Origin of the sequence: Lacisediminihabitans sp. (genome assembly GCF_043726815.1) — a bacterium.
Taxonomy (GTDB): domain Bacteria; phylum Actinomycetota; class Actinomycetes; order Actinomycetales; family Microbacteriaceae; genus Lacisediminihabitans.
Genome location: NZ_JAYSJZ010000080.1, coordinates 1 through 40,905 on the forward strand (window position 1 = coordinate 1; position 40,905 = coordinate 40,905).

At 68.4% G+C, this 40,905-nt stretch carries 40 protein-coding genes and 1 tRNA gene; 17 read left to right on the top strand and 24 right to left on the bottom strand.

Annotated features, from left to right (window positions below; translation table 11 throughout):
• Nucleotides 1–159: 159 nt before the first annotated feature.
• A complete protein-coding gene (locus ACHZD8_RS12550) occupies nt 160–1,083 on the bottom strand; it encodes an AEC family transporter (RefSeq protein WP_394770766.1) in 924 nt (307 codons plus the stop codon).
• A gap of 73 nt (nt 1,084–1,156) precedes the next feature.
• Between ACHZD8_RS12550 and ACHZD8_RS12555 the strand changes: the two genes are divergently transcribed.
• Entirely contained in the window at nt 1,157–1,957 is an 801-nt protein-coding gene (locus tag ACHZD8_RS12555; RefSeq protein ID WP_394770767.1) for an HAD-IIA family hydrolase, read from the top strand.
• Nucleotides 1,958–1,980: 23 nt separating this feature from the next.
• On the opposite strand, the gene ACHZD8_RS12560 is transcribed toward ACHZD8_RS12555, so the two are convergent.
• Both ACHZD8_RS12560 and pyrE read right to left on the bottom strand, forming a co-directional pair.
• A complete protein-coding gene (locus ACHZD8_RS12560; protein ID WP_394770768.1) occupies nt 1,981–3,870 on the bottom strand; it encodes a hypothetical protein in 1,890 nt (629 codons plus the stop codon).
• Nucleotide 3,871: 1 nt separating this feature from the next.
• Complete coding sequence (gene pyrE / locus ACHZD8_RS12565) at nt 3,872–4,423, bottom strand: orotate phosphoribosyltransferase (protein WP_147784841.1); 552 nt, start codon at nt 4,421–4,423, stop codon at nt 3,872–3,874.
• Nucleotides 4,424–4,906: 483 nt separating this feature from the next.
• On the opposite strand from pyrE, the gene ACHZD8_RS12570 reads away from it, so the two are divergent.
• The 4 genes from ACHZD8_RS12570 (at nt 4,907) to ACHZD8_RS12585 (ending at nt 9,082) form a co-directional block, all read left to right on the top strand.
• Nucleotides 4,907–5,743 (top strand): exodeoxyribonuclease III, encoded by an 837-nt coding sequence (locus ACHZD8_RS12570; protein WP_394770769.1) that lies wholly within the window; start codon nt 4,907–4,909, stop codon nt 5,741–5,743.
• A 10-nt stretch (nt 5,744–5,753) separates the two neighbouring features.
• Complete coding sequence (locus ACHZD8_RS12575) at nt 5,754–6,446, top strand: GntR family transcriptional regulator (RefSeq protein WP_394770770.1); 693 nt, start codon at nt 5,754–5,756, stop codon at nt 6,444–6,446.
• A 271-nt stretch (nt 6,447–6,717) separates the two neighbouring features.
• Nucleotides 6,718–7,533: an alpha/beta fold hydrolase gene (locus tag ACHZD8_RS12580; RefSeq protein ID WP_394770771.1), complete on the top strand. Its 816-nt coding sequence runs from the start codon at nt 6,718–6,720 to the stop codon at nt 7,531–7,533.
• Nucleotides 7,534–7,690: 157 nt separating this feature from the next.
• Entirely contained in the window at nt 7,691–9,082 is a 1,392-nt protein-coding gene (locus ACHZD8_RS12585; protein WP_394770772.1) for a DUF6421 family protein, read from the top strand.
• 60 nt (nt 9,083–9,142) lie between these two features.
• Here the strand turns inward: ACHZD8_RS12585 and ACHZD8_RS12590 are convergent, their stop codons facing one another.
• The 6 genes from ACHZD8_RS12590 to ACHZD8_RS12615 form a co-directional block, all read right to left on the bottom strand.
• Nucleotides 9,143–11,155: a hypothetical protein gene (locus ACHZD8_RS12590; RefSeq protein ID WP_394770773.1), complete on the bottom strand. Its 2,013-nt coding sequence runs from the start codon at nt 11,153–11,155 to the stop codon at nt 9,143–9,145.
• 95 nt (nt 11,156–11,250) lie between these two features.
• A complete protein-coding gene (locus tag ACHZD8_RS12595) occupies nt 11,251–12,309 on the bottom strand; it encodes a glycosidase (protein ID WP_394770774.1) in 1,059 nt (352 codons plus the stop codon).
• A 2-nt stretch (nt 12,310–12,311) separates the two neighbouring features.
• Nucleotides 12,312–13,145, bottom strand: a complete 834-nt coding sequence (locus tag ACHZD8_RS12600) for a carbohydrate ABC transporter permease (protein WP_394770802.1) — start codon at nt 13,143–13,145, stop codon at nt 12,312–12,314.
• A gap of 29 nt (nt 13,146–13,174) precedes the next feature.
• Complete coding sequence (locus ACHZD8_RS12605; protein WP_394770775.1) at nt 13,175–14,116, bottom strand: carbohydrate ABC transporter permease; 942 nt, start codon at nt 14,114–14,116, stop codon at nt 13,175–13,177.
• A 2-nt stretch (nt 14,117–14,118) separates the two neighbouring features.
• Nucleotides 14,119–15,399: an extracellular solute-binding protein gene (locus ACHZD8_RS12610; protein WP_394770776.1), complete on the bottom strand. Its 1,281-nt coding sequence runs from the start codon at nt 15,397–15,399 to the stop codon at nt 14,119–14,121.
• Nucleotides 15,400–15,478: 79 nt separating this feature from the next.
• Complete coding sequence (locus tag ACHZD8_RS12615; protein WP_394770777.1) at nt 15,479–16,507, bottom strand: LacI family DNA-binding transcriptional regulator; 1,029 nt, start codon at nt 16,505–16,507, stop codon at nt 15,479–15,481.
• Nucleotides 16,508–16,847: 340 nt separating this feature from the next.
• Here ACHZD8_RS12615 and ACHZD8_RS12620 point away from each other — a divergent pair, with 340 nt between their 5' ends.
• A complete protein-coding gene (locus ACHZD8_RS12620) occupies nt 16,848–17,912 on the top strand; it encodes a threonine aldolase family protein (RefSeq protein WP_394770778.1) in 1,065 nt (354 codons plus the stop codon).
• A gap of 10 nt (nt 17,913–17,922) precedes the next feature.
• Here ACHZD8_RS12620 and ACHZD8_RS12625 read toward each other — a convergent pair whose 3' ends face one another.
• The 8 genes from ACHZD8_RS12625 to dnaK all read right to left on the bottom strand — a co-directional run bounded on the left by ACHZD8_RS12625 (nt 17,923) and on the right by dnaK (nt 27,124).
• A complete protein-coding gene (locus tag ACHZD8_RS12625; protein WP_394770779.1) occupies nt 17,923–18,972 on the bottom strand; it encodes a zinc-dependent alcohol dehydrogenase family protein in 1,050 nt (349 codons plus the stop codon).
• Between the two features lie 133 nt (nt 18,973–19,105).
• The gene (locus tag ACHZD8_RS12630) at nt 19,106–21,256 is read right to left on the bottom strand and encodes an ATP-dependent Clp protease ATP-binding subunit (RefSeq protein WP_394770780.1); all 2,151 of its coding nucleotides are present in this window, start codon (nt 21,254–21,256) and stop codon (nt 19,106–19,108) included.
• 5 nt (nt 21,257–21,261) lie between these two features.
• Nucleotides 21,262–22,449: a class I SAM-dependent methyltransferase gene (locus ACHZD8_RS12635; RefSeq protein ID WP_394770781.1), complete on the bottom strand. Its 1,188-nt coding sequence runs from the start codon at nt 22,447–22,449 to the stop codon at nt 21,262–21,264.
• Nucleotides 22,442–23,083, bottom strand: coding sequence for a hypothetical protein (locus ACHZD8_RS12640; protein WP_394770782.1), 642 nt, complete (start codon nt 23,081–23,083; stop codon nt 22,442–22,444). The genes ACHZD8_RS12635 and ACHZD8_RS12640 overlap by 8 nt, the downstream gene beginning before the upstream one ends.
• Nucleotides 23,084–23,132: 49 nt before the next feature.
• The gene (locus tag ACHZD8_RS12645) at nt 23,133–23,549 is read right to left on the bottom strand and encodes a heat shock protein transcriptional repressor HspR (RefSeq protein ID WP_394770783.1); all 417 of its coding nucleotides are present in this window, start codon (nt 23,547–23,549) and stop codon (nt 23,133–23,135) included.
• A gap of 2 nt (nt 23,550–23,551) precedes the next feature.
• Entirely contained in the window at nt 23,552–24,550 is a 999-nt protein-coding gene (locus tag ACHZD8_RS12650; protein WP_394770784.1) for a DnaJ C-terminal domain-containing protein, read from the bottom strand.
• A gap of 100 nt (nt 24,551–24,650) precedes the next feature.
• Nucleotides 24,651–25,253 carry a nucleotide exchange factor GrpE gene (locus tag ACHZD8_RS12655; protein WP_394770785.1) on the bottom strand — a complete coding sequence of 201 codons (603 nt, stop codon included), beginning with the start codon at nt 25,251–25,253 and terminating at the stop codon, nt 24,651–24,653.
• A gap of 2 nt (nt 25,254–25,255) precedes the next feature.
• Entirely contained in the window at nt 25,256–27,124 is a 1,869-nt protein-coding gene (gene dnaK, locus ACHZD8_RS12660; RefSeq protein ID WP_394770786.1) for a molecular chaperone DnaK, read from the bottom strand.
• Nucleotides 27,125–27,485: 361 nt separating this feature from the next.
• On the opposite strand from dnaK, the gene ACHZD8_RS12665 reads away from it, so the two are divergent.
• Genes ACHZD8_RS12665 through ACHZD8_RS12685 form a run of 5 tightly spaced genes read left to right on the top strand, consistent with a single transcriptional unit; the run spans nt 27,486 to nt 31,239 of the window.
• Nucleotides 27,486–28,925: an MFS transporter gene (locus ACHZD8_RS12665; RefSeq protein ID WP_394770787.1), complete on the top strand. Its 1,440-nt coding sequence runs from the start codon at nt 27,486–27,488 to the stop codon at nt 28,923–28,925.
• 45 nt (nt 28,926–28,970) lie between these two features.
• Nucleotides 28,971–29,762, top strand: a complete 792-nt coding sequence (locus ACHZD8_RS12670; RefSeq protein ID WP_394770788.1) for an isocitrate lyase/phosphoenolpyruvate mutase family protein — start codon at nt 28,971–28,973, stop codon at nt 29,760–29,762.
• A 33-nt stretch (nt 29,763–29,795) separates the two neighbouring features.
• The gene (locus ACHZD8_RS12675; protein WP_394770789.1) at nt 29,796–30,218 is read left to right on the top strand and encodes a MarR family winged helix-turn-helix transcriptional regulator; all 423 of its coding nucleotides are present in this window, start codon (nt 29,796–29,798) and stop codon (nt 30,216–30,218) included.
• A gap of 53 nt (nt 30,219–30,271) precedes the next feature.
• Nucleotides 30,272–30,835 (top strand): PadR family transcriptional regulator, encoded by a 564-nt coding sequence (locus ACHZD8_RS12680; RefSeq protein WP_394770790.1) that lies wholly within the window; start codon nt 30,272–30,274, stop codon nt 30,833–30,835.
• Nucleotides 30,832–31,239 (top strand): hypothetical protein, encoded by a 408-nt coding sequence (locus ACHZD8_RS12685; protein ID WP_394770791.1) that lies wholly within the window; start codon nt 30,832–30,834, stop codon nt 31,237–31,239. Before ACHZD8_RS12680 ends, ACHZD8_RS12685 begins: the two co-directional genes overlap by 4 nt.
• Before the next feature lie 107 nt (nt 31,240–31,346).
• On the opposite strand, the gene ACHZD8_RS12690 is transcribed toward ACHZD8_RS12685, so the two are convergent.
• The gene (locus ACHZD8_RS12690; RefSeq protein ID WP_394770792.1) at nt 31,347–32,165 is read right to left on the bottom strand and encodes a bacteriorhodopsin-like; all 819 of its coding nucleotides are present in this window, start codon (nt 32,163–32,165) and stop codon (nt 31,347–31,349) included.
• Between the two features lie 137 nt (nt 32,166–32,302).
• On the opposite strand from ACHZD8_RS12690, the gene ACHZD8_RS12695 reads away from it, so the two are divergent.
• Nucleotides 32,303–32,818, top strand: coding sequence for a MarR family winged helix-turn-helix transcriptional regulator (locus tag ACHZD8_RS12695; protein WP_394770793.1), 516 nt, complete (start codon nt 32,303–32,305; stop codon nt 32,816–32,818).
• A 61-nt stretch (nt 32,819–32,879) separates the two neighbouring features.
• Here the strand turns inward: ACHZD8_RS12695 and ACHZD8_RS12700 are convergent, their stop codons facing one another.
• The 5 genes from ACHZD8_RS12700 to ACHZD8_RS12720 are packed head-to-tail and all read right to left on the bottom strand — an operon-like array spanning nt 32,880 to nt 36,804.
• Entirely contained in the window at nt 32,880–33,743 is an 864-nt protein-coding gene (locus ACHZD8_RS12700; RefSeq protein ID WP_394770794.1) for a prenyltransferase, read from the bottom strand.
• Nucleotides 33,730–34,047 carry a lycopene cyclase domain-containing protein gene (locus ACHZD8_RS12705; RefSeq protein WP_394770795.1) on the bottom strand — a complete coding sequence of 106 codons (318 nt, stop codon included), beginning with the start codon at nt 34,045–34,047 and terminating at the stop codon, nt 33,730–33,732. The genes ACHZD8_RS12700 and ACHZD8_RS12705 overlap by 14 nt, the downstream gene beginning before the upstream one ends.
• Complete coding sequence (locus ACHZD8_RS12710) at nt 34,044–34,373, bottom strand: lycopene cyclase domain-containing protein (RefSeq protein WP_394770796.1); 330 nt, start codon at nt 34,371–34,373, stop codon at nt 34,044–34,046. The genes ACHZD8_RS12705 and ACHZD8_RS12710 overlap by 4 nt, the downstream gene beginning before the upstream one ends.
• A complete protein-coding gene (crtI, locus tag ACHZD8_RS12715) occupies nt 34,373–35,935 on the bottom strand; it encodes a phytoene desaturase family protein (protein ID WP_394770797.1) in 1,563 nt (520 codons plus the stop codon). Before crtI ends, ACHZD8_RS12710 begins: the two co-directional genes overlap by 1 nt.
• Nucleotides 35,932–36,804: a phytoene/squalene synthase family protein gene (locus ACHZD8_RS12720; RefSeq protein WP_394770798.1), complete on the bottom strand. Its 873-nt coding sequence runs from the start codon at nt 36,802–36,804 to the stop codon at nt 35,932–35,934. Before ACHZD8_RS12720 ends, crtI begins: the two co-directional genes overlap by 4 nt.
• Before the next feature lie 153 nt (nt 36,805–36,957).
• Here ACHZD8_RS12720 and idi point away from each other — a divergent pair, with 153 nt between their 5' ends.
• Nucleotides 36,958–37,485: an isopentenyl-diphosphate Delta-isomerase gene (gene idi, locus ACHZD8_RS12725; RefSeq protein ID WP_394770799.1), complete on the top strand. Its 528-nt coding sequence runs from the start codon at nt 36,958–36,960 to the stop codon at nt 37,483–37,485.
• On the opposite strand, the gene dcd is transcribed toward idi, so the two are convergent.
• Nucleotides 37,486–38,085 carry a dCTP deaminase gene (gene dcd, locus ACHZD8_RS12730; RefSeq protein WP_147785237.1) on the bottom strand — a complete coding sequence of 200 codons (600 nt, stop codon included), beginning with the start codon at nt 38,083–38,085 and terminating at the stop codon, nt 37,486–37,488.
• Nucleotides 38,086–38,164: 79 nt separating this feature from the next.
• On the opposite strand from dcd, the gene ACHZD8_RS12735 reads away from it, so the two are divergent.
• From ACHZD8_RS12735 to ACHZD8_RS12750, 4 genes are all read left to right on the top strand, one after another.
• Nucleotides 38,165–38,235, top strand: a tRNA-Gly gene (locus ACHZD8_RS12735).
• Between the two features lie 386 nt (nt 38,236–38,621).
• A complete protein-coding gene (locus tag ACHZD8_RS12740) occupies nt 38,622–39,395 on the top strand; it encodes a hypothetical protein (protein ID WP_394770800.1) in 774 nt (257 codons plus the stop codon).
• A gap of 93 nt (nt 39,396–39,488) precedes the next feature.
• Nucleotides 39,489–40,259: a L,D-transpeptidase family protein gene (locus ACHZD8_RS12745; RefSeq protein ID WP_394770801.1), complete on the top strand. Its 771-nt coding sequence runs from the start codon at nt 39,489–39,491 to the stop codon at nt 40,257–40,259.
• 518 nt (nt 40,260–40,777) lie between these two features.
• A partial coding sequence (locus ACHZD8_RS12750) for a histidine phosphatase family protein (RefSeq protein WP_394770803.1) occupies nt 40,778–40,905 on the top strand: 128 nt, incomplete at its 3' end.

A 40,905-nucleotide genomic window follows, 5' to 3' on the forward strand; every position in this document is an offset into this window, starting at 1 on the left:
CCTGCTCAATTGCACTCGGCCGTCACTAACTGCTCGCTGGCGCCGCCCAGCGAGCAGTTACTGACGGTTGAGTTGGCGGGATCGGCGCGGGTCGGGGCGGGTGGGCGGGATGGGGGCGGGTGGGAGCGGATCGGCGCGCATGGGAGGGGTGGACGCCGATCAGTGCCCGAGCAGCGCCGCCACGATCACCAGCACCGGGATCGATCCGACGGTCGTGATGAACACCGAGTCCCGGGCGAGGATCTCGCCCCTGCCGTAGCGCTGGGCGTAGTTGAACACGTTCTGCGCCGCCGGCAGCGCTGCAAGGGCGACGACGACGAAGAGTTTCTGGCCGACGAGACCGAAGAGGAAGTGGCCGACGGCCCAGGCGACCACGGGCATCACGGCGAGCTTGAGCGCGCTCGCGAGCAGCACATCCCGCCGATTGCTCCCCGCCTGTAACAGCTTCTGGCCGTGCAGCGACATGCCGAAGGCGAGAAGCACCACGGGCACCGCGGCACCGCCGAGCAGCACGAACGGCTGAAGCACCGGCGCCGGCAGGTGCACCCGGGTCACGGCGAGCAGCAGCCCAAGCGCCGATCCGATGATCAACGGATTGGTGAGCGGCTTCAGCACGACGCTGCGCACCGACGCCTTGCCCGTGGTCTGGATGTCGAGGATCGTGAGCGCGATCGGCGTGAACACGAGAAGCTGCAGCAGCACGACCGGGGCGGAGTATGCGGCGCTTCCGAGCACGTACACCGCCACCGGGATGCCGATGTTGTTGGCGTTGACGTAACCGGAGGCGAGAGAACCGATCACGACATCCGCTGCACTGCGGCGCCAGATCAGCCGGGCGACCGCGGAATAGGCCGCGAAGCAGACCACGGCCGCAATCAGCGACACGAGCATGAGCGAGGAGAAGAGCTCGGACACCTGCGCCCTCTCGAGCACCGTGAACAGCAGGCACGGCGAAAGCACGAAGAAGACGACCCGATTAAGCACGAAACCGGCGTGAGGCCCGAGGATCCCGAGCCGGCCGACCAGGTATCCGACAAAGATGATGGACGCGATGATCGCGAAGCCGATCAGTACTCCCGACACCGCTCCACCCCCGCAACTCCTCCAGCGTAGCGGAGGCAATGAGTTCGAAATCTGCGCCCGCTACCATGTCCCCATGAGCAATCGCGGCGAAATCGAGTGCTGGCTGACCGACATGGACGGCGTGCTCGTGCACGAAAATCACCCCCTGCCCGGCGCGGCGGCACTCCTGCAGCAGTGGCGCGACCAGGGCAAACCCTTCCTCGTTCTCACCAACAATTCGATCTTCACCCCCCGGGACCTCAGCGCGCGCCTGAAGGCGTCCGGGCTGGATGTGCCGGAGGAGTTCCTCTGGACGTCCGCCCTCGCGACCGCCGACTTTCTTAAGTCGCAGATGCCGGGCGGCTCCGCCTTCGTCATCGGTGAGGCCGGAATCACCACGGCCCTGCACGAGGCCGGCTTCGTGATGACGGAGAGCGACCCCGACTACGTGGTGGTGGGCGAGACCCGCAACTACTCGTTCGACGCGATCACCAAGGCCATCCGTCTCATCGTGAACGGGGCCCGCTTCATCGTGACCAACCCGGATGCGACCGGCCCCAGCGCCGACGGCCCGATGCCGGCGACCGGAGCCATCGCGGCCCTCATCACGAAGGCCACCGGCAAGGAGCCGTACGTGGTGGGCAAGCCCAACCCCATGATGTTCCGCTCGGCGATGAACAAGATCGGCGCGCACTCCGAGAACACGGGGATGATCGGCGACCGCATGGACACCGACATCGTCGCCGGAATCGAGGCCGGACTGCACACGATCCTGGTGCTCACGGGCATCAGCGACCAGGCCGAGATCGAGCGCTACCCGTTCCGGCCGGACGAGATCCTGGGCGGCGTCGCCGATCTGCTCGAGCCAGAGCCGATCGAGGTCGACATCGACTGAGGGCGGATGGCGCGGCGCCGAGGCTACCCGCCGGCCAGGCTCCCGGTGAGCGGTTCGCCCGACGACCGGTTGACGAAACAGAAGTAGTCGTGCTGGCCGCCCGCCCACTCCTTCTCATTGGCGGCATAGGACGCCTGGATCTGGATGTCGCTGAAGGCGCCAGCCACCGACAGGTTGATCACTCCGGCGGCGGTGCACAGCAGATTGATCTGCGACTTCAGCGCCTCGGCCCCCGGGTAGTCGGACACCGCAGCACCGGTGGGTTTCGGCGCCGGGCTGGCCGAGGCCGCGGGGGCGGCCGTCGCCGGGAAGGTACCCCGACGCACCATCTGGGCCGGATGCGGAGCGGCACAGTCGACGACCGTGAACTTCTCCGCCCAGGGCGACGTGAACGGGTCGAGGCACTCCCCACCGCGAAGCTGGTCCCACTTGTGCTCGCCGACTGCCGCTGGCCCGGCCGCCACCGTGGGCGTCGGCGTGGGAGTCGGCGCGGGCGTCGGACTCGTCGAGACGGCGACCACCGGTGTATTGCCGACCAGGCCGGGGAGCTTGGTGCCGACCACGAACAGCAGCACCAGGGCGAGCAGCGCGACGGCGCCGCCGGCGCACCAGAGGAGGACCCGCTGATTGCGCGAGATCGGCTCTCCGGCCGCGCGGCGCGGCCTGGCCGGGGCGGCGATGGTCGAGTCGGACGGGATGGTCGGAGCGGCGACCGTCGGAGCGGCGGGCGTCGAATAGGCGGGCGTCGAATACGCGCCGAAGGCGGAGGCGGCTGGTGCGCTCGACGGGGGAAGCCCGGTCGCGGGGACGCCGGGCTGGCCGGGGAGGAGCATCGCCTCGGTTTCCGACGCAACGTCGGCGCCGAGCGCCGCGGCGCCAGCACCGAAGATCGCCCCGGGTACGAACGGGCTCGCCACGGTGGGCGCCGGCTCGATCAGCGCTGGCGGCTCCTCGGCCGCCACATCCTCCGCGTCGGGCGACTTGGCCGACCACGGGGTGCCGAAGGGCAGTGTCGGGATGAGGGACTCGTCCTCGTATTCCTTGAACTGGTCCTGGCCGAAGAGGGCGTCGATTCCCGAGTCGTCTGCTTGCTCGCCATCCGTTGACTCGCTCGCACCGATACGTTCGGGCGGCTGCTCGGTGGCCGGCAGCTCCGGAGTAGTCGTCTCCCAGGGCAGCACGACCGTGGGCGGCTCGCCGTGCGAGTGCGGGGCACCGCCGAGGGCGGCATCGATTGCCGGGGGATCGGCGAGGGGGGCCACGGCGTCGGGAGCGGGGTATCCGGAGTCGGCGGGGCTCGGCCGGAACTCGGGCGAGGGCCAGGGCGCCGGCTTCGCTGGAGTGGGCGGGGTCTCGGGCAAGACCGGCGTCTCAGGGAAGACCGGCGTCCCAGGGAAGACCGGCGTCCCAGGAAACGGCGGAGTCGCCGGAACGGACGGCGTCTCAGGGAAGACCGGCGTCCCGGGAAAGACGGGGGTCTGGGGCACGGGCGGCGTCGCCGGAACGGGCGGGATCTCAGGGGCGGGAGTTGTCGGTGCGGGCGGGAAGGGGGACGGCGCGGGGCGCGGCTCGACGGGCGGCGGCATGACGGGCGGCGGCAGCGGCTCAGGCGGAGGAGCCGCGGGAGCGGGAGCAACCGACGGCACGGGAGGCACCGGCTCGGCGGCGGCGGACGGAGTCTCGCCGACCGTCGGAGTGAGCCCCCAGCGGAATCCGCCGGCGGGAGCGGCCGAGTCGGACTCGACCGCACCAAACCCGGGCGCGCTCAGCGACGAGCCGCCCGTGTCGTCCGGCTGCCTCTTTTCTGGCTGCTTCTTTTCCGGCTGCTTCTTTTCTGGCGCCTTGTTCAGCTTGTCGGAGAACCAGTCGAGCGGGTCGTCATTGGCGTCCTCGCCAGTGGGTTCGTCGCTCATGTCACTTCGATAGTCCGAGGTCGGCGAGCCCGATCGCCGCGAGGTACGGATATCCGGCGGCCTCGATGATCTCGCGTGCTCCCGTGTCCCGGTCGACCACGACGGCGACGGCGGCGATCTCGGCCCCCACCTTCTTGAGCGCCTCGATGGCGGCGAGAGGCGATCCGCCGGTCGTCGAGGTGTCCTCGAGCACAATCACACGCTTGCCGGCCAGATCCGGTCCCTCGACCTGGCGACCGCGTCCATGGTCCTTCGGCTCCTTGCGCACGACGAAGGCGTCATAGGCGAGTCCGCGGGCGGCACCCTGGTGCAGGATCGCGGCGGCGACCGGGTCGGCGCCCATCGTCATCCCACCGACCGCGCTCACGTCGGCGACGTCGGCGATGAGGTCGAGCATCACCTGCCCGATCAGCGGCGCTACCCGGTGGTCGAGGCTCACCCGCCGCAGGTCCACGTAGTAGGTGGCCTTCTTACCGCTCGTGAGCGTGAAGTCCCCGTGGAACACGGCATCCGCCGAGATGTGGTCGATGAGCTTCTGGCGTGCGTCAGTCACGCACCCAACTTTAGGGCAGCGGGTGCCGCACCGAAACCGAGGGCGTCGCCGCGCGATCGAACGCGGATGCGCGCATCCACCCCGCCGCGTGCGCCCGCCAACACTCTCGAGGTGCCCGGAATTGTCGCTTCAACGCCAGAGCAGCGACAAAACCGGGCACCTCAGCGCGGCGACGCCGCCGGGCGGCGGGATACGGCGCGGCGACCCGATGCGTCAGCCGGGCGCGGGGGCGGGGGTGGATGGCTGCAGGGCGGATGGGCGCTCGCGCCGCGTCGCGCGCCCCCGCGAACGCCCTCGAGGTGCCCAGAATTGTCGCGTCAGCGCCAGAGAGGCGACAAAACCGGGCACCTCAGCACGGCCGCGGGATGCGGCGGCCGAGCAGGGCGTGCCGGCGGGATGCGGCGGCCGGGCGCGGCGCGGCAGCCCGAGCCCAGGCGGGGTTGGGATGCGGAGAGACGCCGCAAACCAACTAGCGTGGACGACATGCGCGTAGCAACCTGGAATGTGAACTCGATTCGGACCCGGGTCGGCCGGGTCGTGGACTGGCTCGGTCGCGAAGACGTGGACGTGCTGGCGATGCAGGAGATCAAGTGCAAGGAGAGCCAGTTCCCCTTCGACGCCTTCGAGGAGGCGGGGTACGAGGTTGAACTGCACGGCCTCAACCAGTGGAACGGCGTGGCCTTCGCCAGCCGTCTACCGATGGACGACGTGGAGCGCGGGTTCCCCTCCGCCCCGGGGTTCAGCAAGACCGAGATCGACGGCGACCTGCCGCTCGAGGCGCGGGCGATGGCCGTCACTGTCGACAGCGTTCGGCTCTGGAGCCTCTACGTGCCGAACGGACGGAGCCTCGACGACCCGCACCTCGCCTACAAGATCGACTGGCTGGACAGGCTCGCTCAGGACACTCGCCAGTGGCTCGCCGCGAATCCGGAGCAGCCGCTCGCCCTCATGGGCGACTGGAACATCGCCCCCCTCGACACCGACGTCTGGCCCACCTGGGACTTCGCGAACAACACCCACACCTCCGCGCCGGAGCGCGCCGCGTTCGCACAGTTCGAGGCGCTCGGGCTCCAGGATGTCGTGCGCGAGCGGGTGCCGGAGGGATTCACCTTCTGGGACTACCAGCAGCTTCGATTCCCCCGCAATGAGGGCATGCGAATCGACTTCATCCTCGGCTCCAGGCCGTTCGCCGAGCTCGTGACCGGCGCGAGCATCCACCGCGCCGAGCGAAAGGGAGACGCCCCGAGCGACCACGTTCCCGTGGTCGTGGACCTCGACCTGCCGACCCAGGACGATGATGATCGCCCGATGATCTTCTAAAATCACCGTTGTGAGCGAGGCACGAGTCGACCAGACCGAGACGCCGGGTTCCGTTGATGGCACTTTCATCGGCAGCACGGTGGTCAGCCTGGTGTTCAACCAGATCCTCGACGCCGTGCACAACGGCCGCCTCCAGCCCGGCGAGCGGATCAGCGACTCCGAGCTCGCCGAACGCCTCGGCGTTTCCCGCACCCCGGTTCGCGAGGCGCTACAGAGGCTGCGCGAGATCGGGATCATCGAGGCCTCGGCAAGCCGGTTCACCCGCATCGCGGTGGTGAGCCCCGAACAGACCGCGAACGCCATGGTGGTCTGGCTGGCCCTCTACGCGGCCGTCATCACCGAGGTGATTCCCACGGTGTCGCCCGAGGTCGTTGCGGCGATGAGGGCCGACCACGAGAACTTCGTCTCGCTGCTGACCACCGGCGACATGCAGCGGATCGCCACCGCGAATGCGGAGTTCTTCAACCACCTCGTCGAGCTCTCGCGGAATCCCGTGCTCCGGCGCGGCATCCAGTCGGTGGTGCACGTCGTGCGCCTCGGCAGCCTGCACCTCCCCGACCAGATCGACTTTCGTGCCCTCAGCGAGTCGCAGGCCCTGCTGGTGGCGGCGGCTCGCGATCACGACAGGGCGGCGGCCCTGGGCGCCCTCCGCATGCTCGGCACCATCCGAGTTCCGACCGATTGGGACGACACGCCGAAGTGACACCCGAACGGGGGTCGCGTGTCCCCTATAAGGAGGACCAATATACTGCTAGCTTGTAGTCACTGCACGAAAGTGCAAGCACGAACGGTACGAGACGCCAACCCGACGGTTTAATCACCGGGCGGACCGTGCCGACGCGCGCTCTGTCGCCTCTTACCCGGGCGATTCAGCGGACCGGCCCAACCCGAATCAGGCCGGTCCGCTGACGTGTTTAACGGGTGGTTTTCGGGCGCCCGGTGTCAAAAGCATCGTGAGCGCCTACGCTCGAACCATGCCTGATCTCGAACTGCCGGGAGCGAGCCTCTACTACGAGACCGAGGGCCACGTTTCGTCGCCCGCGCTCCTGCTCATCCATGCCGGTGTCGCCACCCTCCGCATGTGGGACGCGATAGTGCCGGCGCTCGCCGCGAACCACTTCGTGATCCGCTACGACGCACGCGGTTACGGCGCGACGACGACGGAGGATGTGGCGTTCTCCGACCGGGACGACGCCATCGACCTGCTCGACCACCTCGGCATCGCCCGGGCCACGGTGATCGGATGCTCGCGCGGCGGTCGCATCGGGATCGACCTGGCCGTGGAGCACCCGGAGCGCGTTGCCGGCCTCGTCACGATCGGATCGGGCCCGAGCGGGTTCCCCGAGACCGAGCTCACGGAGGCCGAAGACGCCATGTTCGACGAGCTGGATGCGGCATTCGCGGCCGAAGACTGGGGCGTGCTTCAAGACCTCGAGGTGAGACTCTGGTCGATCGGCCCCACCAGGGACGAGGCCGACCTCGACCCGGCCTTCGTCGCCGAGGCCTATTCTCTCAACCGCGCGAACGCCGCCCACCGCGGCGAGGGCGCCACCCCCACACCGCTCGACCCTCCCGCCTACGACCGGCTCGTGGACATCGACGTGCCCACGCTCGTGACGGTGGGCGACCACGACCTCTCGATCGTGCTCATCCAGTACGCCTACCTGCTGACCACGATCCCTCACGCGCAGGGACGTCGGTTCCCCCATTCTGCGCACCTTCCGAGCGTCGAGCAGCGGGACGAGTTCGAGGGCGTGCTGCTGACCTGGCTCGCCGAGAAGGGGCTCTGAGCAGGCGGCAGTTGGTAGTTGGCCGGACTGTGGCGCGGGAATCGCGGTAGACGCAGCTTCCCCGCGTCCACCACAACCAAACGGCGCGCAAGCGTCGTTAGGCTGGGGATGAGGCGCCGATTCGTTGCGCCCGCCGATGCCGGAACGGAGGTTACCCATGTCACACGTCACGACGCAGAACGCGATCGTTGGAGAACCCGAGGTGGTGGAGGACCTCCTCTCGGCTCCGGCCTGGCTGTCGCTCAAGTCGGCCGTCGAGGAGTTCCGCACCTTCCAGGTGAAGGATGGCAGCCTACCGAACGAGGCCGACCACGCGCGGGCCCGCGAACTCGTCGCCACGATCACCCGCGACATCCGCTCCCTCTCCGACGCCTTCCCGCACGACACGGACTACCATCTGGCGCTCGCCGAGGACTTCGCCCGCTGGGTCGACGGCGGATTCGGGGTGCCGGACTTCCTGGACTCGCTCGAGGCCTTCCAGCCGCAGAAGTACCGGGTCGACGGCCTGCGGCACCTCGTCGTGTTCCCGATGTACACCCAGAACGGGAGCACGGAGCGGCTCGTGGAGGCGGTGCTGATCGAGGTGATCTGGCCGGAATTCGTGGCCGAGCTCGAGGCGGGCGACTACTCGAACAAGCTGTTCGTGCCGATCCGTTTTCTCGACTTCACCCCGGGCTACGACACCAACTCGGCGGTGCTGTTCCCCGAGACGGTGGCGATGCGCACCGTGCCCACGTTCACCTGGGGCGCGATCTTCGCCGATCGGGAGGCCGCGCGGTTCCGCCGGGTGGTGCGGGCCGCCGCCGAGATCACCAAGCTCGAACTGCCGGCCGACGCGGCGCGGCTGCTGGACGACCAGCACCTCACGGAGGAGACCTTCGTGATGTGGGACCTCATCCACGACCGCACGCACATGCGCGGCGACCTGCCATTCGACCCGTTCATGATCAAGCAGCGCATGCCGTTCTTCCTCTATTCACTCGAGGAGCTGCGCTGCGACCTGACCGCCTACCGCGAGGCGGTGCGGCTGGAGAAGGCGCTCGACGGACTGGCGGAGGCCACCCCGGCGCAGCGGCAGATTCTCGAGCACGCCAAACTCGTGCAGTACGCGGTGCTCTTCGACCGCATCTTCCGCTTCGCGATCAGCGGCAGCCGGGTGCGCAACTACGACGGGCTCGGCGGCCAGCTGCTCTTCGCCTGGCTGCACCAACACCACGTGCTGCACTGGACAGACACCCGTCTCACCATCGACTGGGACGAGGTTCCCGAGGTGGTGATCGCGCTCGGACGCGAGATCGACGACCTCTACTGGCACTCGATCGACCGACCGAAGACGGCGCACTGGCTCGCCGCCTACGACCTGGTCGCCTCGACGCTCACGCCGCATCCGGCGTCCGCCTGGGCGAAGCGGGACCTGCCGCTCGACGGCCCGCCGAAGGGGTTCACCGATGCGGTGCTGGATGACGAGTTCCCGCTCTCGATGTTCTACGAGGCCCTCTCCAAGAAGATGACCGACGTGATCGAGTCGACGGCGGGCATCACCGGCTGAGTCGGCCGCCGAACGCGGACCAGACGGTGCGCCGGATCGCTCCGGCGCACCGTTCTGCATTCAGCGGCTGGCCACCGCGAAGCCGCCCGGACGAAGCACGACACTCGCGACCCCAGTGATGGTGCGCTGTTCGACGAGAACGCCCGAGGCGTCGTAGCTGCGCAGAGTGGCGCGCTGGCCGGCCGTGCCCACCGTGGTTGTCTGCACATCGGTCGATGCCGAGTTCACCAGCTCCGTGAAGCCGTTCGGCCCGGTGAGCGTGAGGCGCGACACGAGCGGCCGAACGATCACGGCGTCGAGCTGCACGGTGCCGCGCGAGGCAGTCACCGAGACGGAGTCGCCGCCGGACGGCATCGAGCGCTGCAGCGTCTGCGGCAGCAGGGCCCCGGGAACGGCGGTGACGCCCTGCGCCCCCACGGCGTGCCGCAGTGTGCCCAGCGTCGAGGTGCCGGCCGTCCAGGCCGAGGTCGCCGAACCCGGGTTCGGCTCGAAGGTGACCGGTTCGAGCAGCCGCGCCCCGGCCGAGGCGCCGAGTTGGATCGTCGCCTTCTGCCCGGTCGCGAGCTGCAGGAAGGCTCCGCCGCCGTACTGCGACTCCCCGGTCCAGGCCGAGGCCGGAGTCACGACAGTGCCGGTGGTGGAGGGCGACGCCTCCGCCTGAACGACGGTGAGGCCGTCCAGACCGGAGCGCACCGGAGTCGCCTGCGCGCGGGCCGCGACATCCGGGTTGGCGTCGAGGGCGAGCATCGAGAGCAGTCCGTGGATGGTGCTCTCCGCCCCGCTCCCGTGGTTGACAGTGCCATCGGCCTGCACGCCGTCGAAGGTCACCCCGGTGGCCGGGTCATAGACCGGCTTTCCCGAGGCGTTGGCCCCGAAGAACCAGGCGCCCATCATGCCGGCGAGCTCGCGGATGCCCGGCCGTCGCGCGGCATCGGCCACGGCGAGCAGGGACTGCAGTCGCGAATCCGCGCCATAGGCGATCTGGGTGTGGTCGACGGGGGTCGGGAACCAGCCGTTGTCCGGACCGCCGGCGGTGAGCAGGGTGGTGGTGAACGACACCGAGTCGGCGATCGCGGGCTTCAGCAGGCCCTTGTCACCGAGCGCGACGGACGCCCGGGCGAGCGCCGCCGGCATCTGGGACGACCACGCGTGCCACATGCTGCGGGACTGCGTCCACGGAAGGATCGCGCCGTACGGCCAGCTCTGGGTGTCGCCGGAGCCCATCGCGGCGATGCCCTTCGACAGCTTCGACAGGGCGGATCGGGCGGCGGAGTCGCGCGGCACGGCCGTCGAGTAGGCGGAAAGCCCGAGCACCGCCTCGGCGGAGGCGTCGGCGCCGCCGGCGATGAGCCAGGCCGGCACCTTCACGCCGTCGGCCACCTCGTACTGGCCGAACTTGTTCAGAACCTGGCGATCGAGGGCGGCCACTCCGAGTCGCAGGCGCTGCTGCAGGAACGACGCGAAGGCCGGGTCGCTCGAGGCGAAGTCCGCGTAGCCCTCGCCGAACGCCCACAGGCTGCGGGCGAGCCAGTAGCTGTCGCCGCTGTCGGAGGGGTTGGGGAGCTCGACCGGCGTGGGGCTCGGGTTGAGGGTGCCGTCCGGCTGCATCCACAGCACCACGTTGCCGGCGTTGGGGCCGGTCGAGGTCTGCAGGTAGGCGAGGGACCGCAGAAGCTCGTACGCCGAGTTCTTGCTCGAGGTCGCGCCGGTCTGCTTCCAGTGGCGCAGGTACACCACCGCCGCGCGGGAGATGTCGTCGGCGTTGTACGCGCCCTGACCCCAGTGCCCGGTGGCTGGGTCGAGCGGGCCGCCGCCCACCCGGGCGAACGTGCCGCCGTCACGAGGATCGGCGTAGGTCCACGGCATCGTGAGCTTCGGCTGGTCGGCGAGCCTGTATGTCGTGTGCCCGTCGATGGCCGCCGGGGCCGCCGTGTCGAGCAGGAAGTCGAGATGGGCGAGGTTGGTGAGCGGTGGCGGGGCGGCGATCGCGGGAGTCGAGCCGAGCGCGAGACCTCCGGTCACGGCGATCGCGGTGAGCACGGCGATGAGGCGCCGGGTTGTCAGGTTCTTCATTGAATCCGTCCTTTGTTTTTCGGTCGGGGAGGCCGGGCGGCCGTCCGCCGCCGTGGCTCATGGCCACTGCGGCGGACGGCGCTCACGGTCGGCTGCTACACGTGGTCGATCCGGGCCACACCGATCTTGGAGTCGGCCATGCCGTAGAACACGAAGAGCTGCCCGTCGATCTCCTCGATCGCGGTCGGGAAGACCACGTTCGGCACGATCCCGCTGCGCTCGTCGTCGGTCTCCGGGGACAGCAGCGGCTCGGTGGTGCGCGCGATCACCTTGGTCGGGTCCGCGGCGTCGAGGATCATGCCGCCGGCCGCGTAGTTCACCTTCTGCTGCTGCGAGAACGCGTTGTCGATCACGCCGGTGACTCCGTGGTAGAGCACGAGCCATCCCTCGGCCACGCGCACGGGCGGCGGGCCGCCACCGATCTTGAGCTCCTCGAACGGGGCCTCTGGCGCGGCGAGGAGCCTGTGCCCGCGCCAGTTGACGATCGAGCGGATGTCGGCGAGCACGTCGGCGACGGGAACGAAGCTGATCCAGATACTCTGGCGCTGGTCGGTGACGCCGGCCGGCTTCCACAGGCCCTCGCCCGAGCGGATCTCACCCAGGTCCCACATCGGGCGGTGCAGAACCGCGAAGCTCTCCACGCCATCCGGGGCCGTGACGGGCTCGGGGAAGAAGACCGTGTCCTTGTTGTGGAACATGTTGAGGTCGATGTCGAGGGCGTCGTCGTAGGCGAAGAGCGCCGGGCCGAGCCGGGTCCACTCACGCAGGTCGGTGGAGGTGGCGATGGCCGTGCGCGGGCCGAGGGGGCCGAACGCCACGTAGGTCATCACGTGCAGGCCGAGCCGCAGGATGAACGTGACCCGCGGGTCTTCGACGCCCGAGTTGTGCGCGCCGTTCTCCCAGGCCCGATCCGGCGCGAGCACGATGCCCTCGCGCTCGACTCCGACCGGCACGCCATTCTCGATCACCACGGCGGCCAGGCCCACGCGGCTCACATTGCCGGTGGCGACCAGCCGCGGAAGAAGATAGAGCTTGCCGTCCGGGCCGTGTCCGGTCGCGGGGTTGAGCACCCCCTCGGCCTCGAGCGAATTGCCCTCTTCTGGCGTCATGATCACACCGGCGCGGGTGAGCGAATAGGGGAAGGGATGGGACATGGTCAACCTTTCACGCCCGAACCGATATTGGTCGAGACGAAGTACCGCTGGAACACGATGAACAGAACGACGACGGGCGCCGCCAGGACGACGGCACCCGCGAGGGTGGCGCCGAACGGATTGGACGCCGACGCTGCGACGTTGGAGATGTAGTTGGCCAGGGAGACGGCGAGCGGCTGCAGGCTCGCCTCCTTGGTCACCAGGAAGGGCCAGAGGAACTCGTTCCACGGACCGATGAAGGTCAGCAGCACCACGGTGATGATGGCCGGGCGCACCAGGGGAATCGCGATCCCCCAGAGCAGCCGGAGTTCGCTCGCCCCGTCGATCCGCGCGGCCTCGAAGAGCTCCTTCGGCAGCTGCAGGAAGTACTGCCGGAAGATCACGACCGCGGTGGAGTTGATGAAGAACGGCAGGATCATGCCCAGGTAGTTGTCGGCGAGGCCGTAGTCACGCGCGATGAGCACGTACAGCGGGATCATGAGCAGCTGGAACGGGATGACCTGCACCAGCAGCGCGAGAGCGAAGGTGACCCCGCGACCCCGCCACTGCAGCACGGCGAGGGCATACCCGGCGAGCAGCCCGAAGACCATGGTCCCGATCAGCACTCCGCCGGTGAAGATACCCGAGTTGAGCAGCCCCTGGAAGAGGTTGATCCGGTCGTTGATCTGCACGTAGTTCTCGCCGGTGATGTTGGCGATGTTGGGGAACGCCCCCGCCACCGAGGGGTCGGGCTTCGCCTGCAGCGATCCGATCACCATGTAGTAGAAGGGGAAGAGGAAGGCGAGGGCGCCGATGGCGAGAACGACGCCGCGAAGGATGTACGCGCGACGCGACATCCGAGTGTGTGAGAACAGTTGCTTTGCCATCAGTCATTCCCTCCCGCGAAGCGGTTCTGCAGCCAGGCGATGCCCAGCACCACGATGACCAGCACGACGCCGATGGCGGCCGCGGTGTCCGGGTGGCCCTGTTGTAGACCGTCCTGGTACATGATCAGCACCGGCGAGGCGGATGCCCCGTTGGGTCCGCCGCCTCCGGTGAGGAGGTACGGCTCGGTGAACAGGTTCGCCCCGGTCACGGTGGAGACGAGCAGCACCAGCACGGTGGCCGGTCGCACGCCCGGCACCGTCACCGAGAAGAAGCTGCGCACGGCGCCCGCCCCGTCGGTGGACGCCGATTCGTAGAGCTCCTGCGGCACCGCCTGGAGCGCCGCAAGGTAGAGCAGGATGTAGAAGCCAAGCTGTTTCCAGGTGACGAACAACGCAATGGACGGCATAGCCCAGTGTTCGTTCACCAGCCACGACGGACTGGGGGCCAGCGGCCCGAGTACCTGGTTGACGATGCCGTTGCCGTTGAAGAGGAAGAGCCAGACCGCCACCACCGCGACGCTCGCCGTGAGGTACGGCACGTAGAAACTCACCCGGAGGAACGCCCGGAAGCGCGTCACCTTGTTGAGCGCGCTGGCCAGCAGCAGCGACAGCACCACCGTCAGCGGCACATTGATCAGCAGGAAGATCCCCACATTGCCGAACGAGCGGATGACCGCCGGGTCGGTGAACGCCGTGACGTAGTTCTCCAGGCCGACGAACGGACGATCCACCTGCGCCCCGGGGGCCGCGAAGAAGAAGTCATGGAACGAGATCCACACGGAATAGACGAGCGGATACGCGAAGACCAGGATCACGAACACCAGGTACGGCGCGCTGAACAGCAGACCGAGGGGATTCTTGCCGAGGAACGGCCGGCGCCGTTTGCGCTTGCCGCCCTCCGGCGGTCGTGAGACCGCCGGAGGCGTCAGGGTGGAGGTCATGACTACTTCTGCTTCGCGATCGTGTCGATCTTCGAAGCGGCGGCCTTCAGGGCGCTCTTCACGTCGCCGCTGCCGGTGACGACGGTCTTCGTCCAGGCGTCACGGAAGGCCTGGAGCATCTCGACGGTGTTCGGGCCCGGGGGCACCTCCACCGTGCGGGAGGCCTGGTCGCCGAACGCCTTGTACGTCGGGTTCTTCTCGAAGTAGCTCGCGTAGGTGGTCTGCAGGTCCTTGCGGAGCGGCATCTGACCAGTCAGCTCGAGGAGCTTCTGGTCCTGCGCCTTGCTGGTCGAGAACTTGAGTACATCCCACGCGGTGCCCTGCGCCTTGCAGGCGGAGTAGAGACCGATGTTCTTGGCGTCGCTGAAGGTCCAGGTCTTGTTGGCCGGCGTGCCGTCCTTGGTGGGCACGGGCACCGATCCCCAGTTCACGTCCTTGTAGACGGACACGGCCCACGGGCCGACGATGGCCATGGCCGAGTTGCCGGCCGCGAACGAGTCCCCGGTGTACTGCTCGGGGCTCGACAGCTTGTCCTTGTACATCGTCTGCCAGAAGTCAGCCACGTCGTAGCCGGCCTGGTTCGCGAAGGTCGACTTGTTGTCCTGCACGATCTGCTTGCCGTTGGTCGCGGCGGCGTAGAGCGGGTAGAAGTCGAACTGGGTCTGGAAGAACTCGCTGGTCGGTGCGGGCTGGATGGCCACCTTGGAGACTCCGGCGGCCACGAGCTTCTTCGAGGTGTCGATGAAGTCGGCGTAGGTGGAGAGCTTCGGGTTCTCGGGGTCGAGGCCCGCCTTGGTGAACATGTCCTTGTTGTAGAAGATCACGACGGGGTTCGACTTCCAGGGCATCTGGAAGTAGTCGCCGGCGGTGTTCTTGTACTGCTCGGCGACCTTGCCGCTGCGCGCCTCGATGTAGGCGGATCCGCCGGAGATCTTCGACAGGTCGACGAGGCCGCCCTGCTTCTCGAACTGGCCGACCGCGGCGGGCGCCGTGTTGTAGATGAGGCAGGGGGCGTTTCCGGCGGCGATGGCGGCGCCGATCACTTCCTCGCTGCTCTTGCCGGCCGGGATCTCCTGGCCCTTGACCTGCTCCTTGGGGTGTGTGGCGTTCCAGGCCGCCACCATCTGCTTGCCCCAGGCAACCTCTTGCTCGTTGTTGGAGTACCAGATGGTGATGGGTCCATGCTTGGCCGTGGAGCTTGTCGTCGCTCCCCCGCTGCACGCGGTGAGCGCGAGCGCGGCGGTCAGAAGTACCGACGCGCCGATGACTGTTCGTCTCTGCACAGTCTTTCCTTTCAATAGTCCGACGGCGACTCCGCCGTCGGTGTTGTTGTGGTGGTGGAAGGGATGGTCTGGGGGGCTGTCAGCGGATGGTCCTGGGCGGAGCGGTGGACATCCGCACCAGCAGCTGGGCCGCCGGGAGGTCGATGTCGTGTACGTCGTCGTCGCCGATGACCGACTTGAGCAGCAGCTCGGCGGCGGCGCGCCCCCACTCGAGCACGGGGGTGGTCACCGTGGTGAGCGAGGGGTAGAGGTAGGCGCCGATGTCGCTGCCGTCGAATCCGGTGATGGAGAGGTCGTCCGGCACGCGGAGACCGCGCCGCTGGGCGACCCCGAGGCCGGCAATAGCCATGAGGTCGTTTGCGAAGACGATGGCGGTCGGCGGCTCATCGAGGTCGAGCAGCGCCGCGGTCATCTCGGCGCCGCCCGCCGCGCTGAAGTCGGTCTCGACCACGAGGTCGCTCGCGAGACCGAGGGCGCGAAGGGCATTGGTGAAGGACTGGCTGCGACGGTCTCCGTGCAGCATCGACGAGGGTCCGGCCACGTGCGCGATGCGCCGGTGCCCGAGTTCGGCGAGATGCTCGACGGCGGAGTGGATGCCGGGCCCGTCATCCACGGCCACAGCGGGAAAGCTGGACTCCACATCCGGGTGCCCAAGGGTGACGGCCTTGAGTCGCAGCTCCTCGAGCAGGGCGATTCTGGGGTCGTTGCGTCGCAGGTCCGTGAGGATCACGCCGTCGACCCGGTCATGGGCGGCGAGCTGCCGGTAGCTCGCGACCTCCGCCTCCTCGTCCGACACCATGCTCACGACGAGGGCCTGGCCGGCGGGGGCGAGCGCGCCCTCGATGCCGGCGATGAACGCGGGGAAGAACGGGTCGCTCGAGATGATCTCGGGATCCCGGGCGATCACGAGGCCGAGGGCGAATGACCGGTCGGTGCTCAGGGACCGTGCCCGCACGCTCGGCCGCCAGCCGAGCGCGTTGGCCACGGAGAGGATGCGGTCGCGGGTCTCCGCGGCGACCCCTGGCCGGTCGTTGAGGGCGAAAGACACGAGCCCCTTGCTCACGCCGGCCTCGCGGGCCACGTCCGCGATCGTCGGTCGAATCGTCATTGGGGCCTCCGCGTTGAGTGCCGGGCTGTGTCTTAACCGGTTTAGAAGGACTCTATACCGGTTTAGTTTGCAAGGCAAGCCGTTTTCGATACGCGTCGACACCCGTCACCCCACACACTCCCGTTCTGCAGGACAGCCCCGCCCCGCCAACCCGTCACCCCGTCACCCCACACACTCCCGTTCTGCAGGACACCCCCGCGACGGCCCGTCCTGCACAACCGTCGACGAGACATCCTGCACAACGCGTCCTGCACAACCAGAGTCTGCAGAGCACGGCCACCCCAGACGGTCCGCGCGCCCGGCGGCCCAGAAGAGCCTCCGAACGCGAGAGACTGGTCTCGTGAAACTTCATGACGAGAACTACCGCGGCTTCGCTTCAGACAACTACGCCGGCGCTCACCCCGAGGTCATCGCGGCGATCGCGGAGGCCAATGGCGGCCACCAGATCGCCTACGGCGAAGACGTCTACACCGCCCGACTGCAGGACGTGATGAGGCAGCACTTCGGCGACCAGGCCGAGACCTTCCCGGTGTTCAACGGCACCGGGGCGAACGTCACCGCTCTCACCAGCATCCTGCCGCGCTGGGGCGCGGTCGTCGCCACGAGCACCGCCCACATCCACACCGACGAGGGCGGAGCGCCCGAGCGTATCAGCGGCCTCAAGCTGCTCACGATCCCGACGCCGGACGGCAAGCTCACGCCCGACCTCATCGACCGCGAGGCCTGGGGCTGGGGCGACGAGCACCGTCCACAGCCTCTCGCCGTGAGCATCACGCAGACCACCGAGCTCGGCACCCTCTACAGCGTGGACGAGGTGCGCGCCATCGCCGACCATGCCCACTCGCTCCGCATGAAGCTGCACATGGACGGCGCCCGCGTCTCCAACGCCGCGGCCGCCCTGGGTGTGCCGCTGCGCGAGTTCACGACAGATGCCGGGGTCGACATCCTGAGCTTCGGCGGCACCAAGAACGGCGTGCTCTACGGCGAGGCGATCGTCGCGCTCAATCCGGAAGCGTCGGACGGCCTGATCTACCTGCGCAAGCTCAACATGCAGCTCGCGTCGAAGATGCGCTTCGTCTCCGCGCAGCTCATCGCGCTGCTCACCGACAACCTGTGGCTCAATTCGGCGCGGCACGCCAACGCGATGGCGGCACACCTGCGGCGCTCCCTCGAGGCCGAGATCGCCAGCGGCGCCATCGGCGGGCTCTCCTTCAGCCAGGAGACCCAGGCCAACGCCGTGTTCGCGGCGCTGCCCAACGACGCGGCCGACCGCATCCGCGAACGATTCCGCTTCTACGACTGGGACCGCGCGGCCGGCGAGGTTCGCTGGATGACCGCCTTCGACACGACGGAGGACGACGTGAACGCGTTCGTCGCGGCCATCACCGAGGAGCTCTCGGCGTAAGGCGAAGGAGCTACGGCCGCAGCAGCACCTTGATCGCGCGTCGCTCGTCCATGGCCGCGTAGGCCTCCGCGACCTCGGCGAGAGGCAGCTCGAGGTCGAAGACCCGGCCGGGCTGGATCGCGCCTGCGAGCACCTCGGGCAGCAGCTCCTGCACGTAGTTGCGCACGGGAGCGACCCCGCCGTTCACCCCGATGTTGGAGTTGAAGAGGGGACGGATCGGCAGCGCGGAGCCGCCGCCCGGGGCGCCGACATAGCCGACGGTGCCGCCCGGTCGGGTGGAACGGATGGCCTGGTCCATCGACTCGCTCGTGCCGACGCACTCGAGCACGCAGTCCGCTCCGACGCCGTCGAACATCGCCTTGATGCGGGCGACGCCCTCGTCCCCGCGCTCCTCCACGACATCCGTGGCTCCGAACTCGCGGGCGAGCGCCTGGCGCTGCGGATGCCGGGACATCGACACGATCCGCGAGGCGCCGAGTCGCTTCGCGGCGATCACGGCGCACAGTCCGACCGCGCCGTCGCCCACGACCACGACGGTGCTGCCGACCGTGACCCCGGCCGAGACGGCAGCGTGGTGCCCGGTTCCCATCACGTCGGCGAGGCTCAACAGGCCGGGGATGAGTGAGTCATCCGGCTGGCCCGGCGTGGCCACGAGGGAGCCGTCGGCGTGCGGCACGCGCACGAACTCGCCCTGGCCGCCGTCCGCGAAACCGCCGAGGCGGTCGTCGGCGCCCCACCAGCCGCCGTTGAGGCACGAGGTGCTGACGCCGTTGAGGCAGTTAACGCAGGTCATGTCGCAGTCGTAGAAGGGCGCGATCACGAAGTCGCCCGGCCTGATCGTGACGACATCCGGGCCCACCTCGTCCACGATCCCGACGAACTCGTGCCCGATGCGGTGCGGATGGTTCGTGGGCGTCACGCCGCGGTACGGCCAGAGGTCCGAGCCGCAGACGCAGGACGCGACAACGCGCACGATCGCGTCGCCACCGGTCGACAGCCGCGGCTGCTCGACCTCCTCGAGTCGGACATCCCGTTCACCGTGAATCACTGTTGCGCGCATGACTCGAGTTTATTCGAGCCGCCCGTCCCCTTCCGAAATCCATGCAACCCTCAGCCACCTCCGGCGTGTGGGGCAACTACACCCGGCGTGTCGTCAGGAATGCATGGATTTCGGAAGGAGACGGAGGCGGGGCCTACTCCGCCTTGCGGATGCTCAGGGTGTCGTGATCGGAGTCGAGGTCGACCAGCACGGTGTTGCCGTCGCGGATCTCCCCGCTGAGCAGCGCCGTCGCGAGTTTGTCGTCGATCTCGTGCTGCATCAGCCGGCGAAGCGGTCGGGCGCCGTAGGTCGGGTCATAGCCGCGTTCGGCGAGCCAGGCCCGGGCATCCGGGGTCACCGCGAGCTCGAGGCGACGGTCCTGCAGCCGCCTCGACAGCCGGTCGATGTAGAGCTCCACGATCTGGGCGAGGTCGTCCTTCGACAGCGCCGAGAAGATCACGATGTCGTCGAGCCGGTTGAGGAACTCCGGCTTGAACGCCTGGCGCACCATCGCGTTGACCGCGTCCTCCTTGGCCTCGAGGCTCAGCGTCTGGTCGACCAGATACTGGCTGCCGAGGTTGGAGGTGAGGATGAGGATCACGTTGCGGAAGTCCACGGTGCGGCCCTGGCCATCCGTGAGCCGGCCGTCGTCGAGCACCTGAAGCAGCACGTCGAAGACGTCGCTGTGCGCCTTCTCCACCTCGTCGAGCAGCACGACGGAGTACGGGCGTCGCCGCATGGCCTCGGTGAGCTGGCCGCCCTGCTCGTAGCCGATGTAGCCGGGAGGCGCACCGAGCAGCCGGGCGACAGAGTGGCGTTCGCCATACTCGCTCATGTCGATGCGGATCATCGACTTCTCGTTGTCGAAGAGGAACTCGGCGAGTGCCTTGGCGAGCTCCGTCTTGCCCACGCCCGTGGGGCCGAGGAAGAGGAACGATCCGGTGGGGCGGTCCGCGTCGGCGATGCCGGCCCGCGAACGCCGCACGGCCTCGGCGACGGAACGCACGGCACGCTTCTGGCCGACGAGCCGCTTGCCGAGCTCTCCCTCCAGCCCGAGCAACTTCTCGGTCTCGCCCTGCATGAGCCGGCCGACCGGGATGCCCGTCCACATGGCGATCACGGCCGCGATGTCCTCGGCCGTCACCTGGTCGTTGACCATCAGCGGCGTGCCGGCCTCGGACTTCTCCGCCTCGGCGAGCTCCCGCTCGATCACCGGAATCTCGCCGTAGAGCAGCCGGGAGGCCTTCTCGAGGTCGCCCTCGCGCTGGGCCCGCTCGGCCTGCATGCGGGCCGCATCGAGCTTCTCCTTGAGCTCGCCGATGCGGTTGAGCACCGCGCGCTCCTTCTCCCAGCGGTCCTGCAGCTCCTTGAGCGCCATCCCCTTCTCCACCAGGTCGGAGCGGAGCTTCTCGAGCCGTTGCTTGCTCGCCTCGTCCTTCTCCTTCTTCAGCGCGAGCTCCTCGAGCTTGAGCCGGTCGACGCTGCGGCGCAGCTCGTCGATCTCCACCGGGGCCGAGTCGATCTCCATGCGCAGTCGGGAGGCCGCCTCGTCGATGAGGTCGATCGCCTTGTCAGGAAGCTGACGGCCGGAAATGTAGCGGTTGCTCAGCGCCGCGGCGGCGACGAGGGCGGTGTCGGCGATCGCCACCTTGTGGTGGGCCTCGTAGCGTTCCTTGAGCCCGCGCAGGATCGCGATGGTGTCTTCCACGCTCGGCTCGCCCACGAACACCTGCTGGAAGCGGCGCTCGAGCGCGGCATCCTTCTCGATGTACTCGCGGTACTCGTCGAGGGTGGTCGCCCCGATCAGGCGCAGTTCGCCGCGGGCGAGCATGGGCTTGAGCATGTTGGATGCCGCGACCGAGCCCTCCCCGCCGCCCGCGCCCATGAGCGTGTGCAGTTCGTCGACGAAGGTGATGATCTCGCCGTCGGCGTCGTTGATCTCCTTCAGCACGGCCTTGAGGCGTTCCTCGAACTCCCCGCGGTACTTGGCGCCGGCGACGAGGGCGGCCAAGTCGAGAGAGACGAGCCGCTTGCCCTTGAGCGAGTCGGCGACGTCGCCGGCCACGATCCGCTGAGCGAGGCCCTCGACGACGGCGGTCTTGCCGACGCCGGGCTCGCCGATCAGCACCGGGTTGTTCTTGGTGCGACGGGTGAGCACCTGGCTCACGCGCCTGATCTCGGCGTCGCGACCGATCACCGGGTCGAGCTTGCCGGTGCGGGCGATCGCCGTGAGGTCGACACCGTACTTCTCCAGCGCGGATTGCTGCTCCTCGTCGGAGCCGGGGGCGCCCTGCATGTTGGCCATGAGTTCTACCTTTCCAAACTTGAGTCTAATGGACTCAAGTTCACTTCACCAGCGTTCGGGGGAACACGCCTGCGGGAGGACGTGACCGTGAATTTGTTGTTGCGCACCACCTCGCGGGTGGAACCGATCACCGACTGCAGAGTCGGCCGATAGTCGAGGTGCGAGTTGTAGACGGTCCAGAGTTCGCCGCCGGGCCGAAGCACGCGGGCGGCATCCCGGAACAGGCGGTCGGCGAGACCGGTGTGCACGGTCGCCCCCACGTGGAAGGGAGGGTTCAGCACGATCAGGTCGGCGCTCGAGTCCGGTTGGGACTTCAGCCCGTCGTCGCGCACCACCGAGACCCGGTCGGCGAGACCGTTGGCCTCCACGGTGGCGAGCGAGGATGCCACCGCCGCCGCGGACTGGTCGGTGGCGATCACCGAGATGTCCGGGCGTGATCGCGCGAGCGAGACCGCGAGAATGCCCGTGCCGCTGCCGAGATCGATGGCCGTGGCTGCCGCGGGAAGCGCGTCGTCGAGCACCGAGAGCAGCAGCCGGGTGCCGAGGTCGAGCTTCGCCCCGGCGAAGACCGCGCCGTGCGCGCACACCCAGAGCCCGAGCTCCTGGTTGTATTCGCGCACGGGGAAGTTGGATTCGGCGCTGAGCGGCTCGCGGGCGATCAACACCCGGGACTTCTGCCGCGCGAGCGAGACATCCAGTCGGCCGAAGTGCTTCGTGAGCACCGCGTTCATGGTCAGGGACAGGTGCTTGATGCGTCCCCCGGCGAAGACCACAACGGACGGGTCTGCCCAGCGGGCGATCTCGCTCGCGATCTCGTCGAGCTCGGCGAGCGAGCGCGGCACCTGCAGCAGCACGACGGCCGCACCGGAGAGCAGGGACTCGCCGAGCGGCAGGCTGGTCAGCTCGGTCGTGACCCCCCGGGCGTTCGCGGCGAGCGCCGCCTCCCCCACGAGGGCGTCCTGGAACACCCGCACGCCCGTGGCTCCGAGGTTCGCCGCGGCACCGATCGCGAGGGCCCCGTAGTGGTCGTTGATCACGACGACGGTGCCGGGTGCGGCGGCGGCGATCGCGTCGGACGCCTCATCGAGGATGAGCCGGTCGCTCGCGTCCACCGCGAACAGGTTGGGCGCCTCCACGTCTGGCCAGCGGCGCAGCCGGGCCAGATCGAACTGCGGAGCGTCGTTGTCAGGCATTGGTAGCGACCGGGGTGCTGGATGCGACGGGGGCCGCCGGGCGCATGGCGTACGCCATCCACCACCAGCTGAGCCAGCCGATCGCGGCGTTGGAGGCGAGGCTGATGACCGCCGAGACGACGACGAAGGCGAGTACGCCCTGGCCCCAGGACGGCGAACCCCACGACGACCCGACCACCACGAGGCGGGTGAAGAAACCCAGGATGTCCGAGACGAACCACGAGGCCACGACGGCGATTCCCGCCCCGGCCCAGGTGACCGCCCACGGTCGGCGCACGTGGTGCGCGGCGAGCACGCGCGCGCTCACGACGACGGCGGCGATCATCAGCACGACGCCGACCACCACGACCAGCACGAGCGGCAGGATCCACGGGGCGGGGTCGAGCCCGGAGACGAACCGGTCGAATCCGGCGTTCGAGGTGTCGGACGAGGCGCTGGCCCAGCGCACGATCAGGGAAAGGAACGCCACGAGCAGCGCGAGGGCGATGGGCAGGGCGACCATCGCGTAGCCGAGGCCGAGCAGCACGAATCCGATAGCCCCGGCGATCACCGTTCCCCGTCTGGCTTCCGCGGTGAGCGGGGGGCGGATGGCACGCGGCGCGTAGGCGGCCTGGTACGGAGACGAGTCGGACATGGTGCGGATTCCTTCGTTCGGCTGGTCGTGCGGGGGGAACGGGGGCGAATCAGTCATGGCCGAGTGGCCGCCACACCACCACCTGGGTGTTTCGACGGGCGCGCGTTCCCGCCTTGATCGACACGACATCCCCCGACTCGCCGGCGGCGAACACCCGCTGCCCCGGGCGCGAGATCATCTCGTCGGCGAGGGCGTGCTCGAGCTCACGAACACGACGGCTGAGGGCGGCGACCTGGTTTTCGAGTTGAAGCACGCGCCGGATGCCCTCGAGGCTCACTCCCTCGGCGCCGAGTCTCGCGATCTCGCGCAGCTGGTCGATGTCGCGCATGGAATACCGCCGGGACTGCCCAGACGTGCGCTGCGGGATCACCAATTCGAGCCGATCGTACTGGCGCAGCGTCTGCGGGTGCATCCCCGCGAGCTCCGCGGCGATCGCGATCGCGAACACCGGGTCCGTCGACTCCACGGTCAGCCCCTCCTCGCCTTGTCGATGAGCTCGGCGCGCGGGTTCTCCGCCGGCTGAAGCGCGGCGAAATTCTCGAGCGCCTCGCGCGCCTCGGCGGTGAGGTGGGCCGGAACGGCCACCTGCACCGTGGCGAGCAGGTCGCCGACGCCCTTCGTGGAGGTGACTCCACGGCCCTTCACGCGCAGCACGCGGCCACTCGGGGTACCGGGGGCGACCCGCAGCTTCACGGGTTCCGCGCCGAGAGTGGGAACCTCGATCGTCGCGCCGAGCGTCGCCTCGGTGAAGGTGACCGGCACATCCACCCGCAGGTTGAGTCCGTCGCGCTCGAACACCGGATGCCGCCGCACGGTGATCGTGAGAACGAGGTCGCCAGGGGCGCCGCCGTCGTGGCTCGATTCACCCTTGCCCTTGAGACGGATCTTCTGGCCGTCGCTCACGCCGGCCGGGATCTTGACGCTGATCGGCTTGCCCTCCGCCGGCTGCAGCTTCACCGTGTCGCCGTTGATGGCCGTGACGAAGTCGAGGGTGGTGCTCGCGGCGAGGTCCCGACCCTTGGTCGGCCCGGCCGCCCCGCGGAAGCCGCCGCTCGACTGGCCGAATGTGCCGCCGCCGAACAGGCCGCCGAAGATGTCGTCGAAGCCGCCGGCTCCGGCGCCGCTCGGCGTGTACGCGCCTCGCTGCGCGCCCTGCCCGAACATGCCGCCGAACACGTCCTCGAAGCCGCCGGCCTGGCCGGACCCTCCGGACGTGAAGCGCGGCCGCCCGGGGCCCATCGCGCGCATCTGGTCGTACTCCTTGCGCTGCTCCGGGTCGCCGAGCACCGAGTGCGCCTCGCTGATCTCCTTGAACTTCGCCTCGGCCGCAGCATCCCCCGGGTTCGAGTCCGGGTGGTACTTGCGGGCGAGCTTGCGGTACGTCTTCTTGAGATCGGCCGCCGAGACGTCCTTGGACACGCCGAGCACGGCGTAGAAGTCCTTATCGAACCAGTCCTGGCTGGCCATGGGCGCCTCCCTGCTGAAACTTGCTGTGATCGATTGTCACAGAGACTGACCTTCCCGGGCGCTCACGGGGCGGCGGGTATCCCCGCCGCCCCGTTTCACGCTATTCCGCCGGAACGGAGACGGCGACCTTCGCCGGACGCAGCAACCGCTCGCCCAGCTTGTAGCCGGGGGCGATCACGTCGGCGACGGTGTTGACCGTCACGTCGGGGGTCGGTAGTTGCACGAGCGCCTCGTGCAGGTGCGGATCGAAGACGTCGCCCTTCGCCCCCACCAGGGAGAGCCCGAACTTGTCGAGACCGGCGCGCAGCTTCTGGGCGATGACGGCCATCGGCCCATCCTCCAGGTCGCCGTGCGCCTCGGCGAGCGCGAGGTCGTCGAGCACCGGAAGCAGGCTCTTCACGACCTCGGCGATCACCACCTCACGGCTTGCCGCCCGTTCGCGGTCGACCCGCTTGCGATAGTTCGCAAACTCGGCCTGCACGCGCTTGAGGTCGGCGAGGTGCTCGAGCGCCACGTCCACGTTCTCGCTCGCCGCCGGCGCCTCGGTCGTCTGGCCGGTGAGGAAGGCGAGATCCTCGTCGGTGAACGACGTCTCGATGTCCGGCCCCTCGGCCTCGATGATCTCCTCGCCGGTCGTGTCTGGCGTGGTCGGCTCGTTGCCGTCCTCGTCCTCCGGGGGATTCGGGTTCTTTTTGTTGGCCATGACTACTTCTTGCCTTCCTCAGGCTCGTCGTCCACAACCTCGGCATCGACGATGTCCTCGTCATCGGCCGGGGCCTCCTTGGGGGCCTCGTCCGACGCGGCCGGCTCGGAGGCCGCCGCCTGCTCCTGCGAGTAGATGGCCTGGCCGATCTTCTGCTGGCTCTCGCTGAGAGTGTCGAAGGCGGTCTTCACGGCCGTCTCGTCGTCGCCGGCGAGGGCGCTCTTGAGGGCGTCGACATCCGCCTGCACCTCGGTCTTCACGTCGTCCGGCAGCTTGTCGGCGTTGTCCTTGATGAGCTTGTCGGTGGAGTACGCGAGCTGCTCGGCGGTGTTGCGGGTCTCGGCGGCCTCGCGGCGGGCCTTGTCTTCCGCGGCGTGCTCCTCGGCCTCGCGCACCATGCGCTCGATGTCGTCCTTGGAGAGGGATGAGCCTCCCGTGATCGTCATCGACTGCTCCTTGCCGGTGCCCTTGTCCTTGGCGGACACGTGCACGATGCCGTTGGCGTCGATGTCGAAGGTGACCTCCACCTGCGGAACGCCACGGGGCGCCGGCGCGATGCCGGTGAGCTCGAAGGTGCCGAGGTTCTTGTTGTCGCGGGTGAACTCGCGCTCGCCCTGGAACACCTGGATCGCCACGGACGGCTGGTTGTCGTCGGCCGTCGTGAAGGTCTCGCTGCGCTTGGTCGGGATGGCCGTGTTGCGCTCGATGAGCTTGGTCATGATGCCGCCCTTGGTCTCGATGCCGAGGCTCAGGGGGGTCACGTCGATGAGCAGAACGTCCTTGCGCTCGCCCTTCAGCACGCCGGCCTGGAGGGCGGCGCCCACCGCGACCACCTCATCCGGGTTGACGCCCTTGTTCGGGTCCTTGCCGCCGGTGAGCTGCTTGACCAGCTCGACCACGGCGGGCATGCGGGTCGATCCGCCCACCAGCACCACGTGCGCGACGTCGGCGACCTTGATGCCGGCCTCCTTGATCACGTCCTGGAACGGCTTGCGGGTGCGCTCGAGCAGGTCGGAGGTGAGCTCCTCGAACTTCGCGCGGGTGAGGGTCTCGTCGAGGTTGGCCGGGCCGTTCTCGGTGAGCGAGAGGTACGGGAGCTGGATGCTCGTGCTCATCGAGCTCGAGAGCTCCTTCTTCGCCTGCTCCGCGGCCTCCTTGAGGCGCTGCTTGGCGATCTTGTCCTTCGACACGTCGACGCCGGTGGAGTCCTTGAAGCGCTTGATCAGGTGGTCGACGACGCGCTGGTCCCAGTCGTCGCCGCCGAGGCGGTTGTCGCCGGCGGTCGAGCGCACCTGAATGGTGGAGAAGTCGTCGTCCTTGCCCACCTCGAGCAGCGACACGTCGAAGGTTCCGCCTCCGAGGTCGAAGACGAGGATGAGCTCGTCCTCCTTGCCCTTGTCGAGGCCGTAGGCGAGGGCGGCCGCGGTCGGCTCGTTGATGATGCGCAGCACGTTGAGTCCGGCGATCTCACCGGCCTCCTTGGTGGCCTGGCGCTCGGCGTCGTTGAAGTAGGCGGGAACGGTGATCACGGCATCCGTCACCGTGTCGCCGAGGTACTGCTCGGCGTCGCGCTTGAGCTTGCCGAGGATGCGGGCCGAGATCTCCTGGGGCGTGTACTTCTTGCCGTCGATGTCGACGGTCCAGTTCGTGCCCATGTGGCGCTTGACCGACGAGATCGTGCGGTCGACGTTGGTGACGTTCTGGCGCTTCGCGGTCTCACCGACCAGCACCTCGCCATCCTTGGTGAACGCGACGACGGAGGGGGTGGTGCGGAAACCCTCGGCGTTCGTGATGACGGTGGGTTCTCCACCTTCGAGAACGGAGACCACCGAGTTGGTGGTTCCCAGGTCAATGCCTACTGCTCGAGCCATGTGCTCAATCTCCTTGGTGCTGTGCGTCAGTTCGCGCGGGGTTTCGCGGGTTCGTACGTCGAAGTTCGCGGCGAGACTTGAGTCTCACGTACTCAAGTTTGGAACCTGCGGATTTCTTTGTCAAGTTCCCGGACCAAAACTTGAGTCAATCCCGCTCAACTCTCAGTTTCCGGCCCGGGCAGCGTCGGGCTCCGGCCTGCTCCGCTCGCTCGCCGCCCGCTTCCGAAAACGCAGGAGTCTCTCGCCCGACGCCCCGCATCCGTCGCCTGATCGCCGCCCTGACCGCGGATCTCCTGCGTTTTCGAAAAAGGAGGGGCGGCCGGTTCCCGCGTTGTTTGCGTGCCGCCGCTACCCTGTGACCATGACGGACACGACACCCGGCGCGCCGGCGGCCAACGTAGCGGCGAGTACGGTCGCCGGACTCGACCTGCAGGCCGGAAAGAAGATCCCGCGCGGCTGGGTCGTGGCCTGGGCGTTCTGGGACTGGGGCGGCGCCGCCTTCAACGCCGTCATCACCACCTTCGTGTTCACCGTGTACCTCACGAGCAGCTACTTCGTCAGCCCCGCCATCACCGCGGCGCGGGATGCCGAGACCGACCTGAAGGGTCCGGCGCACGCCGCCTTCACCGCCGCGCAGGCCTCCCTCACGTCCGGGCTCGGCTTCGGACTCGCGGCGGCGGGCGTCATCGTGGCCCTCATCGCGCCGGTGCTTGGGCAGCGCACGGATGCCTCCGGCCGCCGCAAGCTCTGGCTCGCCATCAACACGGGGGTGGTGGTGGTCGCGACCGCGCTGCTCTTCTTCGTGCAGGGCAAGCCCGCCTACTTCGTGCTTGGGGTGGTGCTCATCTCCGTGGGCACCGTCTTCTACGAGATCGCCACCGTCAACTACAACGCCATGCTCATCCAGGTGTCGACTCCGCGATCCGTCGGCAAGGTGAGCGGCCTCGGCTGGGGCGCCGGCTACCTCGGCGGGATCGTGCTGCTGCTCTTCGTGCTGCTCGGGCTGGTGGGTCTGACCGAGAGCTCGGGAGGCTTCCTCGGCGTCTCGCACGACAACGGCCTCAACATCCGCATCATCGCGGTCATCTCCGCGGCCTGGACTCTCGTGTTCTCGCTGCCGATCCTGTTCACCGTGCCCGAGATCGAGGCGGCCAGCCGCCGGGTGAAGGTGGGCTTCTTCCAGTCCTACGTCGTGCTGGTGCGGGATGTCGCCACCCTGTGGAAGGAGAGCCGCAACACCGTGCTCTTCCTCATCTCGAGCGCGCTGTTCCGCGACGGGCTGGTCGGGGTGTTCACCTTCGGCGGCATCCTCGCCCAGGGCACCTTCGGCTTCTCCAGCGGCCAGGTGATCATCTTCGCGATCGCCGCCAACGTCGTCGCGGGCGTGAGCACGTTCATCTCCGGGCTGTTCGACGACCGGTTCGGCGCGAAGCCGGTGATAGTCGTCTCCCTGGTCGGCCTGATCCTGGCCGGGATCGGTGTCTTCCTCGCCCACGACCTGGGCGCCGGCGCGTTCTGGATCGGCGGCCTCATCCTCTGCCTCTTCGTCGGACCGGCACAGTCGGCCAGCCGCACGTTCCTCGCCCGCATCACCCCGGCGGGCCGCGAGGGCGAGGTCTTCGGCCTCTACGCCACGACCGGGCGCGCGGTGAGCTTCCTCGCCCCCCTGCTGTTCTCCACCTTCGTGGCGGTCGCCGGGGCACAGTACTGGGGCATCCTGGGCATAGTGATCGTGCTGCTCCTCGGCCTTCTGCTGCTCATCCCGGTGAAGTCGCGTCGGGAGTTCACCCCGGTGAGGTAGGCGGCCCGGGTGGCGCTCGCGGCCCGCAGTTGACAGGCTGAGGCAATGACATCCACCGCCGACAAGGCCGCCCTCCTCGCCTCGCTGCACATCCCGGGCGAGCCTCTCATCGTCACCAACGTGTGGGACGCCGTCACGGCGCGAATCGTGGCGCAGGCCCGCGGGGTGAAGGCGCTCGCCACCGCGAGCCACGCGGTGAGCTTCGTGCACGGGGTTCCGGACAACGAGGGCCTCACCGTTCAGCAGGCGCTCGAGACCGCGCGACTCATCGCCGGCGCCGTGGAGATTCCGGTGTCCGTCGACTTCGAGAAGGGCTACGCCCCGGATGCCGCGGGCGTGCGGGAGAACGTGGCCCGCCTGATCGAGGCGGGCGCGGCCGGCCTCAACATCGAGGACTCGCTCGAGTCGGCGAGCGGACCGCTACGCGAGCCGGCGGACGCCGCATCCCGGGTCGCCGCCGCCCGCCGCGCCGCGGAGGACGCGGGCGTGCCGCTCGCGATCAACGCGCGCGTCGACTCCCTCGTGAGCAAGCCGGCCGACTGGGCCGGGGCGATGGACCGCGCCAACCGTTACCTGGACGCCGGGGCCACGAGCGTCTTCGTGCTGCGCCTGCCCACGGAGGGACTGGTCGAGCGCGCGGTGCGCGACGTGAACGGACCCGTCGCGGTGATCGCCGACCCCAACTCCGTGCCGCTCAAGCGGCTCGCCGAGCTCGGCATCGCGCGGGTGAGCTTCGGCCCGGGCACGCTCGGCCTCACCCTCGCCCACCTGCAGCGGGCGGCGGCCACCCTCACGGCCCTCGGCGACTACCCGGCGGAGCTCGGCTTCGCCTACTAGGGCCATCGGCGGCGCCTCGCGTAGCCTTGGCTCATGACTGATCAACGTCCGATCGGATTCTGGCTCAAGCTCGTCGACCGCCTGATCGACGAGCGGTTCGCGCTCACCCTCGAGGAGCACGGCGTCACCCGGCGCCAGTGGCAGCTGCTGAATGTGCTCGCGCGGGGCAACGCCACCGTCGAGGCGCTGGATGCCGCGGTGGAGCCCTTCCTCGCCGTGGACGACGGGGAGTCGGCCGACGAACACCTGGCCGAGCTCGTGGACAGCGGCTGGGTGGCGGTCACGCCGTCGGGCTACGAGCTGACCGAGCACGGCCGCACCGCGCTCAACGGACTCTCGGTGGTGGTGCAGGCCAATCGCGAACTCGCCAGCCAGGGCGTGACCGAGGAGGAGTACGACCGCACCCTCGCCACCCTCGAGCGGATCGCCCGCAACCTGGGCTGGAGCGAGACCTGATCTAGGGCATATGGGACTTGACATATATGAGCTGAGTCTCATATGGTGAGGTCATGTCCCTCCGCAACGCGGTCCTCGGCTTCCTCTCGGTAGCCCCGAGCACCGGCTACGACCTCAAGTCGCACTTCGACGGCAGCGTGCGGCAGTTCTGGACGGCCGACCAGGCCCAGATCTACCGGGTTCTCGGCCAGCTCGCGCAGGACGGCCTCGTCACCGTCGAGGTGATCCCCCAACCCGATCGCCCCGACCGCAAGGTGCACCACATCACCCCCGCCGGGCTCGCGGAGCTCGACGGCTGGCTCGCCTCGCCCCTCGATGCGCAGACGGTGCGCGAGCCCTTCCTGCTGCGCCTCTTCTTCGCCGGGCGCCTCGGCGCGGCGGGAGTCCTCGACCTCATCGACGCCCGCACCGCCGCCGCCGAAGGGCAGCTGGCCGCCCTCGGCGCGGTTCGCGCCCAGCAGCCGAACCCGGCGGACCTCGAGCGGGCGCTTCGCCTCGCGACCCTGGACAACGGCATCCGCCACACCCAGACCGAACTCGACTGGCTGCGCGACCTGCGCGGAACGGTCACCACCAACACCACGACCACCACCACGACGAAGGAGCAGGAACAATGACCGCCAACGTCACCAAAACAGCCGCGAGGGCCGCGGCAATCGGCCTCGCCGGCACCGCCCTCTTCCAGGCCGCGCTCGCGGGCGGGGTGCCCTGGGGCGCTGCCGCCTGGGGCGGGCTCTACGAGCAACTGCCCGCCCAACTGCGGGTGAGCAGCGCGATCTCCGCCGTGGTGCTGCTGGCCGCCGCCGTGCTCGTGCTTCGCCGAGCCGGCCTCTGGGGCTCCCCCTCGACGCCCGTGCGAGTGCTCACCTGGGCGCTCGTGCCGCTGCTCGCGCTGAGCGCGCTCGGCAACTTCGCCTCCGCGAGCCGGTGGGAGAACCTGCTGATGGGCCCGGTGGCGCTGCTGCTCTCGGTGCTCTGCGTGCTCGTCGCCCGGTCGACTGTGCCCTCTCGGAGGGTGTGACCAGGGGCGCGGCCCGAGCGGGCCCGCCACGCCGGACGGCGCGCCCGCCTCTCGGGAGGCGCGCCGTCCGCGTGGCCGTCGCGAGGCCGGCCGGGCGAACCCGGGCCCTACTTGCGAAGCGCGACCGCCTCGTCGTGCGAGTTCTCGACGACGGCGAATTCCTGGTCGTCGTCGTAGGACTTCGCCTTGGCGACGCCGTAGATGATCAGCGCATAGACGGCCTTGGCGAGGATGTCGGCGACCGAGTATCCGACCTGCTTGAAGACCCAGGCATCCGCCCCGCCGATGTTCAGCAGCGGCAGCAGGTAGGCGATGGGGTAGACGCCCCAGCTGAGCAGCAGCAGGAACCTCAGCCGACCGAGCGTCCTCCGCACGGACGCGGGCTGCTTGTCGAGGGACTTGCTCAGCTGCACGAAGAGCACGTACAGGATGTACGCGAACGGGATCGTGGAGAGCAAGCCGAATAGCCCGCGGAGGCCGTTGTCGCCGCTGATCTCCCCCGGGTAGCCGAGGGCGATCATGAGGGCCGCCGCCGGCACGAGTCGCACGAGCAGCGCCGACTGCACCTTGCGGGCGAGCGCGAGCACCGCGATGAGCTCGACGAGGAGCAGCGGCACCGTGAGCAGCCAGTCCACGTAGCGATAGCCCTCATTGAATGAGGCCCCGGCCGCCTGGCTGTAGTTGCCGGTGCCGCCCACCGACTTCGTGACGAAGGCGGCCCGGAACGAGTCGAAGATGCGGAAGTAGTGATAGGCCGCGATGCCGCAGACCACGATCGCCACCGTGATGGCCTGGCGATAGCGCGGGAGAATCCGCGGGAGCGAGATCAGCAGGAAGACGGCCGTGAACAGCTGCGACGCGATGACGAGCGACAGGAAGTTGTAGACGGTGGCGTATTGCCCGTGGGAAAGGATGTCGGGAATCACGTGGTTCTCCTCTTGACGTGCGGTGAAGGTGGTTGGAACTAACTAATTAAATGTATAAGTTACTTAGAAAGTCAACTGTTGAACGATCTGGGGTCGGTTCACTCATAAACTGGTGATTCGAGAGAGGCGGGGTGCTGATGAGCGGCGAATCCGGCCAGTCCCATACCCTCGCTGGCTTCCCGGCGGCTGCCGTCGAATTCGTCAACGTGCTGCAGCACAACCGTGAACGGATCGCGAAGGACGCCGGGCTCTCGGCGAGCGAGCTGCGGGCGCTGTTCCGGGTGGCCGCGGCCGTGAGCGTCACCCCCAAGGACCTTGCCGAGTACCTCGACATGACGACCGCGGCCGTCACCTTCATCTCGCGCCGGCTGGTGGACGCCGGGCTCCTGCACCGGGTCGATCATCCGAACGATCGCCGGAGTCTCTACCTCGAGCTCACTCCGCTGGCACACCAGATGATGCTCGACATCCACCACGACTTCGTCGCGCTGCTGGAAGCGGCAACCAGCGAGCTGGGGGCCGACGAACTCGACAGGTTCACGGCGTCACTGCGGTCGGTGGCCCGATCGATCGTGAGCCAGTCCGCGCGGGCGGACGCCGTCGCCGCGAACGAGACAACCCGCACCGACGGGCAGTCGACCACGCACCTCTAGGCTGCCTGGATCCTCCTTGGCGACGCGGCGCGCGGTGCCGGCGGCGGGCGGGCGCGGTGATCTAGGTGAGCAACCCGTACCAGATGAGCAGCATCGTCACGAGGAACCCGGTGACGAAGTTGAGCCAGAGAAACCGCTTCCAGCCGCGGTTGGCGCGCTCGGCATCCGCATCGGTAATGGACCAGTAGGGCAGCACGCTCGCGGCGTACGGCAGCATGAGGATCGCCGAGAACGGGCCGGGAAGCCTCGTGAACAGCAGCAGCACGGCGGCGAGGAGGTAGGCAAAGAACGAGAGTCGCACCGTGGCCCGGCCACCGATCACGGTCGCGACGGAGCCGATGCCGCCCTCGCGGTCGGGCACGATGTCCTGCACGGCCCCGAAGGCGTGCGAGGCGATGCCCCAGAGGAAGAACGCGGCCAGCAGCGCCCACAGCGCCGGGGTGAAGACGGCGCCGGCCAGCACGAGGCCGTAGACCGCCGGCGAGACGAAGTGGGTGCTCGAGGTGAGCGAGTCGAGGAACGGCCGCTCCTTGAACCGCAGCCGCGGGGCCGAATAGGCGATCACCGCGAACACGCTGATCGCCAGCACGAGCCAGGACAGCGGGTTCCCGACCGCGACGAGGAACACGAGGAACGGCACGTTGAGAATCACCGCCGCCCACAGAGTCAGCCGGTGCACCCCCGGGTCGAGCAGCGCCCCCTCCACCCCGCCCTTGCGCGGATTGTGCAGGTCGGACTCGTAGTCGAACACGTCGTTGATGCCGTACATCGCGAGGTTGTACGGAATGAGGAAGTAGATGGTTCCGACGATGAACGCCGCGTCGATGTGCCGCGTCGCCATGAAGTAGGCGGCCGCGAAGGGGAACGCGGTGTTCACCCAGCTGAGCGGGCGGGAGGAGACGAAGAGGCTCTTAGCGGCGTTCATCGCGGCGCCTCCCCAGAAGAATCCAGAGCGACGGCAGCAGCAGCACGGCCGCCACGGGATAGGCGAAGTCCTCGAGCGGCGCGATGCCGATGAACGCGCCGGAGATCTTCGCCGGGTCGTAGCCGACCAGGCCCACCCCGATCATCAGGTTGTCGAAGATCGCCGTCGTCACCAGCAGCAGCGCGCCGGCGAGGGCGACGGATGCCCAGGGCAGGCCACCGCGACGCCGGCCGGCCACGAGGGCGAGGCAGCCGATCACGGCCACCGCCCCGAGAAAGACCGCGTTGAGCGCCCAGTAGCTCATGACGCTCGCGCCCCGCGGCGGGCGAGCGCCTGCGTCGCCGCCCCGACCGCGTTCATGGTGAGGTAGCAGAGCAGCGTGAGGAAGAAGACCTCCTCCACCGGCAGCTCCGGCGCGATCACGAGCCCGGTCATGAAGCTGGTCTCGCCGCGGAAGAATATGCCGAGGCCGATGCCTGCGACGTCCCAGGCGAGGAAGAAGACGACGCCCAGCACGAGCACGATCGTCGCCCGCCGGGCATCCGCCCAGAAGAACAGGCGGAACCGGCGGTCGAGCAGCACCATTCCGGTGAGCGCGATCGCGAGCGCGACGAGGTACAGCGCGCCCACTAGCCGACCGTCGGCCGGAGGGGTTCGGGCAGCGCCTCCGTCGACACGTCTCCACGCAGCCGCTTGACCAACACCTCGGCGCTGATGAGGCACATCGGAAGCCCGATCCCCGGGATGGTCGACCCACCCGCGTAGTAGAGCCCGGCGACCTTCTTGCTTATATTCCCGGCGCGGAACATAGCGCTCTGGCCCAGCGTGTGGGCCGGCCCCAGGGCCGTCCCCCGCCAGGTGTGGAGGTCGTTCTCGAAGTCGCCGGGGCCCACCGTCTTGCGCACCACGATGCGCGAGGCGAGGTCTGGAATGCCCGCCCACTCCGCGATCTGTTCGATCACTGTGTCAGCGAGCACCTCGATCCTGGTGTCGCCGTCGCCGTCCACATCACCGCGGCCGATCTGCGGGTCGGCCGGAATCGGCACGAGCACGAAGAGATTCTCGAAGCCCTCCGGGGCCACCGACGGGTCGAGGCCGCTCGGCTTGCAGACGTAGAGCGACGCGGGCTCTGGGATCGACGACTCGGCCCCGAAGATCCTCTCGAACCCCGCCTTCCAGTCCCGGGCGAAGAAGAGCGTGTGGTGCTCGAGCTGCGGCAGCTCTCCCCGAACACCCAGATAGATCAGCAGGGCGCTCGGACCGGGAGTCTTGCGATCCCAATAGGCCTGCGGGTAGGTCTGCAGTTCCGGCGGCAGGAGGCGTGTCTCGGTGTGGTGCAGGTCGGCGGCCGACACGACGATGTCCGCGGCCAGCTTCTGCATGCTCCCGGAGGCATCCGTGTACTCGACGCCCGTCGCGACGCCGTCGCGGGTGGTGATCGCGGTTGCCGTGGCCCGGGTGATGATGGTGACGCCCTGCGCCCTGGCGAGGTTGGCGATCTGATCGATGAGCCGGGTGAAGCCGCCCATGGGGTACATGACGCCGCCCTCGAAGTCGAGGTGGCTCATCAGGTGATACATGCTGGGGGCGATATATGGCGAGGATCCGAGGAACACGGCAGGGTAGCCCAGGATCTGGCGCAGCCGGTTGTCCTTCACGGTGCGGTCGACGAGGCTCGAGAGCGGGCGCAGCAGCAGCGTCGCCAGCGTGGCCGTGCGGGAGAGCACGTCGCGGCGCAGCAGCGGGCGGATGTCGGCGAAGCTCGTGTAGAGAAACCGCAGCTTGGCGATCTCGTAGGTCTCCCGAGCAGAGTTCAGGTACCGCTCCATGCGCGGCCGGGAGCCGGGCTCGACCCGCTCGAAGAGGTCGAGGTTCTGCTCGCGGTTGGCCGTGATGTCGAGCGGCTCGGCCTCACCCTCGAAGATCACCCGGTAACCGGGATCGAGGGTTACCAGCTTCAGCTGCTCCTCGGCGCTCGTGCCCAGCAGCTTGAAGAAGTGGTCGAAGACCTCGGGCATGAGGTACCAGCTCGGCCCGGTGTCGAAGCGGAAGCCGTCCTGCTCCCACGAGCCGGCCCGTCCGCCCACGTTCGGCAGCGCTTCGATCAGCGTGACGGTGTGGCCGTCCTTGGCGAGCAGGGCCGCGGAGGCGAGGCCGGCGATGCCGCCGCCGATCACGACGACGGCGCTCACGAGGCCACCCTCGGCGTGCGGCCGACCGCGGCACCGGCGGCGATGCGCAGCTTCACCGGGTTGGGCACGCGCACCCGGGAGCGCACAAGCTGGCTGGCCGGGGTGGCGCGGAGCCGAACGGAGAGTTCCGTGAAGAGGCCCTGGGCGAGGGCGACGGCCCGGCGGGAGGTGCTGGGCAGCGACGGGATCACGGCGGCCGACACCCGCAGGTCCGCGTCGATGTCGTCGAGGAGGCGCACCTTGTCGGCCTCGGTGAACGACTCGACGCGCACGCCGGGAAAGTAGCTGCGGCCGAGCGTCTCGAAGTCGTCGGAGAGGTCGCGCAGAAAGTTGACCTTCTGGAAGGCGGCTCCGAGCCGGCGCGCGCCGTGCACGAGCCGGGCATCCTCCGCCTCGCTCACCTCTACGCCCTCGAGGAAGGCGCGCAGGCACATGAGCCCCACGACCTCGGCCGACCCGTAGACGTAGCGCTCGAAGCTCTGGTCATCGTGTTCCGTCTCACTCAGGTCAGCGCGCATCGACTCGAAGAACGGCGCGGTGAGCTCCGCGCCGAACCCCGTCTGCCTCGCCGTGCGGGCGAAGGCGTGGATCACGAGGTTCGCGCTGTAGCCCTGGGTCATGGCCGCCTCGGTGTCCCGTTCGAGGTCGTTGAGCACCCGGGCGGTGTGCACCTGGTCGAGCCCGGCCTCGGCGGCGCCGCCGTCCACCACCTCGTCCGCGATGCGCACGAAGGCGTAGATGTTCTCCACGTGCCGGCGCACTGGCGGCGCGAGCAGCCGGGAGGCGAGGCCGAACGACGTGGAGTAGCGGCGGATCACGACGCTCGCGGTCTCCTCGGCGACCCGGTCGTAGAGGCTGAGCCGACTCACGCTCGGCCGCCTGCCGAGGGAGACGGAACGTGACTTCGCGCGTTTCTGGCTAGGCTGATTGGGCACTCCCGCACGGCGTCGATCTGGGCGTCGCTCCGCACCGGCGGAGTCCTCAGATCGTGGCCAGTCACATCCTCAGGGTATCGGACAGTCATGACCACAACCGCGGAACTCGTCGTTCTCGTAGACGACTCAGGGAATCCCGTCGGCACGGCGGAGAAATTCTCAGTGCACGGCGTCGAGACCCCGCTGCACCTCGCCTTTTCCTGCCACGTCTACGACCGGCACGGACGAGTGCTCGTCACCCGGCGCGCTCTCGGCAAGCTCACGTGGCCGGGGGTGTGGACCAACTCGTTCTGCGGTCATCCTGGTCCTGGCGAACGGCTCGAGGACGCTCTCGCTCGCCGCGCCCGCCTCGAACTCGGCATCACGATCGAGGGTCTCGAGCCGGTGCTTCCGCACTTTCGCTACCGTGCCGTCGACGCCTCCGGGGTGGTGGAGAACGAGATCTGCCCCGTCTATCGGGCGGTGACCACGGATGCCGTGCGCGCCAACCCCGACGAGGTGGCCGAATACGAGTGGCTCGACCCGGCCGCACTCCGCGACGCGGTCGCCGCGGCGCCCTTCGCCTTCAGCCCGTGGCTTGTGCTGCAGCTCGAGCAGTGGAAGTCGCCGGTCTGACTAGTCGAGCAGGCTCTCGCCGCGCGAGATGTCTGTGCGGTGGAAGTTCTGGAATGAGCGGGATGCCGTCGGCCCGCGCTGTCCCTGGTAGCGCGAGCTGTACTCGGCTGAGCCGTACGGCTTCTCGGCGGGAGACGTGAGGCGGATGAAACAGAGCTGCCCGATCTTCATCCCTGGCCACAGCTTGATCGGCAGGGTGGCGACGTTCGACAGCTCGAGCGTGACGTGGCCGCTGAAACCCGGGTCCACGAAGCCGGCGGTGGAATGGGTGAGCAGACCCAGGCGGCCGAGCGAGCTCTTGCCCTCGAGGCGCGCGGCGATGTCATCCGGAAGCGTCACCAGCTCATAGGTGGAGCCGAGCACGAACTCGCCGGGGTGCAGGATGAACGGCTGGTTGGGCGCCGCCTCGACGAGCCGGGTGAGCTCCGGCTGATCTTCGGCCGGATCGATGAACGGATACTTGTGGTTGTCGAACAGGCGGAAGAACCCGTCGAGCCGCACGTCGATGCTCGAGGGCTGGATCATCTCCGGCTCGTACGGGTCGAGCCCGATGCGCCCAGAGTCGAGTTCGATCTTGATGTCGCGGTCCGAAAGCAGCATGGCCACGAGACTACCGGAGCGCGCGACGCCCCTGCCGCCCGCGATACGATGGAGCGGTGCCGCGCGCGAGTGCGGCCACGCGAGCGTAGTTCAATGGCAGAACTCCAGCTTCCCAAGCTGGTAGTGCGGGTTCGATTCCCGTCGCTCGCTCTGAAACCGTTCCGTGTGCGGATGTGGATTCTCAGGCCAGATGAGACTTGTCTCAATCCAGATGAGACCGCAGGCTCGGCTTCTCGGTGGTCACCGGGTCGAGCACCCGAGCGGTGTCTGCAACGGAGACGAGCTGGTCCCTGTGACAGCTCGTTCTGTGGGCTTCACCTTGAGGGTCGACGCGGGACGGGTACTCTTCTGCCGTCCCCGCGATTCCGCTGCGGCCACTGGTCTAGACACCTAGCCCAGTTCACGGGCTGCAATGCCGCTCGGGCGAGGCGCCCTCTCCCGTATAGTGAGTTTGGGTCCGGTTTTGTGGTATTTGCTCGAAGCCGCGTGCTTTCTCGCACGGATCCAAATACCTAAAGCTCTGAAGGGAACCACCCGTGCCATTTGCCCCGTCCACGAAACCAACGCCAGCCCGCTCGAAGCTGAGTCGCTCCGGCCTCTTCGTCTCCGCCGGCCTCGTCGCCGCATTGGCGATCGGCGTGCCCGTCGCCGCGAATGCCGCCCCGGCCCCGGCCACTGTCGTCCTCAGCTCCACGACGGCGACCGCCACCGCCTATGTGGGGATCACCGCCGACGGCTTCCAGCCGAACGAGGCCCTCACTTTCACGTTGGACGCAGCGACGCTGCCCACGTACCCGGGTTCCACCAACACCGCAGGAACGTCCGATGCCGCCGGAAAGTTCGAGGGTAGCGCCTATATTCCGGCGGCAACCACCGTCGGAACGCACACGATCACCGTGACGGGCACGACAACAGCGGCCGCCTCGACCACTATCACGATCGTGGCCCAGCCGACCTCCAGCGTTAACACGCCCAGCGTTTCACTCTCCACCTATTCCAGCAAGGGAGTAACGGCAACCTTCGCTGGGTTCGCCCCGGGCGCAACGGTCTCCTTCGGGATCGGCGGTGGCCAAACGGGTGATCAAGCCGGAGCAGATGCCGTCGCGAACGCGTCAGGCGTCGTGACCCTCACCTACGTGCCGAAGGCGGGTAGCTCCTTCTCGACCGTGGGCAGCTACACGCTGTCGGCGTTCGCCGCGTCGGGCAGCATCGCGGCCACGCCAGCCGCGTTCACTGTGGTGGCCGACTCGGCCGTTACCCCGGCGGATCCCGCCACCCCGGTCAAGAAGCCGGCTAGCTTCACCGGCTAATCACCGACGCATAAAGCTGATTCGCCGGACCGGGGGTTAACCTCGGCCCGGCGAATCTTCTTCTTTTCGCCCTCGGATACTGAAAGCACTCGAATGACCTTGCGCCACTTCACCCCTGCTGCGCCACTGTTCGTTGTGCTCGCGGCGTCCGCGCTGCTCACCGGACTGGCTCTGACGGGATGCGCGGCCACGGCCTCGCCGCACAGCACGCCCGCTACGCAGAACTCGGCCCCGCCGCATCCGCACGTCAACGTGCCAACGCCCGCCCCACCCCTCTGGGTCGGAACCTCTGCGACCGCCAACACGGCGACGCTCACGGTCTATGCCGCGCCGGGCGGAACCGCGACCAGCACCCTCAGCAACCCGCAGCCCTCCGGGGCGCCGCTCACCCTTCTCGTTGCCGCGAACAACGGGGCGTGGCTGCAGGTGAAGCTCGCGCAGCGGCCGAACGGAAGCACCGGCTGGGTCAAGGCCGACGCGGTGACGCTGCACAGCCTCGCGTACAGCCTGAGGGCGTCCACGGAGCAGAACACGCTCTCGCTCTACAAGAACTCCATGCTGGTGAAGACCTTCACCGTGGCGACCGGCACCGGCGGAACCCCCACGCCGCACGGCGACTTCTACCTCACCGAACTGCTCGCCCCCACCAACACCGGCTACGGGCCGTACGCGTTCGGACTCTCCGCCTACTCCGAGGTGTTGAGCAGCTTCGGCGGCGGCCCCGGCCAGATCGGGCTGCACGGCACGAATGACGCGGCGAGCATCGGGCGGGCTGTGAGCCACGGATGCATTCGGCTCGCCAACCCGGACATCACCGAGCTGGCGAAACTGCTGCCACTGGGCACCCCAATCTCCATCTCGTAGACCCGGCGCGACAGATCGAGCCCGATCCGTCGGCAATCTTCCGCAGCGCGGGACACCTCGTTCAAATCGGTGGGGTTTGGAAGTGGCAGGGTCTCCCTTAGGCGCCCACAGGCATGGAACCCCGCGCTCGCCTTCGATTGGGCGAATCTCATTTGACTTGAGACGAAAATTCGCGGCCTGGAATCCTGATCTTCAATGATCAGTCGGTGTCAACTTCTCGCGGAAGTCTCAACTGGCCTGAGAATCCACATGTGCTCTATCTGGCCGGATGATTAATGCCCACGGAACTTGATAATCCCAGAATGCCGCAGCGGAACAACGGCAGGTCATGGGTCTCTTCCCAGGTCGCGATTGACGTACCTCAGCGCGAATCCTTTGCGCGGGTCTGACGGACACGGCGACCAATGCGAATCTGCGCCCTGTCGGCCGATGTGCTGACTGTCCCTTTTGCGGGCGGTCTCAACTGACCCCTGTTTCAGGCTCGGCCATGAGCGACCCATCGCGATTACGGTTGGAGGGTGCTCACAAACGATCCGCTGCCCGAACGCCCCGCTCCCGACAACCCTTCGGGGAAGTTGGTTTTGTTGCGCCATGGGGAGACGGAGTGGTCCAAGGAAGGACGCCACACAGGACTCACGGATGTTCC

What these genes read in the sequence shown, in the direction of transcription:
- ACHZD8_RS12650 (WP_394770784.1), bottom strand. Translation starts at nt 24,550, where the DNA reads ATGGCCAGCCAGGACTGGTTCGATAAGGACTTCTACGCCGTGCTCGGC.
- ACHZD8_RS12670 (WP_394770788.1), top strand. Translation starts at nt 28,971, where the DNA reads ATGACATCCACCGCCGACAAGGCCGCCCTCCTCGCCTCGCTGCACATC.
- dcd (WP_147785237.1), bottom strand. Translation starts at nt 38,085, where the DNA reads ATGCTGCTTTCGGACCGCGACATCAAGATCGAACTCGACTCTGGGCGC.
- dnaK (WP_394770786.1), bottom strand. Translation starts at nt 27,124, where the DNA reads ATGGCTCGAGCAGTAGGCATTGACCTGGGAACCACCAACTCGGTGGTC.
- ACHZD8_RS12595 (WP_394770774.1), bottom strand. Translation starts at nt 12,309, where the DNA reads ATGTCCCATCCCTTCCCCTATTCGCTCACCCGCGCCGGTGTGATCATG.
- ACHZD8_RS12695 (WP_394770793.1), top strand. Translation starts at nt 32,303, where the DNA reads ATGAGCGGCGAATCCGGCCAGTCCCATACCCTCGCTGGCTTCCCGGCG.
- ACHZD8_RS12570 (WP_394770769.1), top strand. Translation starts at nt 4,907, where the DNA reads ATGCGCGTAGCAACCTGGAATGTGAACTCGATTCGGACCCGGGTCGGC.
- ACHZD8_RS12675 (WP_394770789.1), top strand. Translation starts at nt 29,796, where the DNA reads ATGACTGATCAACGTCCGATCGGATTCTGGCTCAAGCTCGTCGACCGC.
- ACHZD8_RS12615 (WP_394770777.1), bottom strand. Translation starts at nt 16,507, where the DNA reads ATGACGATTCGACCGACGATCGCGGACGTGGCCCGCGAGGCCGGCGTG.
- ACHZD8_RS12590 (WP_394770773.1), bottom strand. Translation starts at nt 11,155, where the DNA reads ATGAAGAACCTGACAACCCGGCGCCTCATCGCCGTGCTCACCGCGATC.
- ACHZD8_RS12580 (WP_394770771.1), top strand. Translation starts at nt 6,718, where the DNA reads ATGCCTGATCTCGAACTGCCGGGAGCGAGCCTCTACTACGAGACCGAG.
- ACHZD8_RS12745 (WP_394770801.1), top strand. Translation starts at nt 39,489, where the DNA reads ATGACCTTGCGCCACTTCACCCCTGCTGCGCCACTGTTCGTTGTGCTC.
- ACHZD8_RS12700 (WP_394770794.1), bottom strand. Translation starts at nt 33,743, where the DNA reads ATGAACGCCGCTAAGAGCCTCTTCGTCTCCTCCCGCCCGCTCAGCTGG.
- ACHZD8_RS12685 (WP_394770791.1), top strand. Translation starts at nt 30,832, where the DNA reads ATGACCGCCAACGTCACCAAAACAGCCGCGAGGGCCGCGGCAATCGGC.
- ACHZD8_RS12600 (WP_394770802.1), bottom strand. Translation starts at nt 13,145, where the DNA reads ATGTCGCGTCGCGCGTACATCCTTCGCGGCGTCGTTCTCGCCATCGGC.
- ACHZD8_RS12665 (WP_394770787.1), top strand. Translation starts at nt 27,486, where the DNA reads ATGACGGACACGACACCCGGCGCGCCGGCGGCCAACGTAGCGGCGAGT.
- ACHZD8_RS12655 (WP_394770785.1), bottom strand. Translation starts at nt 25,253, where the DNA reads ATGGCCAACAAAAAGAACCCGAATCCCCCGGAGGACGAGGACGGCAAC.
- ACHZD8_RS12680 (WP_394770790.1), top strand. Translation starts at nt 30,272, where the DNA reads ATGTCCCTCCGCAACGCGGTCCTCGGCTTCCTCTCGGTAGCCCCGAGC.
- ACHZD8_RS12585 (WP_394770772.1), top strand. Translation starts at nt 7,691, where the DNA reads ATGTCACACGTCACGACGCAGAACGCGATCGTTGGAGAACCCGAGGTG.
- idi (WP_394770799.1), top strand. Translation starts at nt 36,958, where the DNA reads ATGACCACAACCGCGGAACTCGTCGTTCTCGTAGACGACTCAGGGAAT.
- ACHZD8_RS12560 (WP_394770768.1), bottom strand. Translation starts at nt 3,870, where the DNA reads ATGAGCGACGAACCCACTGGCGAGGACGCCAATGACGACCCGCTCGAC.
- ACHZD8_RS12705 (WP_394770795.1), bottom strand. Translation starts at nt 34,047, where the DNA reads ATGAGCTACTGGGCGCTCAACGCGGTCTTTCTCGGGGCGGTGGCCGTG.
- ACHZD8_RS12635 (WP_394770781.1), bottom strand. Translation starts at nt 22,449, where the DNA reads ATGCCTGACAACGACGCTCCGCAGTTCGATCTGGCCCGGCTGCGCCGC.
- ACHZD8_RS12555 (WP_394770767.1), top strand. Translation starts at nt 1,157, where the DNA reads ATGAGCAATCGCGGCGAAATCGAGTGCTGGCTGACCGACATGGACGGC.
- ACHZD8_RS12640 (WP_394770782.1), bottom strand. Translation starts at nt 23,083, where the DNA reads ATGTCCGACTCGTCTCCGTACCAGGCCGCCTACGCGCCGCGTGCCATC.
- ACHZD8_RS12605 (WP_394770775.1), bottom strand. Translation starts at nt 14,116, where the DNA reads ATGACCTCCACCCTGACGCCTCCGGCGGTCTCACGACCGCCGGAGGGC.
- ACHZD8_RS12630 (WP_394770780.1), bottom strand. Translation starts at nt 21,256, where the DNA reads ATGGCCAACATGCAGGGCGCCCCCGGCTCCGACGAGGAGCAGCAATCC.
- ACHZD8_RS12625 (WP_394770779.1), bottom strand. Translation starts at nt 18,972, where the DNA reads ATGCGCGCAACAGTGATTCACGGTGAACGGGATGTCCGACTCGAGGAG.